We start from the raw sequence: 57,671 nt of genomic DNA on the forward strand, positions 1-57,671 counted from the left end.
TACATCCTGTAATTTTGTGCATTTTACGGGCATATGTGTCGTATTTCGTCCGTATGCTAAAGGATTATGGCTGAAACCCCGTTTCTATTTATGGTCATCACATTCATTGTGCTGGCCGTATTCTTTGTTGTTGACTTGTTTGTGATCGGCAGGCGTCCGCATGTGCCATCGACGGCCGAATGCGTGCGCCACATCCTGTTCTTCGTGGTGGCGGCGCTTATTTTCGGCGGCATCATGTGGTGGATCGCCGGCTCCCAGCCCGCCATGGAGTTCTATTCGGGCTGGCTTACCGAATATTCGCTGAGCATCGACAACCTGTTCGTGTTCGTCATTATTATGGCGAACTTCCAGGTGCCGAAAAAGATTCAGAAATACGTACTGTCGATCGGTATTACGATCGCGTTGATCCTGCGCGGCATTTTCATTCTCATCGGCGCCGCGCTGCTCGAACGCTTCACGTGGATCTTCTTCATTTTCGGCGCGTTCCTGCTGTACACGGCGATCAAAGTGGCACGCGGCGAGGATGACGACGAGGAGTTCCATGAGAGCAAGCTCATCGGCGTGGTGCGCAAGTTCACGAAAATCACGAACGAATACGACGGCGAGAAGATGCGCGTGGTACGCAACGGCGCGAAATATTGGACGCCGCTGCTCATCGTGTTCGTCACGATCGGTACCACCGATTTGATGTTCGCATTCGACTCCATCCCAGCCATCTTCGGATTGACGAAGGATCCGTTCATCGTGTTCACGGCCAACGTGTTCGCGTTGCTGGGCCTGCAGCAGCTCTACTTCCTGCTGGGCACGCTGCTCGACAAGCTCGTGTACCTGCCCGTGGGCCTGTCCATTGTGCTCGCGTTCATCGGCGTCAAGCTCATCATGGAAGCGTTGCACACGAACACGCTGCCGTTCATCAACGGCGGCCACCATATCGCGTGGGTGCCGGAAATCCCGTCATGGCTGTCGCTGGTCATTATCCTTGTGGCCATTGGCGGCGCGGCGCTGGCCAGTGTGCTCAAGATGCGCAGCATGAAGCAGGTGGAACAGTAAGGCGAATGCGCTTGTAGAGGAGGGGAGCGATCCAGGAATTGCTTCCCTCCTTATATTTTCCACCGATTGTTAGCGCTAACAGAAAAACGCTTGCGCTTCGGGCGTGGCGCGGTTTTCGCGACTAAACTAGTAGCCGATCACCGGGAGTTACCACCCGATGTTACCTATGTAGAAAGTGGATAGCATTCATGCGTAAAGCAAAGATTGTGGACACCATTGGTCCAGCTACCGAATCTCTCGAAAACCTCACCAAGCTTGTGGAAGCCGGTATGGACGTTGCCCGCCTGAACCGTTCCCACGGTACGCCGGAAGACCACCTGCGCGTATACAACAACGTGCGTGAGGCCTCGAAGACCACGGGCCGCAACGTGGCAGTTCTCGTGGATCTGCAGGGTCCGAAGATTCGCTGCGGCTGGTTCAAGAAGAACGCTGAAGGTGAAGACAAGGTCCAGCTGACCGAGGGCCAGGAATTCATCATCACCACCGACGACATTGAAGGCGACGAGCACATCACGTCCTGCACCTTCAAGGGTCTGCCGGGTGATTGCCACGCTGGCGATCCGATCCTGATCGACGACGGCAAGGTCCGCCTCGAGGTCACCAAGGTCGAAGGCAACAACGTATACACCAAGGTTATCGTGGCCGGCCCGGTTTCCAGCCACAAGGGCATCAACCTTCCGGGTGTCGCGGTGTCTCTGCCGGCACTGACCGAGAAGGACGAAGAGGATCTGCGTTGGGCCATCCGCACGGGTGCCGACATCATCGCCATGTCCTTCGTGCGTTTCGCTTCCGACATCGATCGCGCCCACGAGATCATGGACGAGGAAGGCCGCCGCATTCCGATCGTCGCCAAGATCGAGAAGCCGCAGGCTGTGGAGAACCTTGAGGACATCGTCAAGGTGTTCGACGGCATCATGGTCGCCCGTGGCGACATGGCCGTGGAAATGCCGTTCGAGGAAGTGCCGCTGGTAACCAAGCGCTGCATCGAACTGTCCCGCCAGTACGCCAAGCCGGTCATCGTGGCCACCGAAGTCCTGGGCTCCATGGTCCACTCTCCGGTCCCGAGCCGTGCAGAGGCTTCCGACTGCGCCAACGCCGTGCTTGACGGCGCCGACGCCACCATGACCTCCAACGAAACCGCCGTTGGCGAGTACCCGACGCAGACCGTGAACACCATGGCCCGCATCTCCGGCTACGCCACCGAGCACGGCTTCGACCGCATCCCGCAGCTCAAGAAGCTCGACATGTCCAGCACGGGCGCCGTCTCTTCCGCTGCCGTGGATCTGGCCGACAAGCTCAACGCCAAGGCCATCGTGGCTTACACGCAGACCGGTTCCACCGTGCACCGCGTGTCCCGCGAGCGTCCGGCAACGCCGATCTACGGCCTGACCAACAACGAGCACACCTACCACTGGCTGGCTCTGAGCTGGGGCACCGAAGGCATCCTGCTCGACGAGGACTACCACGACATGTCCCGCAAGGACCTCATGATCTTCACCGACAAGGTGCTGCGCGAAGCCGGCAAGGCTTCCAACGGCGACAAGATCGTGGTGCTGAGCTCCGCACAGGGCGAGCACAAGCCGGGTCGCACCGACTCCATCTACGTCCACACCGTGGGCGCTTGCGACTGATTTTTCAGCGACGCATACCGCTTGATAGGGCTTGAAAGAGCCTGACACAAGCGGCTGGGCGCATCCGAATTCGTTCGGATGCGCCTTTTGCGTTTTATATGTTGGACTACACGGGCGCGAGTTATGCCGCTAGCGCAAATATGGAGATTTTGGAAGAGACACGCGGGCGGTCATGTTGTGCCCTGTGAACAGCGCGGCACTTGTGTTCCGTATTTCATCAGCGGAATATACGGTGCGCCCGATGCGGAAAGGAATTCATGCGCATGATGATGCACTTACGCCGATGTTGCTGAACGGCACCATTATTCAACTCATATGCACAACACGACATTATTTACGTAAGGACAACATCATGGGCAATGTATATACCGCAGCCGACCAACTGATCGGCAACACCCCGCTGCTGGAAATGACGCATATCGAGCATGACGAACATCTCGACGCGCATATTCTCGCGAAGTTGGAATACCTCAACCCGGCCGGTTCGGTCAAGGACCGTGTAGCCAAGAACATGATCGACATGGCCGAACAGTCGGGCGAACTCCAGCCTGGCGGCACGATTATCGAGGCCACCTCCGGCAACACGGGCATTGGCCTGGCAAGTGTGGGCGCCGCACGCGGCTACCACGTGATCATCGTGATGCCCGACACCATGAGCATGGAACGCCGCCGCCTCATGACGGCCTATGGCGCCCAGCTCGTGCTCACCCCGGGCGCCGACGGCATGACGGGCGCCATGGCTAAGGCCGCAGAGCTGCATGACGCCACGCCGGGCAGCATTGTGGCGGGCCAGTTCGTCAATCCGGCCAACCCGACGATTCACGTGGCGTCCACGGGCCCGGAAATTTGGCGCGACACCGACGGCAAGGTCGACTACTTCGTGGCCGGCGTGGGCACGGGCGGCACGATTACGGGTGTCGGCGAATACCTGAAGCAGCAGAACCCCGATGTGAAGATCGTGGCCGTGGAACCCGAAGACTCCCCGGTGCTGAGCGAAGGCCACGCGGGTCCGCACAAGATCCAGGGCATTGGCGCGGGATTCGTGCCGGACGTGCTCGATACGAAGATTTATGATGAAGTCATCCGCGTCACGAACAGCGACGCGTTTACTACGGGCCGCATGATCGGCCGTAAGGAAGGCGTACTCGTAGGCATTTCTTCCGGCGCGGCGATGTGGGCCGCCATCCAGATCGCGAAGCGACCGGAGGCGCAGGGCAAGAACATCGTGGTGCTGCTGCCCGACAGCGGCGACCGCTACCTGTCCACTCCGTTGTTCGCGTAACCGCTTCGCCTTACCGTTAGGAACCTTCATGCCACGATCCTCTTCGGACCCGCTCTCTAGCGCCCTGTCCGTAATTTGCCACGAGCGCGGCGAGCTGCATGACTTGTTGTGCGCATACCAGCGCAGGGATCCGGCCGCACGCAGCCGGCTGGAAATATTCTTGCTGTATCCGGGTGTGCACGCCGTGCTCATGCATCGGGTGAGCCACTGGTTGTGGAGGCACGGTTTCCGTTTTCTGGCGCGCCTGCATTCCCAGATAGCCCGCCATATGACGGGCATCGAGATCCATCCGGGTGCGCAGATCGGCAAACGCTTCGTGATTGATCACGGCATGGGCATTGTGATCGGGGAGACCGCACAAATCGGCAACGATTGCATGATCTACCATGGCGTGACGCTAGGAGGCACGGGCAAAGGCCACGGCAAGCGCCATCCCACGCTGAAAAACCATGTGATGGTCGGTTGCGGTGCCGCCGTGCTCGGCCCCGTGACCGTCGGCTGCTATTCGCGTGTGGCGGCGCAGGCCGTGGTGCTTCACGACGTGCCCAACTACGCGACCGTGGCGGGGGTTCCGGCCAAAGTCGTGCGTTCGGTCAGGGACAATGACGAGATGGCGCATTCGAGCGCGTCGCTGCGTGACGACTGCGATTGCGGCAAGTAGCCGCACTCTTAACCGTAGAATGCAAAAGCCGCCTGGCGGCATCTTCATTGATGCGCGCCATGGCGGCTTTTGGTATTCAGACGGGATCCTGGACTTTACTCGTGATCCAGTTCCGATTCGATCAGGAAATGCGGCGAGGCGAACAGGCGACCGATCGCGATAATCGACTTCGCGTCGATAATCGTACCGTTGAGCACCATGTCGTGCGCCTCCTGCGGCGTGTAGAACCGCACATGGGAGCGGTCCACATCCACCTGGCCGCCGTCGCCGGCCTTATGCAGGCCCGTGGCGAAGAACAGCGAGGTGCGCTGGTCCGAGAAGCTTGGCGTGTTGACAAAGCGGGCGAACTCGGAGAAATGCTCGGCTTCGTAACCGGCTTCTTCCAGCAGTTTGCGCTGTGCCACCCGCAGCGGCTGCTCGTCCTTTTCCAGGGCGTGTCCGGCCGGGATTTCCAGCGTCCAACGGTGAATGGGCAGGCGGTACTGTTCCACGAGCGGAATGAGCCCCTCCGGGGTCAGTCCGATCACGCCCACGGAATCGCCGTTGTTCTTGTGCAACTGCATGCGTTCGAACGGGCCGCCGTCCATCGAATCGAACTGGACATGGTCCACGTTGAAATGATGGTCCTCAACCACCGTTTCACGCATGGTTTCCTTGATCGAAGTGCTACGCCATGGATCAAAATGGCGATACGTCTTATGATTCATAAATCCTCCCATCGCGTACATTTGGACTTCAATTGTAGGGAGAAAGCCGCTGGAAAGGTAGATGCCACTAGCATTTGGGCTCGAATCTTTCACAATTTGCGACGGCAACACGCTGGCATCGAAAATTTGCGTACATCCGAAAGTGTGGTATATTCTCCTTTGTTGCCTAGGCAACGCCCCTGTATCCCAATTGGTAGAGGAGACAGCCTCAAAATCTGTACAGTGTGGGTTCGAGTCCCACCGGGGGCACTGCAAATGGAAAGTCCAGAATCGTCCGGTTGTTGACGGTTCTGGATTTTTTGTTGGCACCGCTCGTTCCTGTTGCGGCCGTGCGCTAGAATAAACCGTTGGAACTCGGCGCATGACCCACCGACACATGCGTGCGGGAACAACATCAATGATGAGTGTGAAAGTGAATGTGACTATGGCAGACAATGACGCGCAGCAACTGGATGATGTGCTCACCGAAGAAGAGTTGAAGAACGTGAAGAACGAGACTGAACAGACGCAAGAGGCGGAAGAAACGCAGCAGGAAGAACCGCGCAAGCGCACCGTGGTGGTGGCGGAAGACGAATCCGTGAACCGTATGGATCTGGTCGCCATGCTTGAAGACAACGGCTATGAAGTGATCGGCGAGGCCGCCAACGGCGAAGAGGCGGTCGACCTGACGCGCGAAAAGCACCCGGACGTGGTGTGCATGGACGTGAAGATGCCGCGCATGAACGGCATTACCGCCGCAGGCATCATTTGCGACGAGAACTTGGCGCCGGTCGTCATGCTTACGGCCTTCTCCCAGACAGATCTGGTCAAGCAGGCCATTGGCGCGGGCGTTATGGCGTATGTGACCAAGCCGTACGAAGAATCCAAGCTGCTGCCGGCCATCGAGGTGGCCATGGGCCGCTTCGCGGAAATCAACGACCTGCTTGACGGCATCGACCGCGACGAGCAGGAACTCGACGATACGCGCAGGCAGCTCGAAGAAGTCGAGGCCAAGCTCAAGAAGGCCGAGGACACGCTTGAGGAGCGCAAGCTCGTCGACCGCGCCAAGGGCCTGCTTATGGACAAGGCGAACTTCACGGAGCAGGGCGCTTTCCGTTGGATCCAGAAGACTTCGATGGATCAGCGCGTCCCCAAGCGCCGTCTGGCCGAGGCCATTATCGCCAAATATGGCGACGCTAAGCCGGAAGCCAACGAGCACTGATATACGCTAGTTGTATGACGAAACAATCGAATGAACGCGGAACGCTTCTTGTGGTCGACGGCCACTCGATGGCGTTCCGCGCTTTTTATGCGCTTCCGGTAGACAATTTCAGTACGCCCTCGGGTCAGGCGACCAACGCGATCTGGGGCTTTTTCAATATGCTCGGCGAAGTCATTGGAGCCGAACACCCCACGCGGCTCGCCGTGGCGTTCGACGTGAAGGGCGGCACGTTCCGCAACGACATGCTGGAAGGTTACAAGGGTACGAGGCAGGCGGCTCCCGAGGAACTGCTCTCGCAAATTCCGCTGATCCAGCGCATGCTTGCGGCGCTGGGTGTCACCTATATAGAAAAGCCGGGATTCGAGGCCGACGACGTGATCGGCACGCTCGCCACCATGGGGGAGCAGGCGGGACTGAAAACGCTGGTACTTTCGGGCGACAGGGATTCCTTCCAACTTATCGACAACGACATCACGGTGTTGTATCCGGGGTACCATTTCAAGGAACTCAAGCACATGACGCCCGAGGCCGTGGAAGAAAAGTACCATGTGACGCCGGCGCAGTACCCGGATCTGGCCGCGTTGCGCGGCGAACAGTCGGACAATATTCCCGGCGTCCCGGGTGTGGGCGACGGATACGCGGCCAAATGGCTCAACCAGTACGGCAGTCTGGAAGGCATTATTGAGCACGCCGACGAAATCGGCGGCAAAAAGGGCCAGGCGCTGCGTGAGAACATTGAACAGGTGGAACTCAACCGCAAAGTCAACGCGCTCGTACGCGACTTGGACTTGGGAGTGACGATCGCCCAGCTCTCGTTCGGACGCGTGGACATGGCCGCGCTCAACGACCTGTTCGCCGAACTCGATTTCGGCGCGAGCACACGCAAGAAAATCATCGCCAACTTTACCGACGTTCCCGTCGACAGCGTTTCTTTTGCACCACAGGACGGCGACGTGACGGTAAGCGAACCGCAGATCGACGAAGTCTCCACCCCCGAGGAACTGCTGGCATGGGCCGAACTGCATTGCCCGGCCAAGCAGCCCGGTACCACCATTGACAAGCGCATGGAAACCATGGACATCGTGCGCCAACTGCACGAGCAGTCCCAGGAATGCGTTCCCGCGGTGGACGCTTCGTGGACGCTGCTGGCCGAAGGCAGCGCCAAGCCGGGCGCCTCCCGGCTGGACTCTGTGACATTGCTCGCCAACGGCCACGCCGTACATGTTCCCATGCAAGGCGACACGTATGTGGAAGCGCTGCATAGCATTCTCGACGAGCATGCCACCACGCTGGTCGTGCACTCCTACAAGGAACATTTGCATATGCTGGCCGCCGCCGGCATCACGCTGCAAGTGCCGCTGTTCGACACGAAACTTGCGGGCTACCTGGTGGAACCTGATTTCACGGGCGCCACGATCGAGGACTACGCCGAGCATTTCCTGAACGTGTCGGCCTCGGCCGCGCCGCAGGAACCGCAAGGCATGCTCGACCTCGACGGGCTGGACGAGCCCGGTGACGCAAGCGAATCGGTACACAAGGCCGCGCTCGTGGAGGCGCTCGCCAAGCATTTGGCGTACGGTGTGCAGGAAAGTGAGCAATACGCGCTGCTGCGCGTCATTGAAATGCCCACCTCGTACACGCTGTTCTGCATGGAACAGACGGGTGCCGCCGTGGACATGGACCGTTTGCACGCCATGCACGCCGCGTTCGCGGACGAGGCGGACCAGTTGCAGCAGACCGCATGGGATGCGGCCGGCAGCCAATGCAACCTGCAGAGCCCCAAGCAGCTGGGCAAAGTGTTGTTTGAGGACATGGGCCTGACACCCACGAAGAAAACCAAAAAGGGTTCCTATAGCACGAACGCCGCGGCGTTGCAGAAACTGTACGCGGCGGCCGAGGAAGGCACGCAGGCGTTCACGTTCCTGGGCGCGCTGCTGCGCTACCGCGAAATCAACAAGCTCAAGCAGATTGTGCAGACGCTGATCGACGCCGTCAATCCGCGCGACAACCGCATCCATACGACGTTCGAGCAGACCGTCGCGGCGACGGGACGCTTGAGCTCCGTGGACCCGAATCTGCAGAACATTCCGAACCGCAACGCACAGGGCCGCGAAATCCGTTCCGCCTTCGTGCCGTCTGCCGATGATGTCGCGCTGTTGAGCGCCGACTATTCGCAGGTGGAATTGCGCATCATGGCGGACCTGTCCCATGACGAGGCGCTGATCGACGCGTTTAAGTCGGGCATGGACTTCCACAAATATGTGGCGAGCCTCGTGTTCGGCAAGCCGGTAGACGAGATCACGGGCGACGAGCGCAGCCATGTGAAGGCCATGAGCTACGGTTTGGCGTACGGACTGAGCACCTACGGCCTGTCCCAGCAGCTCGGCATTCGCCCGCATGAGGCAGAACAGCTCAAGCAGCAGTACTTCTCGGTGTTTGGCAAAGTGCACGACTATTTGGAGTCGCTGGTCGCCACGGCGCGCAAACGCGGATATACGGAAACGATGTTCGGGCGCCGCCGCTATTTCCCGGCGTTGCGGTCGTCGAACCGTGTGGCGCGTGACGCGGCCGAACGTGCCGCGCTGAACGCCCCGATCCAGGGATCCGCGGCGGACATCATGAAAATGGCCATGATCCGCGCCCAGCACGCGCTGCGCTCGCACGGGCTGAAGAGCCGCATCGTGCTGCAGATCCACGACGAACTTGTGGTGGAACTCGCCGCAGGCGAGCAGGAGGAAGCCGTCTCGCTTGTCAAGGATGCCATGGAACATGCCGTGCATTTGGCCGTTCCGCTGAACGTGTCCACGGGCGTAGGATCGGATTGGCAGCTCGCGGCTCACTGATCGCGAGCGACAGGATCGATATACGGCGATAGGAAAAGGGGAATGTGATGGCGACATTACAACAGGCCGTGCAAGTGCTGGAAACGCTCTACCCGTTGCGGTACGCGGAAAGCTGGGATCATCCGGGCCTTATTGTGGGCGACTTGGAAGACGAGGTGCGTTCCATAGTGTTCGCGGCTGATCCGACCATGACCGTCATCGACGAGGCCATCGCCAGCGGCGCGGACCTGATCGTATGCCACCATCCATTGTTCTTCCGCGCCGTGCACGAAGTGTCCACGCAGGGCTTCCGCGGACAGATTGTCAGCAAGCTCTACCGCAACCATTGCGCGCTGTGGGTGGGCCATACAAACGCCGACGCGTCCTACCGCGGCGTGGCCCAGGCGGCCGCCGACGCGTTCGGGCTGCTCGACCAGCGTCCGCTGATTCCCATTGACGATCCCACGGCCGAACATGCGGTAGGCGAGGGGCGTGTGGGTCACCTGGCCGAACCCATGGCGCTTGAGGATTTCGCGGCCCTGGTGGCGCGCGAACTGCCCGCCACGCGCTATGGCGTGCAGGTGAGCGGCCCGCTGAACATGCCAGTCCAGCGCATTGCCGTGCTGCCAGGCTCGGGAGACTCGATGTTCGGCGACGTAAACGCCTTGGGTGTCGACGTGTATGTGACGAGCGATTTGCGCCATCATCCGGCCACCGACGAAATGCAGCAAGCCCTGTACGAGGCGAAGATGAGGGAACACGGCGTGCCGCTCGGCAACGGAGGAGCGCTTGATTCGCCGGCCGTAAGCCCGTGCCTGATCAACACTCCGCATAGCGCCATCGAATCGATGTGGTTCCGCTACGCGCTTGAGGATGTTCCGGCCGCCATCGAGCAGGCGACGGGGGACAAGGTGGTTGCGCGTTGGAACGACATGCGTACCGACCCGTGGGATCTGGTGATCAACTGATGAGCGAGATCGACCGCCTGCTGGCGCGCACGTCGGACGGCGTGGACATGAACGTGCCGGCCACAATCCTTTCCAGCGACACGCAGTATACGGGCGCCATCTTCTCCGTGGAAGACCGGCGCGTGGCGCTGCATACGCGAAACGGCTCCGACGTGGTGGTGCGCCGCCAAGTGGTGGTGCACGCGCCCGCCGTGGTGATGCTAGTATGGGATGCGCGCACGGACCGCTATCTGGTGGAGCGCGAATACCGAGCTGGATCCAACAAATTCGCGTACGGGCTTCCCGCGGGCCTCATAGACCCGGAAGAGTCGGCGCGAGAGGCGGCCTTGCGCGAACTGCGCGAGGAAACGGGCGTAATGGTGACTGACCCGGCTGAAGACATGACGCTGGAACATGTGGACAGCTGCTACTCTTCGGAAGGCATGTGCGACGAAATCGCCCACATCTATATTCTGCGCTTACGCCACTGGGAACAAGGCGAGACGCGCTTCGACGCCGACGAGCATGTGGAGTCGGCATGGGTGAGCTGGGAAGAACTCCGCAAACTGCCCATCCACGCCTCGAATTCCGTCATCGCCTTCCAGGCCGAGCAGATCCGCCGTCTCCAGGAAAACCGGTAATTGTACGGCAATCGAGTCGCTCCAAGTGGTACGGGCGTCCCAAACGTAAAGGAATCGTAAACGCGTTTCACTCTGTGATACAGGAATGACGCCAAAAATTGTGTGAAAACGTTGTCATTGCACCATATTCGCCATGTCGTGAAACTTATCGGGCAAAAAGCGGTGTGCCATACTAGAGGGTATGCAAACACGTCCTGGATCAATGAACCCGCTCGGGGCAACGTACGACGGCTCCGGAGTGAACTTCGCACTGTACTCGCGCGTCGCACAGAAAGTGGAACTGTGCCTGTTCGACGACGATGATCGTGAAACGCGCATTCCGATTGAAGAACAAAACTCGTATGTGTGGCATATCTATGTTCCCGGCATCCAGCCGGGCCAACGCTACGGGTACCGCGTCTACGGCCCGTACGATCCGGCAAGGGGACTGAGGTGCAACCCGAACAAACTGTTGCTCGACCCCTACGCCAAAGCCATAGACGGCAACATCGACGGCGATGAAAGCCTATACTCCTACTGGTTCAACGATTCGTCGAACCAGTCGAACATGAACACGCTGGACTCGGCCCCCCATACCATGAAGGCCGTGGTCACCAACCCGTACTTCGATTGGGGCAACGACCGCCATCCCGACATTTCCTACCACGACTCCATCATCTATGAAGCGCATGTGCGCGGCATGACCAACCTCAACCCGCTCGTACCTACGGAAATGCGCGGCACCTATGCCGGACTCGCATATCCTTCCGTGATCAGCTACTTGAAGAACCTGGGCATCACGGCCATCGAGCTCATGCCGATCCACCAGTTCATCAACGACTCGTTCCTGCAGGAAAAGGGACTGAGCAACTACTGGGGATACAACACCATCGGCTTCTTCGCCCCGCACAATGCGTATGCGAGCGCCGGGCAACGCGGCCAGCAGGTCAACGAATTCAAGGCCATGGTCAAGGCCTACCACAGTGCCGGCATGGAAGTGATCCTCGACGTGGTGTACAACCACACTGCCGAAGGCAACCATATGGGCCCCACGCTCAGTTTGCGCGGCATCGACAACCAGGCCTACTACCGTCTCGTGGATGGCGACGAAGCCCACTACTTCGACACGACAGGCACGGGCAACTCGCTGCTCATGCGCTCGCCGCACGCGTTGCAGCTCATTACCGACTCGCTGCGCTACTGGGTGTCCGAAATGCATGTGGACGGATTCCGATTCGATCTCGCGGCCACGTTGGCGCGCCAGTTCCAGGAAGTCGACAAGCTGTCCGCATTCTTCGACATTGTGCAGCAGGATCCGGTCATTTCGCGCGTCAAACTTATCGCTGAACCGTGGGATTTGGGAAGCGGCGGATACCAGGTGGGCGGCTTCCCGCCCAGCTGGTCGGAATGGAACGGCCGCTACCGCGATTGCGTGCGCGATTTCTGGCGTTCGCAGCCGTCCACGCTGCCCGAATTCACGAGCCGTTTCATGGGCAGCTCCGACTTGTACCAGGCCAACGGACGCCGTCCTGTCGCGTCGGTCAATTTTGTGACGGCCCACGACGGCTTCACGATGCACGACCTGGTCAGCTACAACAGCAAGCACAACATCGCCAACGGCGAGGACAACCGTGACGGTGAGAACAACAACCGTTCGTGGAATTGCGGTGTGGAAGGCCCCACGCAGGCGCCCGACGTGCTCGCGTTGCGCCAGCGCCAGATGCGCAACATGTTCGCCACGCTATTGTTCAGCCAAGGCGTGCCCATGATTTGCGGCGGCGACGAAGTGTGCCGCACGCAGGAAGGCAACAACAACGCGTACTGCCAGGACAACGCCTTGTCGTGGACGCATTGGGATCTTGACGAGTCGCAGCGCAGCATGTGCGAATTCGTGGCCAAGCTTACGCATTTGCGGTTGAGTCATCCCGTGTTGCACCGGCGCCGCTTCTTCATAGGGCGTGAGGAATGGGACAACCCCGATGAGATTCCGCAGGTGGAATGGTTCGACCCTACGGGCCACATCATGGATCTTGAGGCGTGGCGTGACACGCACGCGTTCTCGATCATGATTTACCTGAACGGTTCCGACATTCCGGAAAAGGATTGGTATGGCAACGGCCAGGTGGACAACGATTTCATCCTGATTTTCAACGCGCACTATGAGCCGATCATGTTCACGCTGCCCGACGAACGGTACGGCAAAAACTGGCGGCTCATTATCGACACGCACAATCCGGATGGCCCGGAACTCAATTACGAGGCGGGCTTCTCCATTACGGCGCAAGCCCGCAGCTTCCTTATGCTCATGAGCTCCGACAAGCCCGAACAGGCGGACCAGCTGCTCAAGCGTCTGTGACGCATGCGATGCCTAGCCGCGCTCGTGCAGCACGTTCGTGGTGCCCGTGCCCATCACGGAGTCGAGCGAGATCTGTTCCACATCCTTCATCGTGATGTCCGGGTCCAGCCCCTGCTGGCGCATCAACAGCAGCTGGCGCTGGACGCGGTCGTCGTCGATGGCGGCGATCTGGCGCGAGAACACGATGAACCATCCGAGGAAGATCATGCCTGCGAGCGCCTCCACGTTCGTCAGCGACGTGTAGCCGAGAATCCACGTGACGCCCGTCGCGCCCGCCACGATTACGGCCAAGTCGGACAACAGGTACAGCGACTTGGACAGCTGCGGGGCGAGCCATGGCAGGCCTACCAGCGTCAGGCACATGATGACGGGCAGTCCGCGCGCGAATATGTTGTGCATGACGGGATGCGGCGTATAGCGGAACGTGCCGATGCCGATGAACGCGATGCCGCTGAGCATGAGCAGAATGGTGAGCAATACGATGCGCACCTTGAATTTGGGCAGGCGGTAAGGCACGTCGACCATGCGGTAGGCGACAGGCTGGCCGGGCCGATAGATGCGGTAGGTCGCCACGAGTTCGGCGATGGCGAAGTACGAGATAATGATCACACATATGCCGCCGAGAATCAGCGTGACATTGAACATGGTGGCCGCGAACGTGGTGCGGTCGCCCAATTGCGAGAAATTGTTGTTGAACCAGTTGGGATCCGTGGACGTGTAGCTGGCGACGCCCACACCGGAAATGATGAAGAACGGCAGCAGCGACGCCAATGTTTTCGCGTCCATCAGCTCCGCCTGCACGAAAGTGATGTAGCCGCTGACACCGGCCAATCCCGCACAAATCGAGGGAATATACGTGACGAAACGCACGGGGCCCATCAGCGAGTTGAACAGGCTGAAAATCATGAACGACGTGAGGAACAGCGTGGCCGCGTACACCACGGACAATGCGAGGATTTCCACGGCGCGGCGCAGGCGCATGGGCCACGTGCCCGTGAGCGCAAGGCTGCGCAAGCGCTGCAAGTATCCGACAAGGAACGACGCCACGCCGCAAACAGCCACGAACGCCGCCGCCATCATGAAGCGCCGCTGGCTCAACTGCCAGAACGCGGACGCGTACTGCAAATACAGCAGCATGCCCACGCCGCCGCATACCGCGCAGCATAAGAATGAAATAAGGCCCGAAGCCTCAGCCTGTTGGTGTCTTCCCATCATGTGTGTCCCTCCGGCTATTCATTGTAAAACGGGGGTGTGTCGAAGCCGTTGGCCCGTGTGGTATAGTTATTTCTTGTGCTTGGAGACGGGCCGAGTGTGGCAAGTCTCGAACAACTCGGGCTGTAGCGCAGTTTGGTAGCGCGCCTGCTTTGGGAGCAGGATGTCGCAGGTTCAAATCCTGTCAGCCCGACCACCATGCAAGGCCATTCCCGTTAACGGGAATGGCCTTTTGCGTATGCGCCCCACATGGGCGCGGTTCGCGTAAAAAATTCGTGGCGATCTGAAACGGTCCGGCGGTCGGCGCACGGCCGTCCCTTACCATAAGAGGCATGACTGAAACCGCACTTTGGCCGGCGCCGCTCGCCCGGCATCCGCTTGACGCTACCGTCGCCGTGCCCGGCAGCAAATCCCTGTCCAACCGCTACCTGCTGCTCGCCGCGCTGGGAACACGGCCCGTACGGTTGGAAGGACTGTTGCGTTCACGTGACACGGCGCTCATGATGGCGGCGTTGCGCGAGCTTGGAGTCTCGATTGACGAGGATCCCGACGATCCTACGATCGTGACGGTAACACCGCCCGCCAACGGCACGTTCCATGGAAACGTCACCATTTATTGCGGCCTGGCCGGAACCGTGATGCGTTTCGTGCCGGCGCTCGTGCTGTTCGCCGACGGTCCCGTCCATATCGACGGCGACGAACAGGCATATGCACGTCCCATGAAACCCGTGTTGGACGGGTTGGAACAGCTGGGGTGCGCTATTGAATACCAAGGACGCCCCGGATTCCTGCCGTGCACGGTCACGCCGCCCCGGACTCTTCCCGCCGGCCATGTGACCGTGAAGATCGACTCGTCCCAATCGTCCCAGTTCATTTCCGGGCTGCTACTCGTCGCCTCGCGCTTGCCCGGCGGCATGACGCTCGTCCATACGGGGGAGAAGTTGCCGAGCATGCCGCATATCCGCATGACCATGGAAGACGTGGCGCTTGCCGGCGGCGAAATCACGATGCCGGGCCACGGCCGCTGGAAGGTGGCGGCACGCCCGCTCAACCTGCCCGGCGAACTCGTGGTGGAACCCGACCTGTCCAATGCAGCCCCGTTCCTGGGCGCCGCGCTGATCGCGGGCGGCAGCGTGCAGGTGCCGCGCTGGCCGGCCACCACCGCGCAACCCGGCGGTCTGCTTCCCGACATGTTGCGCCGCATGGGCGCCACCGTCATCTTTGGCGGCCTTGATTGGGACAAACGGGGCGATTGCCCGGCCGCCAGCGCCATGCTGCGCGTCACGGGCGCGGGGACTATCCGTGCGCTGGGAACGTATGACCTGTCGGCGGCGGGGGAGATCGCGCCGAGCATCGCCGCATTGTGTACGCTGGCCGACGGACCGAGCGAATTGACGGGCATCGCGCATCTGCGCGGCCACGAGACGGACCGCCTGCATGCGCTGGCCACGGAAATCGAACGCGTCGGCGCGCACGCGCACGAATTGCCCGACGGCATTGCGATCGAACCCGTCTCGCGCGACATGTTGCACGGCGCGGTCATGGAAACGTACGCCGACCATCGCATGGCGACATTCGCGGCGATGCTGGGACTCGTGATTCCACATATTGAGATTGTCAATATCGCCACTACATCAAAGACATTGCCCGATTTCGTAGGAATGTGGACCGCAATGTTGCAATAAATGCGGTAATTGTCCATATTGAGAGACGTCTTGCATGGTTGGACCGGAAACCCGCAATATTAGGGAACCAACTATGCAAGCCGGTATGGAACCCGGTGGCCCGAGCGGAAGGACACGTCGTGTATCCCACTGTAGAAGAGTTGCGGCGCATCGGCGCCACCGGGAAGTACCGCTGCGCTCCCGTGAGCATGGAACTGTTGTCCGACATCGCCACGCCCATCGAGGTGCTGCGCAGGCTGCAGCGCGTCTCCGACCATTGCTACATCCTCGAGTCGGTGACCGACAGCGAGCAATGGGGGCGCTACACGTTCCTCGGATACGATCCGAAACTGGAAATCACGTGCACGAACGGCGTGATGAGCGTCAATGGCGAATCGTTCCCCGTTTCCTCGCCGCATGAGCGCATCAAGCGGATTCTGGACGAGTATAAAAGCCCCAAAATCAAAGGCATGCCCACATTCGCGGGCGGCCTCGTGGGCTATTTTTCCTACGATTACCTCAAATACGCGGAACCGTCGCTCCACTTGGACGCGCATGACAGCGAAGGGTTCTGCGATGTGGACCTCATGCTGTTCGACAAAGTCATCGCCTTCGACAATGTGCGCCAGAAGATTGTGCTGATCACCACCATCTCTCTGGACGACGTGGACGCGCAATATGCGCGGGCCGGCGCCGAACTCGAGGCGATGGCGCGACTCGTACGCCACGGCGAGCCGGCCGAAGACGAACCGGGACGACTGACGGGCGAGGTGACGGCGCTGTTCAGCAAAGAGGAATATTGCGCCATGGTCAATCGCGCCAAACACCATATTGTGGAAGGCGACATTTTCCAGATCGTGCTTTCCAACCGCCTGGAGGCGCCGTTCGAGGGGTCGCTGCTCAACACCTACCGCGTGCTGCGCACGATCAACCCCTCGCCCTACATGTTCTATTTCTCAAGCCGCAGCCTCGAAGTGGCGGGCGCATCCCCGGAAACGCTCGTCAAGCTCGAGGACGGCGTCCTGCACACATTCCCGCTGGCGGGAACACGGCCGCGCGGCGCAACACCCGAAGAGGATGCGGCGCTGGAAGACGAACTGCTGCGCGACGAGAAGGAGCTTGCGGAACACAACATGCTCGTGGATCTGGGGCGCAACGACCTGGGCAAAATCAGCGAATTCGGTAGCGTCCAGGTGGAAAAACTGCACAGCATCGAACGCTATTCGCACGTCATGCATATCGGTTCCACCGTACGCGGCGTATTGCGAAGCGACAAAACGGCATTGGACGCCGTGGACGCGATCCTTCCGGCCGGAACGCTTTCGGGAGCCCCCAAAATCAAGGCGTGCCAGCTTATCAACGACATTGAGGACAACAAGCGCGGCATCTACGGGGGCGCCATCGGCTATCTCGACTTTTCGGGCAATCTCGACACGTGCATCGCCATCCGCATCGCCTACAAGAAAAATGGCAAAGTGTTCGTGCGTTCGGGCGCCGGCGTGGTGGCCGACTCCGTTCCTGAGCACGAATACCAGGAATGTCTCAACAAGGCGGCCGCCGTGGTGCGCGCATTGCAACAGGCGCAGGAGGTGCGATAAATGATCCTGCTCATCGACAACTACGACAGCTTCTCCTACAACGTGGTGCAGCTCGTGGGCCAAATCGAGCCCGACATACGCGTGGTGCGCAACGACGCCGTAAGCGTGGAAGATGTCCGACGCATGGATCCCGACGGCATTGTGCTTTCGCCCGGGCCGGGACGCCCCGAAGACGCGGGCATATGCGTGGACGTGGTGCGCGACTTGGGCGCGGATATTCCGATTCTCGGCGTATGCCTCGGCCACCAAGCCATCGGCGTGGCATACGGGGCCAACGTTTCCTACGCCAAGCGGCTCATGCACGGCAAGCAGTCGGAAACGCAAGTCGACACGGCCAGCCCGCTATTCGCCGGGTGCTCGCCTCGCACCGCCGTGGCGCGCTACCATTCCCTCGCCGTACAGGATGAAGGGCTGCCCGGCTCCCTCATCGTCACGGCCCGCGCCGACGACGGAGAAATCATGGCCATGCAGCACAGAGCCAACCCCGTATACGGTGTGCAATTCCATCCCGAATCCATCATGACGCCCGAAGGCATGCGCATGGTGCGCAACTTTATCGATCTGACAAAGGACACCAAAGAATGATCAAAGAAGCCATTATCAAAATCGTGGACAAGCAGGACCTGTCCTACGATGAAGCCTACGCCGTCATCGATGAAATCATGAGCGGCGAAACGACGCCCACGCAGAACGCGGCGTTCCTGGCGGCCCTGTCCACCAAAAGCACGAAGGCGGAAACGATCGGGGAAATCTCCGGCTGCGCAGCCGCCATGCGAGACCACGCCACGCGTGTCACCTACGACCATCCCGTCATGGACATCGTGGGCACGGGCGGAGACGGCTCCAAGAGCTTCAACATTTCCACCACCGCGGCGCTCGTCGCGGCCGCGGGCGGCATCAAGGTGGCCAAGCATGGCAACCGTGCCGCCTCGTCCAAATGCGGTACCGCGGACTGCCTGGAAGCGCTGGGCGTCAACATTGAACAGTCTCCGGAAACCTGCATGCGCCTGCTCGACGAAGTGGGCATGTGCTTCTTCTTCGCGCAGAAATACCACACGTCCATGAAATATGTGGGCCCGATCCGCAAGGAACTCGGCATCCGCACCGTGTTCAACATTCTGGGACCATTGACCAATCCCGCGACGCCCACCATGCAGCTGCTCGGCGTGTACGACGCGTCGCTGGTCGAACCGCTGGCCCATGTGCTCGCCAGCCTCGGCGTGCGCCACGGCATGGTCGTATACGGACAGGACAAGCTCGACGAAATCTCGATGAGCGCACCCACCAGCGTATGCGAATTCCATGGCAGCGCCTTCTCGCGCTACGTGATCATGCCCGAACAATTCGGGTTTACGAGTTGCGCGCGCGAAGAGCTCGAAGGCGGAGCCCCTGAAGAAAACGCCGCGATAGTGCGCTCCATCCTCGCGGGAGAACAAGGTCCGCGCCGCAACGCCGTGCTCATGAACGCGGGCGCCGCATTCTCGCTGGCGGGCAAAAGCGAGAACATCACACAGGGCATCGCGCTCGCCGCGTCCCTGATCGATTCGGGCGCCGCGCAAGAGACGCTGGACCGTTTCATCACACTGTCGCAGGAAAGGTGAGCCATGGAAACCATCTTGACCACGATCGCCCAATATGCCCGTGAACGCGTCCACCGCGCCCAGCGCTTCCATGCCACGTCCGAGCTGCGCGAACAATGCGAATCGTTGGGACCGGCGGACGGCAAACGGTTCGAGGACGCGCTGCGCGTACCCGGATTGCGGTTCATTTGCGAAATCAAACGCGCTTCGCCGTCCAAGGGCATGATCAGTCAAGATTTTCCCTATCTGCAAATCGCGCAAGAATACCAGCAAGGCGGCGCCGACTGCATCTCCTGCCTGACCGAACCGCGCTGGTTCATGGGCTCGGACCATATTTTCCGCCAAATCCGCCAGGAAATCGCCATGCCCATGATCCGCAAAGATTTCGTGGTGGACGCTTACCAGCTGTATGAAGCGCGCCTGATGGGCGCCGACGCCGTACTGCTCATTTGCTCCATCCTCGACCAGCAGGATTTGGAAACCTATATGGGCATCGCGCGTCAGCTTGGCCTTTCGGCGCTCGTGGAAACGCACAACGCCGACGAAGTGCGCCGGGCCGTGGATGCGGGCGCCACGCTTATCGGCGTGAACAACCGCGACCTGCGCGACTTTTCCGTCGATTTTTCCAACGCCCAACGCCTACGCGACCTGGTTCCCTCAAGCGCCGTGTTCGTGGCCGAATCGGGCGTTTCCTCATTACAAGACGTTTCCAATATCGCCGCGATAGGCGCGGACGCCGCGCTCGTGGGCGAAATGCTCATGCGCGCCCCAGACAAGACCGCCATGATTCGCGCCATGCGGGAGGCGTCATGAACACGCCGACCATTCCGCGCATCAAGATTTGCGGACTTTCGCGCGTCGAGGACATTGAAGCCGTCAACACGTTTCGTCCCGACTACTGCGGGTTTGTGGTCAATGTGCCCCGAAGCGCGCGCAACGTGACGGACGAACAATTGGCGGCGTTGACGGGACGGCTGGATCCCGGCATCGTTGCCGTGGGCGTTTTCGTGGACGAGCCGATAACGCACATTGAACGCCTGGTACGCGACTCGCATATCCGCGTGGTACAGCTGCACGGGCACGAAGCCGCGGCCTATGTGAAGCATCTGCGCAACAGGATCCCGGACGTTCCCGTCTGGCAGGCGTTCGTGGTGCACGATCTGGACGATGTGCGCAGGGCGTACGCCAGCGACGCGGACATGGTGCTGCTGGACGCGGGCAGGGGAGTGGGCCAATCGTTCGACTGGCACATGCTTTCCGCATGCGACCGCCCGTTCGCGCTCGCCGGCGGGCTGGATCCCGGCAATGCGCGAGCCGCCGCAGCGACAGGAGCGGTGATGCTCGACGTGTCCAGCGGAGTGGAAACCGCCGGCGTCAAGGATCCGGCAAAAATCAAGGATTTTATTACGCAAGTACGCACAATGGAGGAATAAGCATGGAGCCACCAACATCCACGGGCGAACACTGCACGGGGCGCTTCGGCGTCCACGGCGGCCAGTACGTTCCGGAGACCCTCATGAACGCCGTGATCGAACTCGAGGACGCCTATAACACATTCAAGGACGATCCCGAATTCCGGCGCGAACTTGCGGATCTGCTGAACAATTACGCGGGCAGGCCAAGCCGGCTGTACTACGCCGAAAAAATGACGAAAGACTTGGGCGGCGCGAAAATCTATCTCAAGCGCGAGGACCTCAACCATACGGGTTCCCACAAAATCAACAATGTGCTTGGTCAGGCGCTGCTCGCCAAAAAGATGGGCAAGACGCGCCTGATCGCGGAAACGGGAGCCGGCCAGCATGGCGTGGCCACGGCGACGGCGGCGGCGCTGCTCGGCATGGAATGCGTCGTGTTCATGGGCAAGGAAGACACGGAACGCCAGGCGTTGAACGTCTACCGCATGCGCCTGCTGGGCGCGGACGTGGTACCCGTGACTTCCGGCACCGCCACGCTCAAAGACGCCGTATCCGAAGCCATGCGCGAATGGACCTCGCGTATTGACGACACGCATTATTGCCTGGGCTCGGTAATGGGACCGCATCCGTTCCCGATGATCGTGCGCGACTTCCAGGCCGTGATCTCCCAGGAAATCAAAGAACAGCTCATGGAAGCCGAAGGGCGCCTGCCCGACGTGGTGCTCGCATGCGTGGGAGGCGGCAGCAACGCCATCGGTTCCTTCTACAACTTCATTGACGACCCGTCCGTGCGGTTGATCGGATGCGAAGCCGCGGGCCGAGGCATTGACACGTTCGAAACGGCCGCCACCATCAACACGGGATCCCTCGGCATTTTCCATGGCATGAAATCGTACTTCTGCCAAGACGAATACGGACAGATCGCCCCCGTGTACTCCATTTCCGCGGGCCTCGACTATCCGGGCATCGGTCCCGAACACGCGTGGCTCCATGACGAGGGCCGCGCCGAATACGTGCCCGTCACCGACGACCAGGCTGTCAACGCGTTCGAATACATGAGCAGGACCGAGGGAATTATTCCCGCCATCGAATCGGCCCATGCCGTGGCCTACGCCATGGAACTGGCGCCCACGATGGATCCGGACCAGATCATCGTGATCACGATTTCAGGGCGTGGAGACAAGGATTGCGCCGCCATTGCGCGCTATAGGGGAGAGGACATCCATGAGTAACATTGAGCAGGCCTTCACGCACGGCAAGGCGTTTATTCCCTTCCTTACGGCGGGCGATCCCGATCTGGAAACCACGGCGGAACTGATCCGCGCCATGGCCGAGAACGGGGCCGATCTGATTGAAGTGGGCATACCGTTCTCGGATCCCACCGCGGAAGGCGTCGTGATCCAGGGCGCCGATTTGCGCGCGCTGTCCAGCGGCACTACCACGGACCGCGTCTTCGACATGATCAGTGAAGTGCGCAAGGACGTGACCATTCCGCTCGTGTTCATGACCTATGCGAACGTGGTGTTTTCCTACGGGCTCGAACGTTTCGCGCAGCGTGCGGCCGAGGTGGGGGCGAACGGCGTCATCCTGCCCGATGTGCCGTTTGAGGAAAAAGAGGAGTTCGCTCCCGCATTCCGCGCCCACGGCCTGGACATGATCAGCTTTATCGCGCCCACTTCGCATGACCGTGTCCGCGAAATCGCCAGCCATGCCGAAGGCTTCATCTATTGCATCTCCTCATTGGGCGTGACGGGCGTACGCCAGAAAATCACCACCGATATTGGCGCCATGATGCGTCTGGTACGCGAGGCGAACCCGCAGATCCCCTGCGCAGTGGGCTTCGGCATCGCCACACCGCAGCAGGCCGTGGATATGGCGCGATATTCCGACGGCGCCATCGTGGGGTCCGCCATCGTCAAAATCGTCGCCGAATACGGTACGCAATCGGTGGCGCCAGTATCCGCATATGTGGCCGAGATGAAGGCGGCGCTGAACGCCGCGTACGGGGCATAGCGGGGCCGGAGCGTAGTAGATTCGGCGCGTAGTCAGATTCGGGCGTCCGACGCCATAAGCGTTCGCGCCGCCCGGTCGGCGTCTGCACGGCATACAAAAAGGGCTGGTCCAAGACCAGCCCTTTCCTATTGCGCTATACGCGCCGCTTGCGGATTATCGCCGATTTCAGCGGGCAACCTTGTTGCCGTAGGAATCTTCGCCGGCGGCCGCGATGGCGGCGGACTTGCGGGCGATGGCGAGCTCCTCGTTCGTCGGGACGATGGCCACGATGACGGAGGATTCCGGGGCGGAGATGATGCGCGGTTCCTTGGAACGCGTATCGTTCTTCTCGTCGTCCAGCTTCACGCCGAACGGAGCGAGCTTCTCGCACACCTTGCGGCGCACGATTTCGTCGTTCTCGCCGACACCGGCGGTGAACGTGATGGCGTCCAGGCCGCCGAGCTGTGCGGCGTAGGCGCCGATGTAGCTCACGATGCGGTGGATGTACACGTCGAGGGCGAGCTTGGCGTTCTCGTCGCCTTCGGCGATGAGGCGGTGTACTTCACGCATGTCGCCGAAGCCCGTCATGCCCATCATGCCCGAACGCTTGTTGAACAGGTCGTCCACGTCGTCCACGGTCATGTCGGCGTTGCGCATCAGGTGGAACACCACGGCCGGGTCGATGTCGCCCGTACGGCTGCCCATGACGAGACCCTCGAGCGGGGTCAGGCCCATGGACGTTTCGATCGGCTTGCCGGACAGTTCCGCGGAAGCGGAAGCGCCGTTGCCGATGTGCAGCACGATCTGCTTGAGGCCTTCAGCCGGCTTGCCGATGATCTCCGGAACCACGGAGGAGACGAACTCGTGGGAGGTGCCGTGGGCGCCGTAGCGGCGGATGTGGTACTGGTCGGCAACTTCCTTGTTCAGCGCGTAGGTGCTGGAAGCGTCCGGCAGCTGGAAGAAGAAGGAGGAGTCGAACACGAAGATCTGCGGGACGTCCGGCAGCAGCGCGCGCATGACTTCGGCGCCCTTGGCCTCCGGGCCGTTGTGCAGCGGAGCGAGGACGGCCAGGTCCTTGACTTCCTGGATCGTCTTGTCGGTGACGAGAGCCGGCTCCGGGAAGACGTGTCCGCCCTGCACCACGCGGTGGCCGACGGCCACGATGCCGGCTTCGTCGAGCTTCGGGCCGAATTCGTTGAAGAAGCCCAGCACACGCTTGAGACCCTGCTCGTGGTTCTCGATCTTCTCGGTGAGCTCGTGCTTTTCACCGTTGTATTCGTGCTTGTAGTGACCTTCGATCGGCTCGCCAATCTTTTCCACGAGACCCGAAGCCAGGCCTTCGCCGGTTTCAAGATCTACCAGCTGGTACTTGATCGAGCTGGAGCCGGAGTTGATAACAAGGACGGTTTTCGCCATAAGGGCTTCCTCCATTTGCTAGTATTTTCGCCGCATCCGCGGCTTTTACCATAGTTAAGGGTACTCGGTGAATCATACATTGACGTTCCGGGCACCCATAAAAGGTGTTCAGTCGATTTGCTGGGCTTCGATCGCGGTAAGCGCGATCGTGTTGATGATGTCCTGGACGAGGGCGCCACGGCTCAGATCGTTGACCGGGCGGTTCAGTCCCTGCAGGATCGGGCCGATGGCGATGGCGCCCGAAGTGCGCTGGACGGCCTTGTAGCAGATGTTGCCCGAGGTGAGGTCCGGGAACACGAACACGTTCACGTGTCCCGCCACCTCGTTGCCGGGAGCCTTGATGGCCGCCACGTCCGGGGACCAGGCCGCGTCGAACTGGATCGGTCCCACGCTTGGCAGGTCGGGACGCTTCTCCTGCAGGATCGCCGTCGCTTCCTTGACGAGGTCGACATCCGGTCCCTTGCCCGAATCGATGGTGGAGTAGGAGAGCATGCCGATCTTGGGATCAATGCCGAACGACTTGGCCGTTTCCGCGGACTGGATGGCGATGTTCGCCATCTGGGCCGCGTCGGGGTTCGTGTTGATGGCGCAATCGGCGAATACGGCCACATGGTCGCTGAAGCACATGAGGAACGCGCCGGAAACGCTGGTGGCGTCGGGCTTCGTCTTGATGACCTGCAGGGCCGGGCGCACGGTGTTGGCCGTGGAGTTGATGGCGCCCGAAACCAGACCGTCGGCATATCCCATCACCACCAGCATGGTGCCGAAATAGCTCATGTCGGTCAGCTGCTGGGCCGCCTTGTCCGGAGTCATGCCCTTCTTGGCGCGCAGCTCGCACAGCTTGGCGATCATCGGCTCGAGCACGGCCGCCTCGTGCATGGACTGGAACTTGGCCTTGTCAAGCGAATCGAGTTCCAGGTCCTGCGCGCGCTGCATGATCTCGTCGCGCTCTCCAATAAGGATGATGTTGACGATGTCGCGCTTGAGCAGATAGTCTGCGGAACGCAGGATGCGGTCGTCGCTGCTTTCGGGAAGCACGATGGTCTTCTTGTCGGCGCGGGCGCGCTCGAGCAGGTCGTACTGGAAAGCGAACGGCGTGGTGGGCTTGACGAACGGGGTTTCCAAGGCTTCGAGCAGTTCGTCCGTATTGACGTTTTCGCCGAAGAGCTTGAGTGCCTCGTCATTGGCGCCGTCCTGGTCGAAGTCCACGTACGGCATGAACCATACTGGCAGCGCGTAGTCCGAGAACTGTTCGCGCAGGCCTTCGTATTGCGAGTCGCGGCAACCCGTGACGAACACGCCGATAAGCTTGGTACCCGCGGACTCGATGACGTTCTTGCACGATTCGATGGTTTGCGCCACTTCCTCGGGCGTACGGTGCATGGTGCATACGGCGAGCACCACGCTCGCCTGCAAATCGGCCGAGACGGCCGCATTGAACGCGAAGCGCTGCGGGTCGCCAATATTGGAGCGGTCCGAGCCCACGATGATCATGGCGTCGGGAGCAATGGCAGCTTCGGTTTCCGTGAAACGGGTGACAATGCTGGCACGTGCGTCCGAAGGGTTCAGGCGGGCCATGCGCGGCGTGACGCCGATGGCCTGTTCGAGCGTTTCCGGGGTATTGACCAGATCAAGCAGCGCACCGGTGAGCGCTTCCTGCTCGGAAACCGCCGGACGGAAAATGCCCGTGCGCTTGCACTGCGACAAGGCGTTGACGACGCCCAGGGCCACGGCGTTGCGACCCCATCCGCCTTCTGGACTAATAATACTGACATTGATACGACTCACAGCCGACTCCTTGTGCCAAAATTGCTATACGCGTTCGATTGTTGATGAACACTGGTGACCTCGTTGTTACACCTGCGTCCATCGTAACGCAAGGCGCATGGGGGAAGCACGGGCGACAAGCGGATTTGAATAGGTGAAAAATGTGAGAATGCACACAATTTTGTGCTCACATCGAACGACGGCACGCGCGTACATAGAATCCTCAACCATAGGTGATAGCAAGGGATGGCAAGGAATAGAGCATGGAACGAGGTGCATGGTGAACAAGACAACCGCTCGACCCCCGCAAGGCGGCGCAGCTCCGGAGTCCGATGATCGTGCCGTCTTTTCCGTCGCGTTCTATTTGCGTCAAATCTTGCGCCATGTGCTGTTCGCCGTGACCTGCGGCATCGTGTGCGGACTTGGATCCGTATTGCTGTGTGTATGCGTGGGATTCGCGCGGCACACGTTTCTGGCGCACCATTGGCTGTTGTGGGCCCTCCCGTTGCTGGGCGTGGGACAACTGCTGTTATATAAGGCATGGAAGTTGCCGCAAGATACTACCACCGAATCGGTGGTGCGCAACATTCGCCTCGGCAACCGCACGTCGGGCTTGCTGGCCCCGGGTATCCTCGTGGCCACCTGCATGACGATTCTGGGCGGAGGCGCCGTGGGCAAGGAGGCCGGCGCGCTGCAAATGGGCGCAAGCTTGGGCGCCACCGTCTCCAGGCCGTTCCATTTGCGTGACATCCTCAACCGCAACGGCGATGCCGACGGACGCGGCATCCACAGCTGCGTGGCCGCCACGGGCATGGCCGCCGAATTCGCCGCCCTGTTTTTCAGCCCTTTGGGCTCGGGCATTCTCGTGCTCGAATTGCTGGGATTCAGCCAGCTGCGCTTTTTGGTCGACATGCTTATCGCCTGTTTCACCGCCTATGGTGTGGCGCGCATATTCAACATTGGCGACATCATTATGAAAGTGCCCATTCCGCAAATCGACTGGAAGATCGTGGGCATCTGCATCATCGTGGGCGTGTGTGCCGCGTTTTTCGGCACCGTGTTCGTCTCGCTGGTGCGCTTCATCCAGGACCTTACGCGCCGCGTTTATAAGAATTACATGATGTGGGCCGTAGTTGGCGCCCTCATTTTCGCCGTGGTGGTAGCCACTACGGGCTGGTGGGACTTTACGGGCAGCGGTGGCGCGATGCTCAATACGATCCTCGTCGACGGCAAAAACGTGTCGTGGGCGTTCGCGATCAAAATGCTGCTTGTGGTGTTGTGCTTGGGATTCTGGCTCAAGGGTGGCGAAATCATGCCCTCGCTGTGCATTGGCGGCCTGCTTGGTTCGGCGTGCACGGTGATGACGGGCACCGATCCGCTGTTCGGCGCCGCTTTGGGCGCCATGTGCTTCTTTGCCGCCGTGGAACGCGTACCGGCCGCCGCGTTCTTTATGGGATGCGAGATTTTCGGATGGTCGATGGCGCCCATGCTGGCGATCAGCGTGTTTGTAGCCTTCATGTTCAGCTACCCGGTGGGCATCTACGGGGCCGGTCTCGATCTGGTGGCCCGTTTCCGCTGGCGTCTGCTCAAGCAGCGCGTCCTGCTGCACGATCTGGACGATACGGCCAACACCGACCGCGGTCCGTTCGACAACATCATCCAGGCCAGCCGCGCCATCAAACGCGTGCTTGCCGGACAGCGACCCGATGAAACGGTGGTGGAACCCGATTATGTGCTCCATGCGCTTCCGGATGGTCAAAAACCGCAGAATAAAGCCGATTCTACGCCCCCTGACACTACTCGAAAAGCTTCAAAACCACCACGTTCCTAAAACCACACTGAGTCTTTCTTGGGAACTTCCTGTGAATGCCTACGCTCAGAAATGAAATTCATCCGCGTCCCAAAAATGTGAATTTATGGTGAAGCTATAAGTTCGTCGATTGGAGGATAAAATGACGGATGAAGTTACTTCGACCACTGAGAATCTGACCGATTCCCCGCACTACCTCGCCGAGGCGCTGATCAAGAACGGTGTCAAGCACATGTATGGTGTGGTTGGCATTCCGGTTACCGATTTCGCGCGTATCGCCCAGGGCATGGGCATCCGTTTCATCGCTATGCGCCACGAAGAGGACGCCGTGAACGCGGCCGCCGCTGAAGGTTTCCTGACGGGTCGTCCGGGCGTCGCCCTGACGGTGTCCGCACCGGGCTTCCTCAATGGTTTGGCTCCGCTGAAGGAAGCCACTGAAAACGGCTTCCCGGTCATCATGATCGGTGGCTCTTCCACGCGCAACGTGGTGGATCTGCAAGAAGGCGAGTACGAGGGCCTCGACCAGCGCGCTTACGCCGAGCCGTTCACGAAGGCCGCCTACCGTCTCGACAAGATCGAAGACGTCCCGCTGGCTGTGGCACGTGCCATGCATGTGGCCAGCTCGGGCCGTCCGGGCGCCGTTTACCTGGACTTCCCGGATGACGCCGTCGCCCAGACGATGACCAAGGCAGACGCCGACGCCACGCTGTGGACCGCCACGGATCCGAACCCATCCGTCCAGCCGACCCAGGCCTCCATCGACGAAGCGCTGCAGCTGCTCGCCGGCGCCAAGAACCCGCTCGTCGTGATCGGCAAGGGCGCCGCAATCGCCCAGGCCGAGGACGAGGTGCAGGAATTCATCCAGAAGACCGACCTGCCGTTCCAGCCCATGAGCATGGCCAAGGGCCTGATCCCGGACACCGACAGCCACAGCACTTCTTCCTGCCGCGGCCTGGCGCTGCGCACGGCCGATGTGGTGCTGCTGATCGGCGCACGCCTCAACTGGATGCTGAACTTCGGCGAGAAGGGCTGGAACCCGAACGTCAAGTTCATCCAGATCGACATCAACCCGGAAGAGTTCGAGAACTCCCGCAAGATCGATGTGCCGGTCTTCGGCGACATCAAGTCCGCGATGACGATGCTCAACGAGGGCTTGGCCAAGACTCCGGTCAAGGCTTCCGAAGAATGGCTGAACCTGCTGCAGGCCGACAAGGACAAGAACAACACCAAGTTCGCCGCCCGCGTCAACTCCGGCAAGGTGCCGATGGGCCACTTTGATGCGCTGGGCGCGATCAAGAAGGTGTATGACAAGCACCAGGACCTCTACCTGGTCAACGAAGGCGCCAACACGCTCGACATCTGCCGTGACGTCATTGACGTGTACCAGCCGCGCCACCGCCTTGATTGCGGTACGTGGGGCGTTATGGGCTGCGGCACGGGCTACGCCATCGGTGCTGCCGTGACCACGGGCAAGAACGTGCTGTACATCGGCGGCGACTCCGCATTCGGCTTCGACGGCATGGAAGTGGAAACCGCTTGCCGTTTCAACCTGCCGATTACTTTCGTGGTGCTCAACAACGGCGGCATCTACCGTGGCGACTTCGAGAACCTCGGCAATGATGGCGATCCGTCCCCGCTGACGCTGATGTACGACGCCCACTATGAGAAGATGATCGAAGCCTTCGGCGGCAAGAGCTACTACGCCACGACGCCTGAGGAAGTCGAGCAGATGGTCGAGGAAGCCGTCGCTTCCGGCAAGCCGAGCTTCGTGCAGGTGCAGCTGGCCATTTACGCGGGCGGCGAGTCGGGCCACATCGGCGATCTCAACCCGAAGCCGGTCGTCGGTCCGCTGGCGACCTCGGAAGTCACCGCGAACGATTACCTCACCGGCGCTCGCATGTGACCTTATGCGGACGGTGCGTTAGCGCCGGACGCCCTTTGCCGGCGACCGGGTTTCCTTATCGGGGGATAGGGAATCCGGCTGCCGGCATTCAAATGATTCGTATATTGAAGAAATCTGATAATCATGGAAAAAATTATTGTTGTGGACATCGTCCCGATCATCGTGATCATGGCGTTGGGCTATGTCTGTGGAAAATTCCGATACTTCGACGACGACCAGCGCCAGGGCCTGAACAAGGTCGTGCTGGACATCGCACTGCCTGCCGCGTTGTTCATCTCCATCGTGAAGGCGACGCGCTCCATGCTGGCCCAGGACGCCGTCCTGACCATCCTTGGCTTCGTGGGCATCATCGTGATGTTCATGCTCAGCTACTTCCTCTGCCGCCTGATGTTCAAGCACAACATCCAGGAAGCAGCCGTGTGCGCATTGATCGCCGGCTCCCCGACGATCGGCTTCCTCGGCTTCGCAGTGCTTGATCCTATCTACGGCAACACCGTGAGCACCAACCTCGTCATCGCCATCATCTCTATCGTGGTCAACGCAGTAACGATCCCGATTGGCATGTACCTGATCAACCTCGGCCAGTCCAAGGACAACCGTGAGGCCGCCCTCGCCGCCGCGAACAACGCCCGCACCAACACCGCGCAGAAGCACGCCGACGTCGCGGTGGATCCGAGCAAGGATCCGAGCAAGGACAAGAACGCCGAAATCATGGTCGGCACTTCCTCCAACAAGGGCAAGGCTTCCCACCACAAGATCAAGAACCCGAACATCGCTGCACTGGTCAACGCGCTTGAACAGCCTGTGTGCTGGGCTCCGTTGCTCGCCATCGTCCTCGTGCTTATCGGCATCCGTATTCCGGACCAGGTCGCTCCTACCTTCGACCTGATCGCCAAGGCGAACTCCGGCGTGGCCGTGCTGGCCGCAGGTCTGGCACTGTCCACCGTGAAGTTCTCGCTCGGCTGGGAAACCATCTGGAACACCATCTACCGTTTGCTCATCACCCCTGCGGCCTTCCTCGGCGTCGGCCTGCTGTGCGGCATGGGCCACGACATCACCAAGCTGAGCATGCTCGTGCTCTCCGTGGCACTGCCTCCGGCATTCTCCGGCATCATCATCTCGAGCCGTTACAACATCTACGTCAAGGAAGGCGCCTCGACCACGGCCGTTTCGACCGTCGCGTTCGCCGTCACCTGCCTGCTGTGGATCTGGCTCGTGCCGAAGTTCTAAAGTTTCTTCAATATAAGAATCTGCAAGGCGTTTTGTCCGGCTTCGCCGGGCGAAACGCCTTTTTTGTTTGCCGACAATAATATTGCGCGGAACGCTGTATAGGCGATATGGCATACTAGCTAAGGCTATTTTCAGCTTGTTAAACGTCGAATGAATAGGTGAGGCAATTGGCACAGACTACTAACGACATCAAGAACGGTTCCATTCTTAACCTCGACGGCCAGCTGTGGCAGGTCATCAAGTTCCAGCACGTCAAGCCGGGCAAGGGCCCCGCTTTCGTGCGCACGACCATCAAGAACGTGCTGTCCGGCAAGATCGTGGACAAGACCTTCAACGCCGGCATGAAGATGGAATTCGAGACGGTGGACAACCGTACGCTGCAGTACTCCTACGATGATGGCGACAACTACGTGTTCATGGACATGACCACGTACGACCAGATCATGATCCCGAAGACGCTGCTGGGCGACAAGTCCAAGTACCTGCTTGAGGGCACCGACTGCATCATTTCCTTCCACGACGGCACGCCGCTGTCCGTGGAACTGCCGGCATCCGTGATCCTGACCGTGACGCACACGGAACCGGGTCTGCAGGGCAACCGTTCCAACGCCGGCACGAAGCCGGCCACCGTGGAAACCGGCGCCGAGATCCAGGTCCCGCTGTTCATCGGCGAAGGCGAAAAGGTGAAGATCAGCACGGAAGACGGCTCCTACCTGGGCCGCGAGAACTGATATAGTTCTTCACAACGTTATTGGTATTGCAGATAAGGACACATCAAGTTCTATGTCACGTTCCACCGCACGCAAAAGGGCTTTGAACACGCTGTATGAAGCGGACGAGAAGGGCCAGGATTTCATTAGCCTGCTCGAAGAGCGCATCAAGGAGCCGGGAGCGCAAACCCCGTTGCCCGAATATGCCATTGAAATCGTCCGTGGCGTAGCCGAACACCAGCCGAACATTGATGCTATGCTCAATGAACATTCCACAGGTTGGAAACTTAAGCGCATGCATGTGCTCGATCGTAATATTCTGCGAATCGCAGCATGGGAAATCATGTACAACGATGAGATCCCGAACAAAGTCGCCATCGATGAGGCGTTGAACCTGTCGAAGACCTTGTGTGACGACGATTCGCCGGCGTTTATTCACGGCTTGTTGAGCGCGGTTTGCACCGCTATCGACGCGCAGCCAGCCGCTGAACCGGACGGTGAAACCAAGTCTGAGTAACCAGACGTAATAGTTGGTATCGGTCGCCGGGTCGCGCAGTATTGGTTCCTCTTCGTTGGACTAGTTCAATGATGAAGGAGGCAGTACGTGGGTGATCCGGCGACCGTTTCATATTCCGCGAACAATGCAGTACTGGGTGCTCGAAGACGGGCGCGTTTTTGTAGGAGACCCGTTTGGCGCCACTGGCCAGACCACTGCGGAAATCGTGTTCGCCACCGCGATGACGGGATATCAGGAAACACTGACCGACCCAAGTTACGACCGTCAGATCGTGGTACAGACGTTCCCCCATGTCGGCAACACGGGCATGAACGGCCAGGATCCGGAATCCTCGCGTATTTGGGTGGCCGGCTATGTGGTGCGCGATCCCAGTCCCATGGTCAGCAATTGGCGCGCCACCTCCAGTCTCGACGCCGAGCTGGAACATGACCATATAGTAGGCATCTGTCGAATTGATACGCGCGCCCTCGTACGCCACTTGCGTTCGTGCGGCGTGATGCGAGCCGGCATTTTCTCGGGCCCCGCCCTCCTTGATGAGGACGGCCGCGTACGCAATATCGATTCGCTGCTCGCCGACGTGCGCGCCACACCTCCGATGGAAGGCTCGAGCCTGTATGAGGAAGTAAGTACGCGCGAACCGTACATTATCGAACCCGTATTGGAAGACGGAGCCGACCCCGTCGCCGTGGTCGCAGCCATCGATCTGGGCATCAAATCCATGACACCGGCGCGACTGGCGCAACGCGGCTGCCGCGTGCACGTATTGCCGGCGTCCGCGACCATCGATGACATCCGCGCGCTCCAACCGGACGGCGTCTTCTTCTCCAACGGCCCGGGCGATCCGCAGGAAGCCGACGAAATGGTGGCGCTGGTACGCGCCGTTCTCGACGAAGGCTATCCCGTATTCGGCATCTGTTTCGGCAACCAGCTGCTGGGCCGCGCGCTCGGATTCGGCACCTACAAACTCAAGTTCGGACACCGAGGCGTCAACCAGCCCGTCCAGGACCTGACCACAGGCAAAGTGGAAGTCACCGCGCACAACCATGGTTTCGCCGTGGACGCGCCCATCGGCGCGCCGACGGTGGCCCCGTTCGCGGACGGCAAGTACGGCCGCGTCATGGTCAGCCACGTGGACCTGAACGACCGTGTGGTCGAAGGCCTGCAGTGTCTCGACATTCCGGCGTTCTCCGTGCAATACCATCCGGAAGCCGCGGCAGGTCCGCATGACGCTTCTTACCTGTTCGACCGTTTCGTAACCCTTATGTCGCGCGCCCAGGAGGACCGCTAATGCCAAAACGCACAGATATTTCCTCGGTCATGGTCATCGGTTCCGGCCCGATTGTGATCGGCCAAGCCGCCGAATTCGACTACTCGGGAACCCAGGCGTGCCGCGTGCTGCGCGAAGAAGGCATCCGCGTCATCCTCGTCAACTCCAATCCGGCCACGATCATGACCGACCCGCAGGTCGCCGACGCCACGTATATCGAACCGATCGATACGCACATTCTTGAACAGATCATCGCCAAGGAGCGCCCCGACGCGCTGCTGCCCACACTGGGCGGCCAGACGGCGCTCAACGCGGCCGTGGCGCTCGGCAAAGCCGGGGTTCTTAGCAAATACCACGTGGAACTTATCGGCGCCGACCTCGAGGCGATCGACCGCGGCGAAGACCGCGAATCCTTCAAGAAGGTCGTGGAGGAAGCGGGAGCCGAATCGGCCCGCTCCGATATCGCCCATTCGCTCGAACAGGCCGACGAGATCGCGGCGCGTTTCGGATTCCCCGTAGTCGTGCGTCCGAGCTTCACGATGGGCGGCCTCGGATCCGGCATCGCCCACAACACCGAAGAGCTGCACCGTATCGCCGGCCAAGGCCTGCACGATTCTCCGACCGAGGAAGTGCTGATTGAAGAAGGCATCGAAGGCTGGAAGGAATACGAGCTCGAACTCATGCGCGACCGCAACGACAACGTCGTGGTCGTCTGCCCGATCGAAAACGTCGATCCCGTGGGCGTGCATACGGGCGACTCCATCACCGTGGCCCCGGCGTTCACGCTGACCGACCGCGAATACCAGAAGCTGCGCGACATCGGCATCGCCATTATCCGCGGCGTGGGCGTGGACACGGGCGGATGCAACATCCAGTTCGCCGTGCACCCGCAAACGGGCCGCATCATCGTGATCGAAATGAACCCGCGCGTATCGCGTTCCTCGGCGCTCGCGTCCAAAGCCACGGGATACCCGATCGCCAAAATCGCCACCAAACTCGCGCTGGGCTACACGCTTGACGAAATCCGCAACGACATTACGCGTTCCACGCCGGCCTGCTTCGAACCGACCATCGACTACGTGGTCACCAAAGTCCCGCGTTTCGCGTTCGAAAAGTTCCCGGGCGCCGATCCGCGTCTGACCACCTCCATGAAGTCGGTGGGCGAAGCCATGGCGCTCGCCGGAAACTTCACCGAATCCCTCGGCAAGGCCATGCGTTCGATCGACAAGCGCGACATGATGTTCAGCTGGGACCGCGACGCGCCTGACGCCGAAGAGGTACGCGAACTCCTGGAAGCGATCGCCGTGCCCACCGAATACCGCTACGTGCAGATCATGCGCGCGCTATGGGGCGGGGCCACGCCCGAACAAATTGTGGACATTACAAAAATCGATCCATGGTTCGTGGCGCAATTCGCCGCCATCAACGCCATGGCGCTCGCCGTCAAGGAGGCTCCGCGCCTGAGCGAAGACCTGTTGCTGCGCGCCAAGCTCACGGGCCTGTCCGATTTGCAGATTGCGCATTTGCGCAATATGGGCGACGCCGGCGAAAACACGATTCGTGAACTGCGCTGGACCTACAACATGCATCCCGTGTTCAAGACCGTGGATACCTGCGCCGCGGAATTCGACGCGCTCACGCCCTACTATTACTCCACCTACGCCGAGGAAAGCGAAGTGCGACCGCGCGAACGCGAGGCCGTGATCATCCTGGGCTCGGGCCCCAACCGCATCGGCCAAGGCATCGAATTCGACTACACCTGCGTGCACGCGGTACAGGAACTGGGCGCCGACTATGACACGATCATGGTCAACTGCAATCCCGAAACCGTCTCCACCGACTATGACATGTCCGACCGACTGTACTTCGAGCCGCTCACGTTCGAGGACGTCATGGAAATCTATGAGGCGGAACGCCAAATGGGGCCTGTCAAGGGCGTGATCGTGCAGCTTGGCGGCCAGACGCCGCTGTCCTTGGCGGCGCGCCTGAAGGCGGCCGGAGTCCCGATTCTCGGCACGACGCCCGAATCCATCGACTTGGCGGAAAACCGCGAGCTGTTCGGCGAAGTGTTGCGCGAGGAACACCTGAACGCGCCGCGCTTCGGCACCGCGCTGTCCCTGCAGGAGGCGCAGGAGGCCGCGCACTCGATCGGATATCCCGTGCTCGTGCGCCCAAGCTACGTATTGGGCGGTCGCGGCATGGAAATCGTGTACACGGACGACCAGCTGGCCACCTATGTCAACCGTGCGCTCGAGCAGGCGCAAGCCGACACGGTCGTGTCGGGACGCCTTCCCTCGCCGCTGTTGATCGACAAGTTCCTGCAGGACGCCGTGGAAATCGACGTGGACGCGCTGTTTGACGGCGAGGAACTCTACATCGGCGGCATCATGGAACACATTGAGGAAGCGGGCGTCCACTCGGGCGACGCCGCATGCTCGCTGCCGCCGTCCACGTTAAGCGACAGCCAGATCAGCCGGTTGCGCAGCGCGACGCTCGCCATCGCCCGCGGTTGCGGCGTGCGCGGCCTGCTCAATGTGCAGTATGCGTTCATGGCCAATACGCTGTATGTAATCGAGGCCAACCCGCGCGCCTCGCGCACCGTGCCGTTCGCCTCGAAGGCGACGGGCGTGGCGCTCGCCAAGGCCGCCGCGCGCATCATGGTGGGGGAGAGCGTCGCCCAGCAACGTGAACGCGGGCTGCTTCTGCCGCATGGTGACGGCGGATCCATCCGCCGCGACCAGCATGTGGCGATCAAGGAATCCGTGTTGCCGTTCCGCCGCTTCCGCACTCCTGTAGGCCGTACGGTCGATATTCTGCTGGGCCCCGAAATGCGCTCGACGGGCGAAGTCATGGGATTCGACCGCGACTTCCCTCACGCGTTCGCCAAGAGCCAGCTGGCCGCCTACGAGGGAGGCTTGCGCTCCAGCGGCAACGTGTTCCTGTCTGTCAACGACACCGACAAGCGGCAGCTGCCGTTGTTCGCCGTCCGTCTGGTGGAGCTGGGCTTCACGTTGTGGGCCACCGAAGGCACGGCGTCCGTGTTGCGCCATTACGGCATCGACTCGCGTGTGGTGGATAAAATCACGACGCGCATCGATTCCGAGCAGCAGCCCCACGAACTGGTACAGTCCGCGGACGGCTCCGTGGGCAAGAACGTGGTGCAGCTGATCGAAGAAGGCACGATCGACATGATCCTGAACACGCCCAATTCGCACGGTTCGCGCGCTGACGGATACTCGATCCGCGCGGCCGCCATCGCCGCCGATTTGCCGCACTTCACTACCATGACGGAATTCTCGGCGGTGTTGCTTGCAATCGAAGCCGTGAAGAAGCATGATTATCAAATCATGAGTATTCAGGAACATGCGCGCCGCATGTTCCATGAATAAATCCGACGGAAAGAAGACGACAATGACTGGAACTGGCCTGAATCACGGTCGCAAATCCGGTATGGATTTCGGCTCGCGCTTGAGCAAATCGATGCATGAATACGGGCCGTTGTGCGTGGGCATTGATCCGCACCGCCAACTGTTGCAAGAGTGGGGATACAATGTCGACGCCCAGGGCGCGGAGCTGTTCGCCATGCGCATGCTCCAGGCGGCCTATGGACGCGCCGCGGCCGTCAAGTTCCAGCTGTCCATGTTCGAGCGCTACGGGTCGCAAGGATTCGCGGCGCTCGAACGCGTGCTGTATGCGGCACGGCAAATGCACATCATCACCATTGTCGACTGCCTGCACGGAGGCCTGCCCACCACCATTTCGGCGTTCTCCGACGCGTATTTCCACCCCGATTCGCCGCTGCACGCCGACGCGATCACGATGCTGCCGTATTACGGGGCCCGTTCGCTGATGGGCGTGATCGGCGACGCGCTCGAAGAGCAATGCGGCGTGTTTGTGGCGTCGCTCACTTCCAACGAGGAAGGCGCCAGCCTGCAGACGGCCGTGCGCCAGTCGGGCGAATACAAAGGCAAAACCGTCGCGTACGGCATTGCGCACATGGCTCAGAAATTCAATGAATCGGCCAATGGCATGGGATCGGTGGGGCTCATTATCGGCGCCACGATCAGCCAGTGGTTGCAGGATTCCGAGGTCGCTCCCGCCAGCTTTACAGGCCCTATTCTCTCCCCGGGGTATGGTTGGCAAGGTGCTGAAGCGGACGATTTGCGGCAAGTATTTCGGGGGACCAATGGTAATGTACTCGTTACCGTTTCCCGCGGTATTGCCAAAAAGGGCCCCGATATCTCGTCATTGGCGCAAGCCACGGAATCGACGGCGCTGGATATTCGACAGGCATTGATGGACGTCTCGTTAGAAGGAGAGAGGTAGTGGAGGACGCACGCGTCAAGCAGGGTGGACGACTTATTGTGCTTACAGGTCCTACGGCGGTAGGAAAAGGAACCGTGGAGGCCGCGCTGCGCGCCAAGCACCCCGATGTCTGGGTGTCGGTTTCGGCGACCACCCGCGCACCGCGTCCGGGCGAGCAGAACGGCATTACCTACTGGTTCATGAGCGAAGACGAATTTGCCCGCGAAGAGGCCGCCGGCGACTTCCTCGAGACGGCGCTCGTCCACGGCATGGCCCATTACGGCACGCCGTTGGCTCCCGTGCTGGAACATTTGGCCTCCAACACGCCCACCATTTTGGAAATCGACTTGCAGGGCGCGCGCCGTGTCAAGGAACGCGCCGCCGAACTGGGCCTTGATGTGGAATACGTGTTCTTGGCGCCGCCAAGCTTTGAGGAGCTGGTTCACCGCCTCGTCGGCCGCGGCACGGAAAACGAGGAGCAGCGCAAGCGCCGCCTGGAAACCGCGAAGGTGGAGCTCGCCAGCGAATCGGAGTTCGACGTGACGATCGTGAACAACACGGTGGACGAGTCCGCCGAGGAACTGTGGAACATCATCGCCGAGGAATACGGATTGGCGTAAGCCGCGGGGGTCATGCGCCCATACGCAATACGCAATACGACGAAAAGGGGCTGTAGCGCATTTTGCGTCGCAGCCCCTTCTTTGCTCTTGTTGCCCCGTCAGTCGAGTCCGGAAAGCCGGTCAATGAGCTCAGGATCACGCGTGGCGCCCTTGTCTGCGGAACGCGCGAACGCGGCGTAGGCCTTGAGCGCCTGCGACACCTTGCGGTCGCGGTGCGCCTTGTAGCCGTCGCCGGCTTCGAGCTCCTTGCGGCGCGTCTCGAGCTCCTCGTCGCTTACCAGCATGTCGATGGTGCGGTTGGGAATGTCGATACGGATGATGTCCCCGTTGCGCACCAGCGCGATGGGACCCTTGCTTGCCGCTTCCGGAGCCACATGGCCTATGGACAGGCCCGAAGATCCTCCCGAGTACCGTCCATCCGTGATCAGAGCCACGTCCTTGCCGATGCCCTTGCCTTTGACGAACGAAGTGGGGTAGAGCATTTCCTGCATACCGGGGCCGCCCTTGGGTCCTTCGTAGCGGATGATCAGCGCTTGGCCGGGCTGAAGCGTGTCGTTGAGAATGACCTCGATGGCTTGCTCCTGGGATTCGACCACGAGTGCGGGCCCTTCGAAATTCCAGATTTCTTTGGGCACGCCGGCCGTTTTCACCACGCATCCGTCGGGTGCGAGATTGCCGCGCAGCACCGCGAGTCCGCCTTCCGTCACGGCCGGATGGTCAATGTCGTGGATGGCGCCCTCGACGCGGTCGGTGTCCAGCTGCTCGAACAGCGTGGTATGCGTCCAGGGTTGCGGCGAAGTGATGCCGCCCGGCGCCGCCATGTACAGGCGTCGCGCCTCTTCGGTACAGGTGGGGCGCATGATGTCCCAATCGGCAAGCTTGGCTTCCAAGGACGGGTAGTCCACCGAATGCGTGTCGCGGTGCAGTTTGCCGGCCCGGTCCAACTCGCCGAGAATGCCCGTAATACCGCCTGCGCGGTGCACGTCGGAAATCTCCCACGGGCCGGAAGGCGAGGCCTTGCAGATGCACGGCACCGTATGGCTGATGCGTTCGATGTCGTCAAGCGTGAAGTCCACGTCCGCGCTTTGTGCCATCGCAAGAATGTGGAGCACGGTGTTTGTAGAGCCTCCCATGGCCACGTCCATCGTCATGGCGTTTTCAAACGCGTGCTTCGTGGCGATTGAGCGCGGCAGCACGCTTTCGTCGTCCTCGTGATAGTAGCGGTTCGCCAGCTTCACTATGGCTTCGCCCGCTTTGGAGAACAGGTCCTTGCGGTAGGTGTGCGAGGCGAGAATCGTGCCGTTGCCCGGAAGCGCCAAGCCGATGGCCTCGGTCAGGCAGTTCATGGAATTGGCCGTGAACATGCCCGCGCACGAGCCGCAGGTGGGGCAGACGGACTGCTCGTAGGCGAGCACATCCTCGTCGCTCATCGTGTCGTCAGCCGACGCGTACATCACGTCGATGAGATCCGTATGCTCGCGCACGCGCCCGTCGGGCAAGACGGTGGTGCCCGCCTCCATGGGGCCGCCCGACACGAAAATCGTGGGAATGTTCAGGCGCAACGCCGCCATAAGCATGCCCGGCGTGATCTTGTCGCAATTGGAAATGCAAATAAGCGCGTCGGCGCAATGCGCATTCACCTGGTATTCCACGGTGTCCGCGATAATGTCGCGGCTGGGCAGCGAATAGAGCATGCCCGTATGCCCCATGGCGATGCCGTCGTCCACGGCCATCGTGTTGAATTCGCGCGGAATGCCGCCCGCACGTTTGACGGCCTCGCTGACAAGGCGTCCCACTTTGTTTAGGTGCACATGTCCCGGTACGAATTCGTCGAACGAATTGGCCACGGCGACAATGGGCTTGCCGAAATCCTTGCCGTCCACGCCGGCCGCGCGGTATAGGGCGCGCGCGCCCGCGAAAATACGGTCGTTCATAATGGTCGCTGATCTCATCTTCATACCGTCTCATATACCTGAAGAAAGGGGCTTCGTGTAGGATGCTCCCATCATGTGGGCGCCTATATGAGACAGCGGTATTCGCGGCTCTTGGCAATGTCCCGTTAACGCGGTAATCTTGCTTGCTTGGAAGAGCATATTTAGTGTCTACGATTGGGAGATTCAACTATGGCATTCGGCACCGAGCCTACTCCAACTGGTCTTGCAGATCCGCCTATCGACGATCTGATGGAGCACGCGGATTCGAAGTATGCATTGGCCATTTTCGCCGCCAAGCGTGCGCGCCAGATCAACTCCTACTTCACCCAGCTCAACGAAGGTCTGCTGCAGAACGTCGGCCCGCTGGTCGAGTACCAGAACAACGAGAAGCCGCTGTCCATCGCATTCCGTGAGATTAACGAGGGCCTGCTCGAAGAGACGCTCGGTGAAGACGATCTGAGCGAAGGCAACTGATAGTCGTTCCATCCTGCCGCGAGCGCTCGCGAGACAGGTGACCATAACACCCCGGATTACGCAATGTTGTTCGGGGCTATTTTTTTGAATGTCCGTTTTATATTGAGGAGTTAAGTTGGCTGAACGGAAGTTGATTTCCGCCGAATCGGTGACCGAAGGACATCCGGACAAAATTTGCGACCAGATTTCGGACGCGATTCTCGACGACATGTTGCGTCAGGATCCGCATTCGCATGTTGCGGTGGAAACCTGCGCCACGAAGGGCCAATTCTTCGTGTTCGGCGAGGTGACGAGCGAGGGATACAGCGACATCCAGACCATCGTGCGTTCCGTGGTACGCGATATCGGTTATACGAGTTCCCAGATCGGCCTAGACGCCGATTCGTGCGGCGTGGTCGTCTCGATCAGCGACCAGAGCGCGGAAATCAACCAGGGCGTCGCCCGCTTGTCGCGCGACGAGGAAAGTGTCGCGAGCCGCGAGCGCCGTTACGAATCGCAGGGCGCCGGCGACCAAGGCGTCATGTTCGGCTACGCCAGCGACGAGACCGACACGCTGATGCCGTTGCCGATCTATTTGGCCCACCGTTTGGCCAAGCGTCTGACCGATGTGCGCAAGAGCGGCGAGGTGCCGTTCCTGCGTCCGGACGGCAAGACGCAGGTCACCATTGAGTATGGCGACCACGACGAGCCTGTGCGTCTCGACACGGTGCTTATTTCCACCCAGCATGATCCGACCGTGGACCAAAAGTGGCTTAAGGACCAGCTCAAGGCCCGCGTGATCGATCCTGTGCTGGCCGAGGTGCTCGATCCTTCCATCGACGTTTCGGGCTACCGCGTGCTGGTCAACCCGACCGGTTCGTTCATCATGGGCGGTCCGGCGGCGGACGCAGGCCTTACGGGCCGCAAGATCATTGTGGACACATATGGCGGTGCCGCGCACCATGGCGGTGGCGCGTTCTCCGGCAAGGATCCGAGCAAGGTGGACCGTTCCGCGGCATATGCGGCGCGTTGGGTGGCCAAGAACATTGTGGCCGCGGGCCTTGCGCACAAGGCCGAGGTGCAGGTCGCGTACGCTATTGGCGTGGCCGATCCCGTATCGGTGAATGTGGAAACTTTCGGCACGGAGCAGGGCGTGACACGCGATCAGATCCAGCAGGCCGTGCGCGAGGTGTTCGATTTGCGTCCGGCCGCCATTATCGACGAGCTTGACCTGATGCGTCCGATTTACGCGAAGACCGCCGCGTACGGCCATTTCGGCAGGCAGGATCCCGATTTCACTTGGGAGCATACGAATAAGGTCGAGCAGCTGCGCGACGCCATCGCGGCGCTAGACTGAGCAATTATGAGTGAATCCTTGCAACAGCCCACCTTCGACGGCCTGTCCGCGCGCAAACGTCGCACTTCACGGACGCAACCGAAGGCGCGGGCTGTTGCCAAGCGCAATCCGATCGCCCATGTGGCGCTGAACGTGCAGGCGCCCCATTTGGGGCGCCTGTTTGATTATCAGGTGTTGGAGGACCAGGACGAGCTGGCTGTGCCCGGTGCGCTGGTCAGCGTGCGCTTCGGCCAGCGCGCCCGCGTGCATGGCGTGATCTGGAGCAGGGACGACACCACGTCGGTTCCCGCGAACGCCTTGAAACCGTTGACGCAGGTGATGTCGGCCCAGCCGCTCGTACCTGAATCGTTGCGCGAGGACATTGTGGCCGTTGCCCGAGCCTATGGCGGCACTCCCGCCAACGTGCTGCGCAACGCCGTGCCCACCTATGTGAAAAAAGTCGACAAGGAATACACTGTCACAGTTCAAAAGCTCGATCTTGGCGTTCCCGTGTTGCCTGAGGACGTGCGTGCACGCGTGGAAGCGCAGTATGGGGTGTTGCTGGAGCGCTACGAGCGAGCCGAAACATTGAGGCGCGCCCAGGAGGATCATGCATTCGCGTCGTTCATCTGGGACTGCATGCCCGGCACCGACGTGTGGGCGCGCGACCTTGCCACGCTTGCCGCGCACCATGTGGCACGCGGCGAGCAGGCCGTGCTGGTCATGCCCACGCAGCGCCATGTGCAACGCATGGTCAAGGCGCTGCAACGGCTGGGACTGGAACGGTATTCGCTTCCCGAAGACTTGGACCATTACGACGCGCGCGCCGTGGTGGGCGTGCTCGACGCGTCGCTGACGCCTCCCGAGCGGTGTGCGTCGTATTTGGCGGTGCGCGACGGCCTCATTCGCTGTGTGGTGGGCGTGCGCTCGGCCATGTATGCGCCTGTCGAGGACCATGCGTTGTGGGTGATGTTCGACGATTGCGCCTACCAGAACGCCGACGGCAACATGCCCCACGCCAATGCGCGTGGCGTGCTGCGTTTGCGCGCACAGGCACATGGCGGCATTTTCCTCGCCGCGGGCAACGCGCGCAGCGCGACCAGCGAATGGGAAACGGGCGACCAGGTGGTGGCCACTTCCGTGGGAGGCCCCAGCACGGGGCTGCACCCCATGTCCGACGCGTTACGTCCTGTCATGCCGCAAGTAAGATGGCTCAACCGCGACGAACTGGCGCGCATGGCGGACCCCACCATGGGCGCGCGCATTCCGCATACCGCTGTGCGCGCCATACGCCAGGCGTTGCGCTACGGACCCGTGTTGTTGTCCATTCCCCACGACGGCATCAGCGAATCGCTCAGCTGCGCACACTGCTTGCGCCAGGCGCGGTGCATGCGCTGTTCGGGACCCCTGGTGCGCACGGCGCAACAGTCGGTACGCTGCCAATGGTGCGCGGCCGCGGCCGGCGACTGGACGTGTCCGCATTGCCATCACGACAAGCTGCGCGTCATCCGCGTGGGTGCGGCCGGCACCATACAGGAATTGCGCGGCCTATTCCGCGACGTGCCGCTGGTAGTATCAAGCGCCGCAGCGCCGCAGGGAATCCTCGAATCCGTGGACAGCGCGCCGAAAATCGTGGTGGCGCCCGTGGGCGATGAGCCGCGCGTCACGGCGGGGGAGGGCACGACGGCCGCCTATCAGGCCGTCGCGATTCTGGACGCGTGGACGAGCCTGTATGAACGGGGACTCGACGCATATACGGAAACGTTGAACCGTTGGATGCATGTGGTGTCGTTGTGCGCGCCGCGCACGCATGGCGGTGTGGCGCTGGTGCTGGGCGAAACGGACGCCGTGCTCGTCAACGCCCTGTCCACGTGGAACAGCGCCGTGCTTGCCCGCCAGGAATGCGAGGAGCGCCAGGAAGCCGTGCTGCCGCCCGCCATCAGCGCGGCCACCATATGGGGGGATCGCGAAACGGTGATGGATATGCTGGACGCCATTGGCGTACGCGGCGCGGGAGAGTGGGCCACGCTTCCCGCATCGCAAGGCGGGATGCCGGCCGTGCTGGGTCCCGTTCCCATCGCCCCTCCGCGTACGCTCGCACACCGCGACCGCATGATGGAAGGCATGAACGACCGCGTCAAAGCCGTGGTGCGCGTGCCGACCGCGTCGCGCGACGCTTTGGCGCGACGCCTGGCCGCGGCGTCGGCGCGTTTCGGCGCCCAAGGCGCGCAGAAGGAACTCAAATACCACATGGATCCCAAAGACCTCATGTAAGCTAGGCGTCGGCCGTTACCAGAAAGGGACGTGATGAACACGAACAACAATATTGCCGCGGCATGGCCGGGAGACCCGCACCTGCCCCATGACGAGGTGGTGGCGCGCGGCAACGCCGCGTACGCGCAAGGCATGCCGCTTACCGATGTGATCTTTGATTTCGGCAACGTATTGATCCAATGGGACGCCGAGTCGGTGATGCTGCCGCGCTACAGCGAGGAATTGACGCGCCGGTTCTTCACCAACGAGTATTCGGGATTTTTCGACGCGTGCAACATGCTGGACAAGGGCGAGCCCACCGAACTCGCCTATGCGTATGTGCGCGAACATTACGGCGACCAGTGGGCGGACATGCTGCGCTACTACCACGAGAATTTCGTGGATTCGTTGCACGGCACCGTGCCCGGAGCCCGCATGCTCGTACAGGATTTGAAACGCGCGGGCATTGGCGTATGGGGATTGAGCAACTGGGACAAGGAGACGTTCCCGATCGCCAAGCGCCAGGTGGACGTGTTCGACGAGCTTGACGGCATGGTGGTCTCCGGCTATGTGGGCCGCATCAAACCGCACGCCGACATTTTCGAGTTCGCGCTCGAACAATTCGGCATCGACCGCGCCACCAGCGTGTTCGTCGACGACCGTTCCGGCAACGTGATGGGCGCGAACGCCGTGGGCATGCGCGCCATCCAGTTCCAGGATCCGCGCAAACTGCGTACTATGCTTATTGCGATGGGAGCCGACATTCCGCAAGTCGCGGAAGCGTAAGGGCGCACAGGCGCCGTTGACCGCGCCGCGCGGCGCGGAACATGATGTTTGGCCAGTTGGCAAGGAGGAGTAGCGATGTTGCGAGTATTGTTTGTGGGCACGCCGGAAGTGGCCGTGCCGTCCCTGCACATGTTGGCGGCGGACAAGGACCATTTTGAAGTGGTGGCGGCCCTGACACGCCCCGACGCGCCCACGGGACGCGGCCGCAAGCTGCAGCCCAGCCCCGTCAAGCAGGCCGCGCTCGAATTGGGCATTCCCGTCATCGAATCGGACCCCAAGGAAGAGTGCTTCATCTCCGAGCTCAAGGCGACCGGCGCCCAGGCCGCGGCGATCGTCGCCTACGGCAAGATCCTCAAGCAGCCCGTGCTCGACGCGCTGCCGATGGGCTGGTACAACCTGCACTTCTCGCTGTTGCCGCAGTGGCGTGGCGCCGCCCCCGTGCAGCGCGCCATCTGGGCGGGCGACACGCTTACGGGCGCGACCGTGTTCCGTTTGACCGCGGGCATGGATTGCGGTCCGATTCTGGCACAGTCGACCGTGCAAATCGGTGCGCATGAGACCTCGGGCGAGCTGTTGACGCGTCTGGCCGACGATGGCGCGCACCTGCTCGCCGCCTCGCTGGAAGCCATGGCCAGCGGCCAGATCATCCCGCAGGAGCAGCCGCAAGGCGCTTACGAAGTGGCCCAGAAAATCACGGTGGAAGACGCCCGCATGCGTTTTGACGTGCCTGCGTTCGCACTCGACCGCCAGATCCGCGCCTGCACGCCGCATCCCGGCGCATGGTGCATGCTGCATACGGCGGCCGGCGACGAAGGCGAGACGCTCAAGCTCCATGTACTTGAAGAGACGCCCGTCTCCGTGGACGAATTGGACGCGGCCGGACGCCAGGTGGTGGAAGAGGGACTTGCCCCGGGCCAGCTGCGTGCCACGAAGCACCACGTGTTCGTGGGCACGGCCACGCAGCCCTTGGAACTGCTTACGGTTAAGGCGCAGGGACGCAAGCAGATGCGCGCGGCCGACTGGGCTCGCGGCGCACGCCTCGAATCCGGAGCCTACTGCGACTGACGAAAACGGGCATTCCGGAGCGGCCGCCCTCGGCTAGTCTTGGCGCACGAAATCCAGTACGCGCATCAGGTCGCGCTCGTCAACCGTATATGGCGCCTGGGCGCGTACCGCGGGTTTCGCGCAAAACGCCACGCCCAGGCCCGCGTGCGTAATCATCGGCAAATCGTTGGCGCCGTCGCCCACGGCGATTGTCTGTTCCAGCGGTATGCCGGCCTCATGCGCCCAGGCGTGCAGGGATCGCAGTTTCACGTCCTTGGTAATGATAGGGCCGTCCAGCGTTCCCGTAAGCGTACCGTCCGCGACACCCAGACGGTTCGCGATCCAATGGTCGAGCCCCGCACGCTCGGCAAGACGGTCGACAATACTGTGGAAACCGCCCGATACGACGCCCACATGCCAGCCGTGGCCGTGCAACACGTCGATAAGCTCCAATGCGCCGCGCGTGAAATGCAGCCGCTCGTACACGTCGTCGAACACGGATACGGGCAGCCCCTCCAGCAGGGCGACGCGCTCGCGCAGCGCCTGCTCAAAATCGAGTTCGCCATTCATGGCGCGCGCCGTGATCGCACTGATACGGGCGCCCAAACCCGCGGCTTCCCCCAGTTCGTCAATGACTTCCTCGTCGATCAGCGTGGCGTCCACATCCATGACCAGAAGCCCGGGCCGGCCGAACGTGACAGTGGCCGGCGTGTCAAGGCTTTGCAAAAATTCACTGTTCATGTTTCGATTTTCCGAACGGATTGGGACAATAACGATATGCATATTTCATTGATTCTCGCCCAAGCGCAAACGGGCGCGCCATTGCAGTGCGCCACCGGAAACGACGGGCTTATCGGTCTGATGACCCAATGGCTTATCACGCTTATGGAAACCGTGGGCGGTGTGGGCGTGGCGCTCGCCATTGCATTGGAATCAATTTTCCCTCCCATTCCCAGCGAAATCATTTTGCCGTTGGCCGGTTTTACCGCCGCGCATGGCAACATGAGCCTTGTGGCCGCGATTTTCTGGGCCTCCATGGGTTCCATGCTGGGCGCATGGGCGTTGTACGGCATCGCGCGCTGGTTCGGTTTGCACCGCATCCATAGCGCCGTGGACAAGATCCCCGGTGTCGCCCGCAAAGACGTGGACAAGGCCAACGCCTGGTTCAGCAAATACGGCCGCTGGTCCGTGCTGATCGGCCGCATCATTCCCGTGGTGCGTTCCCTCATTTCCATTCCCGCAGGCTTTAATCGCATGAATTTCGCGGAGTTCTCGCTGTTCACGTTCCTCGGGTCCGCCGTGTGGAATTCCGTTCTGGTAAGCGCCGGATACATGCTGGGCGACCAATGGTGCTCCATTCTCGGCGTGCTGAACGTGTTTGAAGACGTGATTATTGTAGTCTTTGCAGTAATACTCGTTGTGGTGGCGGTACGTTGGATCATGCGCCTCGTACGCGCCCACAAGATCAAGCAGCAGGACGAAGCCGCCTAAGCTTCCGCCCTGTTCGGGAAGCGGGACGCCATGGGGCAACAGCCGGAAGTCGACATTACGGATCTGCAACGGCGCAACGACCAGTTGGCGCGTTCCAATACGGCGTTGACGGCCGCGCTGGAACGCGCGACCACGGCGTTGGAAAAAGCCAAATCGCAACTCAACGCGTCCAACGACGCGCCCCGCACGCTCGCCACGATGGTGCGCGTGGTGACGAACGTGTCCGACCGTTTCGGCGTACAGCACGCCACCGCGCAAGTGATGGTGGGGCAGCGTGCCATGGTGGTGCCCGTGTCCGCGTCCATGCAGGCCTCGCGCCTGCAACCCGGAGCCACGGTGGCGCTTGACGAATCCATGGTGGTTGTGGACCAGTACGCCACGAGTGCGACAGGCCTGGTGCGAAGCGTCAGCGAAGTGCTTCCCGACGGCCGCCTGCTCGTGTCCGACACGTCGGGAGCGACGAACGTGGTCCAGCCTTCGCACCAGTTGCGTTCCTGCCATGTGGAACCGTCCGACCGCGTGAGTGTGGACCCGTCGTTCCGTTTCGCGCTTGAACTGTTGCCCGCTCCCGATACGCGCGAGCTGATCCTCGAGCAGGTCCCCAACGTTTCGTTTGCGGATATCGGCGGTCAGAAGCGCGCCATCGAGCGCATTCAGGACGCCATCGAACTGCCGTATCTGCACCGCGACCTGTATGAACGTTTCCATTTGTCCGCGCCCAAGGGCGTGCTGTTGTACGGACCTCCCGGAAACGGCAAGACGATGATCGCCAAAGCCGTGGCCCACTCGCTGTCCCAAGGCGCGTCGGGCGGCGTTTTCCTGTCCGTCAAGGGTCCCGAGTTGTTAAATAAATATGTGGGCGAGTCGGAACGATGTATTCGTCTCATATTTTCCAGGGCACGCGAGCGGGCGCAAGACGGCACTCCCGTGGTCGTGTTCATCGACGAAATGGATTCGCTGTTGCGTACGCGCGGATCCGGCGTCTCCTCCGACATGGAAACGACCATCGTACCGCAGTTCCTGGCGGAACTGGACGGCATAGAATCGCTCAACAATGTGCTCGTGATCGGCGCGTCGAACAGGATCGACATGATTGATCCTGCCGTATTGCGCCCCGGCCGGCTCGATGTGAAAATCTATATCGACCGTCCCGACGAGGCCGCCGCCGCGGAAATCATGGCGCACTACATTACCGATGCGCTGCCGCTGGAAGGTGACGCGCAAACCATGGCCCAGGCCGCCGTACGCGACATGTATGCGCGCGTGACGGACCGCCAGCTGGCGCTCGTGTGCGATGAACGGGGCGACTGGTCGCCGCTGTATCTGGCGGATCTTATGTCGGGAGCCATGATCAAAAACATCGCGGACGTGGCGAAAACATACGCCGTCAAGGCCTCGCTGACCCACGGCGATGTGGTGCGGCTGACCGGACGCATGCTGGGCGAGGCCGTTGAACAACAGTTCCTGGAAACGCGCGAGGCGCTCGGCGACGTCAACCCCGAGCAATGGTCCAAGGTCAACGGCATCGATTCGGGCGCGATCACGCGCATCCGAGCCACGCGGGATGATCGGTGAATCCGACTACAATAAGCGCGCGGACGCAATCGAAAAGGAGACAGCTTGAGCGTACGAAGGATCATGGGAACGGAAACGGAATATGCCGTCACCGCGGCGAGTACGCCGTACAATCCCATCCGGCTTTCCTACGACGTGGTCAATGCGGCCGACGGATATGCGGGTATCCGCTGGGACTACCGTCCCGAACATCCTGTACAGGACATGCGCGGATTCGCCATGCAGCGCGCCGCAGCGCCGCACGACATGCTCACCGATGAAGCGGGCGACCATGTGACGAACAAGGTGGCGGCCAATGGCGGACGCGTCTATGTGGACCATGCCCACCCCGAATACTCCTCACCCGAAACGCTCGACCCGTTCGCCGCCACCGTCTACAACGTGGCCGGCGACCGCATCATGCGCCAAGCCGTCGAACAGGCCAACACGCGGCGCGACGCAGCCGACGCCATCCGCCTGTACAAGAACAACGTGGACGGCAAAGGCGCCACATGGGGCGCCCACGAAAACTATTGCATGAGCCGGTCGATCCCGTTCGAACTCGTCGTGGACCTCATGACCGCGCATCTCGTGAGCCGGCAACTGTATACGGGCGCCGGACGCGTGGGACTGGGGGATCACGGCGAAACCGCGGGCTACCAGCTCAGCCAGCGCGCCGACTACTTCCTGACACACGTCGGCCTGCAAACCACGCTGCAGCGCCCCATCATCAACACGCGCGACGAATCCCACGCCACGGACGCGTTGCGCCGCCTCCATGTGATCGCGGGAGACGCAAACCGCATGGACGTGCCGCAGGTACTGAAACTCGGCACCACAAGCATGCTGCTGTGGCTGCTGGAGCACGCGGACGAAACGGCGTACGATCTTGACGCGCTGCTCGCCTGTGTACGTCTCGCCGATCCCGTAGACGCCATGCACCGCATATCGCACGATCTGACACTTGGCGAGGAGCTGGAACTCGAATCGGGCGCGGCCACCACGGCGTGGACCATGCAAATCCATCTGCTCACCGCCGTATACGAGGCGTGCGCCGCATATTACGGTACCGATACGAAGGGCGAGCCCGTATGGCCCGACCGCGACACCAAATCCGTAATGGCCATGTGGAAGCAGGCGTTGCTCGATGTGGCGCAGATCCGCCACGCCAACGCCGACGAGCGGCTCGAATTGGACGGACCCGCCACGCGCATCGAATGGTTCTGCAAATGGCGGCTCGTGGAACGCATGAAACGCCGCCTGTACCCGGGTGAAACGGGCGACGAGGCGCTTGCCGACCCGCGCATCGCGGGAATCGACCTGCTATGGGCGTCGCTGGAACCGAACTCGCTGTACGACAAAATGCGCACGCGCGTGGAACACACGTGCAGCGAAGAGGAGATAGAACATGCCATGCATGAAGCGCCTGAAGATACGCGCGCATGGCTGCGCGCCGCCATGGTGCGCCGTTTCCCGGGCGACATAGCCGCGGCAAGCTGGTCCACATTGCGCGTGCGCACGAGGGAGCCCGACAACGCGCTATACGACATTTCGATGGAAGATCCGGCTGATTTTACGAAAGAACGAACACGCGTTATGCTTGCAGACGCACATAATGTCTGTGAAGTTTTGCAGTCGCTGCAACAGTATCGTGACGCATGATAAGCGACCCGACCATACGGAAAGAACAGGTGCATCCATGAGTGTAGAACTGCGTTCCTTGGCGCTTCAAGCGGCCCGCATCGCTCAGGACGCTGGACAGCACGCGTTGAACGACCAGATGTCCCCGAAAGACTTGAGCCCGCTCGACCCGGACCAGCATAACTATATGGAGGGCCTGGAAATCGAGAAACGGCTGATCCGTTTCGTCACCAACCGGTTGCTGGAAATCGCGCCGTTTGACGGTTGCTGGGAAGACCGGCCCGAACATTGCCAGCCCGGCCAGCGTTTCTGGTGCGTGGGCGGCATTGACGGCATCATCAACTATTCGCGCAGCATGGCGGAATGGTCCGTAACCATTTCGCTGTTCGAATTCAATGAAGAGGGATCGGCACAGCCCATTTTGGGCGTGGTACACGCCCCGGCCCTGAACGTCACCTATCTGGCCGTACGCCAGGGTGGCGCCATCCGCATGCGCAAAACCCAGTTCGGCGAAAAACGAGAAAAAGTCATCCCGTCCACCCAACGGCACCTGAACGGTTCCGTCGTCAGCTTCGGCATGTCCCACAAGCCCGTGGAATCGATTCGCGCGCTCAACGTGGTAGCCGCCATCGCGGGGCGCCCCGCCGACATCAAGCGTATCGGACCGGCCTCGCTGGACTTGTGCAAAGTGGCGGACGGCACCTATGACGCGTATTTCGAACCGCATTTGCACAGTTGGGACGTGCCGGCCGTGTCCGCGGGAGCCATTGTCATTTGGGAAGCACAGGGCAGGCTGCGCCAATGGGACGGCGGCATGGTGCACTGGCGCAGCGAGAACGACGTAGTGGCGTCCAATGGGCTGATCTACAACGAGCTGCGTCCCATCCTGCTCAGCCAGGCGCGCGCCGCCAATGAGGAATAACAAGGAATAGGGCAACACACAACGAAGGAGCGCACATGCCACAGGAACAGGTAACCGGACACGAGTCCTCCCAGCAGCAGGCCAAGGACGACGAGACGGTACTCGCCGCCCCGGTCATGCAGGCGCAAGAGGATATCGACGAGCTCGACGCCGTATTGCAGGACATTGAAGCCGTGCTCGAAACAAACGCACAAACCTATATCGACAGTTTCGTGCAAAAAGGCGGCCAGTGATGCCCCAACTGCACAGCAGCGCGAACCACGCCCGACCCGCCACCGTGCGGGAAAGCGCCGAATACGCTTCATTCGACCGCATTTTCGGCATTGAGACGGAATACGGTGTCAGTGTCACGGGCGCGGATGCGCCGCTGGAGGGGGCGAATGTCGCCATGGCAATGTTCGAACCCGTAATGCGCCGGTACCGTTCCACCAACACGTTTGTGGACAACGGCTCGCGCTTGTATGTGGATGTGGGCGCCCATCCCGAATACGCCACCGCCGAAGCGCGCTCATCATATGACGCGCTGTGCAGCGACTTGGCCGGCGAGCGCATCATGCGCGGCCTGGCGCTGGACGCACAGGAACGGTTGCGCGCCGAACACGGGGAAGCCTTACGCGTACACGTATTCAAAAACAATGTCGATTCGGCCGGCCACTCGTTCGGATGCCACGAGAACTATCTGGTACGCAGGTTCGTGCCATTGGACACAATCCGTGCCGTATTATTGCCGTTCCTGATCTCCCGACAGCTGTTTACGGGTGCCGGACGCTACGCGGACGGCCGCATGTATTACACGCAGCGCGCCTCTTTCGTCAACGAAACGATTTCTTCAGCCACAACGCGCGCCCGGCCGATGGTCAACACGCGTGACGAGCCGCACGCCAATCCCGACGAGTACCGGCGCCTGCATGTGATTATCGGCGATTCCAACCGCAGCCAATGGGCCACCTACATGAAACTCGCCACCACGCATGTGGTGCTCAGCATGATGGAAGAAGCCCAGCGCGGTTCCCTCGACATGGAAGAACTTTCGCACATGGCCTTGGCGGACGCCGTGGCCTCGAACATGCGCGTGAACGAGGACGGTGCGGCGGCCGTCATGGAGTTGGCCTGCGGCGGCTCGATCAGCGCACTCGACATGCAACGGCGGTATTACGCGTACGCGCGTGAATTTGTGAGGGGTCATGAGCGGGCGCTTGCCTCCTCTTGGCCCGACGCGCTGCATCCGCTGTCCTGGGTGATGGGCCAGTGGGGGCGTGTCTTGGATCTGTTGGGCGAAAACGATGTGGACGCGCTCGCCCCATATGTGGATTGGGCCGCCAAAACCGTGTGGTTGCGGCGTTTGCAGCGGCGCCATCCGCTGAACGAAGCGCGGCTCGTGCAACTCGACATGGACTACCACGATGTGGCCAACGGTTCCCTCTATCCCTCGCTCGAACGGCACGGCGCCATGGCGCGGTTGGCGCGCCCCGAAGACGTGGACCGCGCCGAGCATGTGCCGCCCGCTGACACGCGCGCCGCATTGCGCGGCGCATTTGTCAATGCCACCACTCAGGCCGGGCTACGCCACGACTGCGACTGGACGCGGTTGACGCTGATGGAACCCGTGCGCATGGGCTGCGAGTTGCTGGACCCGTTTTCCGCTACTCCCACGAGCGCGTATGAGGAGCTCATGGCGCGTATCGCCTCGGCGTCGCGGGACTGATCGGAGCTTGAGACGGAAGCATAGGCGGTAGATGGGTGCGGGCATCCAGGCAGCCGCGATACGCGGATATAACAATGCGGGTTTGTCCCACCTGGGACAAACCCGCATGCATATTGTCGGCCCGCAAGGGCCGTTACGATCCGTGGATCACAAGATCACTCGGTGACAGCCTTCTTCAGAAGGGAGCCGGCGGAGATACGGACACCGTAGGTGGCCGGAATCTGGATGGTCTCGCCCGTGCGCGGGTTGCGTCCCGTGCGGGCAGCGCGGCGTACGCGCTCTGCGGAGAACAGGCCGGTCAGCTTCAGGCCTTCGCCCGACTTCATAGCCTCAACAAACACATCCTGGAATGCGTTGACGGCTGCCTCAGCCTGGGACTTGGTCAGGTGGGACTTCTGAGCGATCTTCGTGACGAGATCAGACTTGTTGTATGCCATGTGCATCCTTCTGTTAGGGGTTATTGCTTGGAACGCATAACCACTGTTCACTAGGCATCTTAGCGCATTTATGCGCCAAATACCGCATTTTTCAAGGGTTTTTGAGGATTTTTTGTGTATAAATCGGGCGAATTCACGATTTTAAAGCAATTTTCGCCCCAAGTGCCCCTTATATGCTGCAATTTCAACGGTTCTTAGCAAATTTTCCTGTTCGCTGCCAACATGAACGGCACGGCTCACATGAGGTCGTGCTTGTCCAGCCACTTCATGGCGACGGCGCCCATCGGAATACGCAGCCAGTAGAACGCGATACGGTAGACGAGCGTCGCGGACACGGCGATGGTGGATGGGACGCCGATGGCCGTGAATGCCACCGACAGGGCCGCTTCTACGGCGCCCATGCCGCCCGGAGTGGGGACGGCCGAGCCCAAAGTGTTGGCGAGCAGGAACACAAAAGTGGTTTCGATCGGGTTCATATGGTAGCCGAAAGCGAGCAGCGCGGCCCAGAAGCCCAGACCCGTGGCCAGGTTCAGCACCAACGCGCCCACAATGCCGGCGGTCAGTTCGCGCGGCTGCGTAAGCGTTTCCGCGAGCGAACGGGCATAGGACTTGACGATCGGCATCAGCTTGGCGACCACAAGCTTGCGTACGGGAGGGATCATCATGGCCACGGAAATGACAATGGCCAAAATGGCGATCACCAGAATCAGCGTGTTGGTCGGGATCATGCCCGAAAGCGTGTTGCGTCCCGTGAAAATGCCGATAAACAGCAGCAACACCACGGTGACGGCGGCCTGCACCACCCACACGGCGCTCATGATGGCCGTGCTGCGGTAGCCGCTATGGCGCAGGAACTGCAAATTCACAAAAGCCGGGCCAATACCCGCGGGCATTGATACGGCGGCGAAGCCTTGGGCGACCTGGGACATGAACAGACCCGGAATGGAACGCTTGTCTCGGTCCATGAATCCGCCCAGCGTGATCGCCGAACCGACCCATGCCAGCAGCGAGAAGACCAGGCAGGTGAGTGCGAGCCAGATGTTCGCGTCCTTGATGGCGGTGATCATTTCCTCGGGCTTGAGCTGCGTGAACACGACCACCACGGCCACGACCAGCAGGCCGAGGGCCACGAACGAACGCACACTGAAACGCGTGATCGTGACCTGTTCCACGGATTCGGCCACATCTTCGGGAAGCGTTTTGCTGATTTCCTCACGCAAATGTTCCAACAGATGCTTGTCCCAACCGGGCAACGCGCGCGTGGACGCGGGGACGGCGGCCTTCTGGATAAAAGGAATGAGGTTGACGAGCGTGGTGTTGTTCCACACGCGTCGGGCGATGTCCACGGTGCGGCGCGTGCCGTATAGCGTGGCCAGCAATGCGAGCAGTTCCACCTTGTCCAACGCGATATTGGCCGGTGCGCTCGCGAAGTCGCCGTTCTGCCAGCCCGCGACAAACAGGTCTCCGTTTTCCAAACGGGCCAGCGTGTCGATCGAAATCTGACGGTGCGTATATCCGCGGTCGTGGGCCGTCTGGATGTAGCGCATGACCGACACGAGGTCGTCGTCGGTAAGCGCCGTAGGATCGCATGCCGTGGCGCGCGGATGGTTGTAGAACACCATGATCGACGATTCGCCGATATCGGTGACGCCATACGGCTTGATGGTTTCCAGATCCAGCGAATGCAGTCCCATGAGCATGGCCATATGGTGGTGCGTGGCGTCGCGTGCGGACCGGTCGTGGCGCACGGCCACGCCGCTGAGTTTGATCCACTGCCAGATCTGGCCCAGGTAACCCGTCATCTGCACCTGGTTGTCAAGTACCGACACCACATAGGTGTGTCCGTTGGCTTCCAGATCATACAGGCGCGAATGCTCGGTCAGGTCGTCCTCAAGCGACAGCGGCAATAGCGCGGGCTTGGTCTCATCCATATTGCGCCGCGTCAATTTGGTGGCGTCCAGTCCGATCGTTTCCAACGCGGACACGATTTGCGATCCCCATGCGCCCGTGTTCTGCGTGCCGATGATGAAACGCATGACGAGGCCGACAATACGGCCCACGAGCAGCGCGAGGATCACGCCGACCACGGAACTCCACGAAGTGATGATCAGAACGATGGCGGCGCCGACAAGAATGTTCCATCCCCATTTGACGGCCGTACGCGTCCTGCGCGGGCCGGCCACGGTAAGGAACGCGCCCAAGGCGGCGCAAAAATCGGGCAGCAGCCCGTTGCCGACACTTGTTCCCGCGGCGAGAATCTGGTCGATAAGCACGGTGTTGTTCACTGTGGAAATGAGCCACGACACGGCCCAAGCCCCGGCGAATCCGAGTAGCAGCGCCGCTCCCGACATGGCGGACTGGAACCATTCGCGGTTGACAAGCAGCTGAATGAGGACGCTTAAGACCACCACGACAATGACGAGCTGTTGCAGCATGGATGCCGGCAAGTCCAACAGCCAGTTGAACGTGTTGCCCGCATTGCGCGCGTCGTTCTCCACGCCGCTGGTCACGCCGCGCATGTACAGGGCGAGAATAATGACAATGGCGATGCCCAGCAGCGAAGCCCCGGCGGCGAGCAAGTCGCCATACACGTGCGTGCGCCGCGGTTCCACATCCTCGATAACCGCCTTGCGCTCGGGGGCGGGCTCCAGCATGGCGTTGTCGGCGGCTACCGGAAGGTTGTCGCCCAATTGCTCCATATCACTGTGTTCGCTCATTCACACCCCTGCACTCTGGTCATGCCATGCCGGCCGCAACCCGTATTGAAACCCGCTGCCAAACGGCCTGTTAGCAATAGCATTGTACGCGCTCCACCACGGCCCGCGTCAATGGTTTTCTGACGAAGTAAACCATCGACGCGCGGTGGAGGAGCGCGAATTGTTTAGACCTGAGTACGTTATCGGGCGTAGGAGACGAGACGCGAGGCGATGCCCACGTAGGTGCTGGGCGTAAGCGACTTCAACAGCGTCGCGGTCTGCTCGTCAAACGGCAGGGAATCGATAAAGGCCGTCACATCCTCTTGCGTGATGGTATTGCCGCGCATCAGGCGCTTGACCTGCTCGTAAGGATGCTCCATGCCCGGCACTCCGCGCAGCTCGGCGGCGCGCATGGCCGTCTGGATGGGCTCTCCAAGCACCTCCCAATTGTCTTCCAACTCTTGGAGCATCACCGTTTCGTTGGGATGCACCGATTGCAGGCCTCCCAACAGATTGTGCAACGCGAGCAGCGAGTAGCCTAGCGCCGTGCCCACATTGCGCTGCGTGGTCGAATCGGTAAGGTCGCGCTGCCAGCGCGATTCCACAAGCGTGGCGCCCAAGCTGTCGAGCAGCGCGCACGACATTTCAAAATTCGCTTCCGCGTTTTCAAAACGGATCGGATTGACCTTGTGGGGCATGGTGGAAGAGCCCGTGGCGCCCTTGACGGGAACCTGCGCGAACACGCCGCGCGAAATGTACATCCACACGTCCACGCACAAATTGTGCAAAATGCGGTTCACATGGCTGATCGTGCCGTACAGTTCCGCCTGCCAGTCATGCGATTCGATTTGCGTGGTCAACGGGTTGAATGTCAGTCCCATGCGTTCTTCAACAAACACGCGCGACACTTCGAACCAGTCCGTGTCCGGAGCGGCGACCGTATGCGCGCCGAACGTGCCCGTGGCGCCGTTGATCTTGCCCAGATACTCCTGTTCGACCACATGCGTCAGCTGACGGTGGATACGGTATACGAACACGGCGAGCTCCTTGCCCAAGGTGGTAGGCGTGGCGGGCTGTCCGTGCGTCAACGCCAGCAGCGGCATCTCGGCGTATTGGCGCGCCTGGGCGTCAAGATG

Annotated in this window: 45 protein-coding genes, 2 tRNA genes and 1 pseudogene (1 of these 48 running past the window's edge); 39 read left to right on the top strand and 9 right to left on the bottom strand. The window is 61.0% G+C overall.

Translation table 11 applies throughout. The features are described 5' to 3' along the window. The first annotated feature begins 66 nt into the window (after positions 1 to 66). The 4 genes from BMAGN_RS02950 (at position 67) to epsC (ending at position 4,624) form a co-directional block, all read left to right on the top strand. The gene (locus BMAGN_RS02950) at positions 67 to 1,050 is read left to right on the top strand and encodes a TerC family protein (protein ID WP_022859222.1); all 984 of its coding nucleotides are present in this window, start codon (positions 67 to 69) and stop codon (positions 1,048 to 1,050) included. A gap of 188 nt (positions 1,051 to 1,238) precedes the next feature. After that, a complete protein-coding gene (gene pyk, locus BMAGN_RS02955) occupies positions 1,239 to 2,681 on the top strand; it encodes a pyruvate kinase (RefSeq protein ID WP_022859223.1) in 1,443 nt (480 codons plus the stop codon). A 352-nt stretch (positions 2,682 to 3,033) separates the two neighbouring features. Further along, a complete protein-coding gene (gene cysK / locus BMAGN_RS02960; protein ID WP_026501875.1) occupies positions 3,034 to 3,963 on the top strand; it encodes a cysteine synthase A in 930 nt (309 codons plus the stop codon). A gap of 28 nt (positions 3,964 to 3,991) precedes the next feature. Then, complete coding sequence (gene epsC / locus BMAGN_RS02965; RefSeq protein ID WP_022859225.1) at positions 3,992 to 4,624, top strand: serine O-acetyltransferase EpsC; 633 nt, start codon at positions 3,992 to 3,994, stop codon at positions 4,622 to 4,624. 95 nt (positions 4,625 to 4,719) lie between these two features. Here epsC and BMAGN_RS02970 read toward each other — a convergent pair whose 3' ends face one another. After that, entirely contained in the window at positions 4,720 to 5,331 is a 612-nt protein-coding gene (locus BMAGN_RS02970) for an NUDIX domain-containing protein (protein WP_026501876.1), read from the bottom strand. Positions 5,332 to 5,506: 175 nt separating this feature from the next. Here BMAGN_RS02970 and BMAGN_RS02975 point away from each other — a divergent pair. From BMAGN_RS02975 to glgX, 6 genes are all read left to right on the top strand, one after another. Further along, positions 5,507 to 5,580, top strand: a tRNA-Leu gene (locus BMAGN_RS02975). Between the two features lie 175 nt (positions 5,581 to 5,755). Beyond that, positions 5,756 to 6,532 (top strand): ANTAR domain-containing response regulator, encoded by a 777-nt coding sequence (locus BMAGN_RS02980; protein ID WP_022859227.1) that lies wholly within the window; start codon positions 5,756 to 5,758, stop codon positions 6,530 to 6,532. Between the two features lie 14 nt (positions 6,533 to 6,546). Next, the gene (gene polA, locus BMAGN_RS02985) at positions 6,547 to 9,375 is read left to right on the top strand and encodes a DNA polymerase I (protein WP_022859228.1); all 2,829 of its coding nucleotides are present in this window, start codon (positions 6,547 to 6,549) and stop codon (positions 9,373 to 9,375) included. Positions 9,376 to 9,422: 47 nt separating this feature from the next. After that, the gene (locus tag BMAGN_RS02990; RefSeq protein ID WP_022859229.1) at positions 9,423 to 10,322 is read left to right on the top strand and encodes a Nif3-like dinuclear metal center hexameric protein; all 900 of its coding nucleotides are present in this window, start codon (positions 9,423 to 9,425) and stop codon (positions 10,320 to 10,322) included. Then, a complete protein-coding gene (locus BMAGN_RS02995; RefSeq protein WP_034250298.1) occupies positions 10,322 to 10,942 on the top strand; it encodes an NUDIX hydrolase in 621 nt (206 codons plus the stop codon). Before BMAGN_RS02990 ends, BMAGN_RS02995 begins: the two co-directional genes overlap by 1 nt. 181 nt (positions 10,943 to 11,123) lie before the next feature. After that, positions 11,124 to 13,277 (top strand): glycogen debranching protein GlgX, encoded by a 2,154-nt coding sequence (gene glgX, locus BMAGN_RS03000; protein WP_022859231.1) that lies wholly within the window; start codon positions 11,124 to 11,126, stop codon positions 13,275 to 13,277. A gap of 12 nt (positions 13,278 to 13,289) precedes the next feature. Here glgX and BMAGN_RS03005 read toward each other — a convergent pair whose 3' ends face one another. Next, positions 13,290 to 14,489 (bottom strand): hypothetical protein, encoded by a 1,200-nt coding sequence (locus tag BMAGN_RS03005; RefSeq protein ID WP_026501879.1) that lies wholly within the window; start codon positions 14,487 to 14,489, stop codon positions 13,290 to 13,292. Between the two features lie 119 nt (positions 14,490 to 14,608). Between BMAGN_RS03005 and BMAGN_RS03010 the strand changes: the two genes are divergently transcribed. The 9 genes from BMAGN_RS03010 to trpA all read left to right on the top strand — a co-directional run bounded on the left by BMAGN_RS03010 (position 14,609) and on the right by trpA (position 22,759). Continuing rightward, positions 14,609 to 14,685: transfer RNA gene (locus tag BMAGN_RS03010), tRNA-Pro, on the top strand. Positions 14,686 to 14,821: 136 nt separating this feature from the next. After that, positions 14,822 to 16,174, top strand: a complete 1,353-nt coding sequence (gene aroA / locus BMAGN_RS03015) for a 3-phosphoshikimate 1-carboxyvinyltransferase (protein WP_022859233.1) — start codon at positions 14,822 to 14,824, stop codon at positions 16,172 to 16,174. A gap of 119 nt (positions 16,175 to 16,293) precedes the next feature. Then, the gene (trpE, locus tag BMAGN_RS03020; protein ID WP_026501880.1) at positions 16,294 to 17,751 is read left to right on the top strand and encodes an anthranilate synthase component I; all 1,458 of its coding nucleotides are present in this window, start codon (positions 16,294 to 16,296) and stop codon (positions 17,749 to 17,751) included. Continuing rightward, positions 17,752 to 18,336 (top strand): anthranilate synthase component II, encoded by a 585-nt coding sequence (locus BMAGN_RS03025; protein ID WP_022859235.1) that lies wholly within the window; start codon positions 17,752 to 17,754, stop codon positions 18,334 to 18,336. It abuts the gene before it with no gap. Next, complete coding sequence (gene trpD, locus BMAGN_RS03030; protein ID WP_022859236.1) at positions 18,333 to 19,352, top strand: anthranilate phosphoribosyltransferase; 1,020 nt, start codon at positions 18,333 to 18,335, stop codon at positions 19,350 to 19,352. The genes BMAGN_RS03025 and trpD overlap by 4 nt, the downstream gene beginning before the upstream one ends. Positions 19,353 to 19,355: 3 nt before the next feature. Next, positions 19,356 to 20,144 carry an indole-3-glycerol phosphate synthase TrpC gene (gene trpC / locus BMAGN_RS03035; RefSeq protein WP_022859237.1) on the top strand — a complete coding sequence of 263 codons (789 nt, stop codon included), beginning with the start codon at positions 19,356 to 19,358 and terminating at the stop codon, positions 20,142 to 20,144. Further along, positions 20,141 to 20,764, top strand: coding sequence for a phosphoribosylanthranilate isomerase (locus tag BMAGN_RS03040; RefSeq protein ID WP_202961075.1), 624 nt, complete (start codon positions 20,141 to 20,143; stop codon positions 20,762 to 20,764). The genes trpC and BMAGN_RS03040 overlap by 4 nt, the downstream gene beginning before the upstream one ends. Positions 20,765 to 20,766: 2 nt before the next feature. Continuing rightward, positions 20,767 to 21,978, top strand: coding sequence for a tryptophan synthase subunit beta (gene trpB / locus BMAGN_RS03045; RefSeq protein WP_051126586.1), 1,212 nt, complete (start codon positions 20,767 to 20,769; stop codon positions 21,976 to 21,978). Further along, on the top strand, positions 21,971 to 22,759 hold the full coding sequence (gene trpA / locus BMAGN_RS03050) for a tryptophan synthase subunit alpha (protein WP_022859238.1): 789 nt from the start codon (positions 21,971 to 21,973) through the stop codon (positions 22,757 to 22,759). Before trpB ends, trpA begins: the two co-directional genes overlap by 8 nt. A gap of 165 nt (positions 22,760 to 22,924) precedes the next feature. Here trpA and BMAGN_RS03055 read toward each other — a convergent pair whose 3' ends face one another. Then, positions 22,925 to 24,154 carry an acetate/propionate family kinase gene (locus tag BMAGN_RS03055; protein ID WP_022859239.1) on the bottom strand — a complete coding sequence of 410 codons (1,230 nt, stop codon included), beginning with the start codon at positions 24,152 to 24,154 and terminating at the stop codon, positions 22,925 to 22,927. Positions 24,155 to 24,262: 108 nt separating this feature from the next. Further along, positions 24,263 to 25,942, bottom strand: coding sequence for a phosphate acetyltransferase (gene pta / locus BMAGN_RS03060; RefSeq protein ID WP_022859240.1), 1,680 nt, complete (start codon positions 25,940 to 25,942; stop codon positions 24,263 to 24,265). Between the two features lie 256 nt (positions 25,943 to 26,198). Here pta and BMAGN_RS03065 point away from each other — a divergent pair, with 256 nt between their 5' ends. The 9 genes and pseudogenes from BMAGN_RS03065 to gmk all read left to right on the top strand — a co-directional run bounded on the left by BMAGN_RS03065 (position 26,199) and on the right by gmk (position 38,283). After that, positions 26,199 to 27,752, top strand: a complete 1,554-nt coding sequence (locus BMAGN_RS03065) for a chloride channel protein (protein ID WP_022859241.1) — start codon at positions 26,199 to 26,201, stop codon at positions 27,750 to 27,752. 121 nt (positions 27,753 to 27,873) lie between these two features. Next, positions 27,874 to 29,634, top strand: a complete 1,761-nt coding sequence (gene oxc / locus BMAGN_RS03070; RefSeq protein ID WP_022859242.1) for an oxalyl-CoA decarboxylase — start codon at positions 27,874 to 27,876, stop codon at positions 29,632 to 29,634. 123 nt (positions 29,635 to 29,757) lie between these two features. Next, on the top strand, positions 29,758 to 30,864 hold the full coding sequence (locus BMAGN_RS03075; protein WP_022859243.1) for an AEC family transporter: 1,107 nt from the start codon (positions 29,758 to 29,760) through the stop codon (positions 30,862 to 30,864). Positions 30,865 to 31,031: 167 nt separating this feature from the next. After that, positions 31,032 to 31,595, top strand: a complete 564-nt coding sequence (gene efp, locus BMAGN_RS03080; RefSeq protein WP_022859244.1) for an elongation factor P — start codon at positions 31,032 to 31,034, stop codon at positions 31,593 to 31,595. Between the two features lie 52 nt (positions 31,596 to 31,647). Beyond that, on the top strand, positions 31,648 to 32,091 hold the full coding sequence (nusB, locus tag BMAGN_RS03085) for a transcription antitermination factor NusB (protein ID WP_022859245.1): 444 nt from the start codon (positions 31,648 to 31,650) through the stop codon (positions 32,089 to 32,091). 87 nt (positions 32,092 to 32,178) lie between these two features. Beyond that, positions 32,179 to 33,379, top strand: a pseudogene (carA, locus tag BMAGN_RS03090) (glutamine-hydrolyzing carbamoyl-phosphate synthase small subunit). Continuing rightward, complete coding sequence (gene carB / locus BMAGN_RS03095) at positions 33,379 to 36,747, top strand: carbamoyl-phosphate synthase large subunit (RefSeq protein ID WP_026501883.1); 3,369 nt, start codon at positions 33,379 to 33,381, stop codon at positions 36,745 to 36,747. The pseudogene carA and the gene carB overlap by 1 nt, the downstream one beginning before the upstream one ends. Before the next feature lie 22 nt (positions 36,748 to 36,769). Beyond that, the gene (gene pyrF, locus BMAGN_RS03100) at positions 36,770 to 37,684 is read left to right on the top strand and encodes an orotidine-5'-phosphate decarboxylase (protein ID WP_033510484.1); all 915 of its coding nucleotides are present in this window, start codon (positions 36,770 to 36,772) and stop codon (positions 37,682 to 37,684) included. Next, positions 37,684 to 38,283, top strand: a complete 600-nt coding sequence (gene gmk / locus BMAGN_RS03105) for a guanylate kinase (protein WP_026501885.1) — start codon at positions 37,684 to 37,686, stop codon at positions 38,281 to 38,283. Before pyrF ends, gmk begins: the two co-directional genes overlap by 1 nt. A gap of 98 nt (positions 38,284 to 38,381) precedes the next feature. On the opposite strand, the gene ilvD is transcribed toward gmk, so the two are convergent. Continuing rightward, positions 38,382 to 40,241 carry a dihydroxy-acid dehydratase gene (gene ilvD, locus BMAGN_RS03110; protein ID WP_026501886.1) on the bottom strand — a complete coding sequence of 620 codons (1,860 nt, stop codon included), beginning with the start codon at positions 40,239 to 40,241 and terminating at the stop codon, positions 38,382 to 38,384. 165 nt (positions 40,242 to 40,406) lie between these two features. Here ilvD and rpoZ point away from each other — a divergent pair, with 165 nt between their 5' ends. From rpoZ to fmt, 5 genes are all read left to right on the top strand, one after another. Then, positions 40,407 to 40,691, top strand: a complete 285-nt coding sequence (rpoZ, locus tag BMAGN_RS03115) for a DNA-directed RNA polymerase subunit omega (RefSeq protein WP_022859248.1) — start codon at positions 40,407 to 40,409, stop codon at positions 40,689 to 40,691. A gap of 115 nt (positions 40,692 to 40,806) precedes the next feature. Continuing rightward, positions 40,807 to 42,027, top strand: coding sequence for a methionine adenosyltransferase (metK, locus tag BMAGN_RS03120; RefSeq protein ID WP_022859249.1), 1,221 nt, complete (start codon positions 40,807 to 40,809; stop codon positions 42,025 to 42,027). A 6-nt stretch (positions 42,028 to 42,033) separates the two neighbouring features. Beyond that, complete coding sequence (locus BMAGN_RS03125) at positions 42,034 to 44,280, top strand: primosomal protein N' family DNA-binding protein (RefSeq protein ID WP_022859250.1); 2,247 nt, start codon at positions 42,034 to 42,036, stop codon at positions 44,278 to 44,280. Between the two features lie 33 nt (positions 44,281 to 44,313). Then, entirely contained in the window at positions 44,314 to 45,045 is a 732-nt protein-coding gene (locus tag BMAGN_RS03130) for an HAD family hydrolase (RefSeq protein ID WP_022859251.1), read from the top strand. Positions 45,046 to 45,120: 75 nt separating this feature from the next. Next, a complete protein-coding gene (fmt, locus tag BMAGN_RS03135) occupies positions 45,121 to 46,110 on the top strand; it encodes a methionyl-tRNA formyltransferase (RefSeq protein WP_022859252.1) in 990 nt (329 codons plus the stop codon). A 33-nt stretch (positions 46,111 to 46,143) separates the two neighbouring features. On the opposite strand, the gene serB is transcribed toward fmt, so the two are convergent. Next, positions 46,144 to 46,830 (bottom strand): phosphoserine phosphatase SerB, encoded by a 687-nt coding sequence (gene serB / locus BMAGN_RS03140; RefSeq protein WP_026501889.1) that lies wholly within the window; start codon positions 46,828 to 46,830, stop codon positions 46,144 to 46,146. Positions 46,831 to 46,950: 120 nt separating this feature from the next. Between serB and BMAGN_RS03145 the strand changes: the two genes are divergently transcribed. From BMAGN_RS03145 to BMAGN_RS03170, 6 genes are read left to right on the top strand one after another with little or no spacing between them, the layout of a single operon-like run. After that, positions 46,951 to 47,580 carry a DedA family protein gene (locus tag BMAGN_RS03145; protein WP_152593226.1) on the top strand — a complete coding sequence of 210 codons (630 nt, stop codon included), beginning with the start codon at positions 46,951 to 46,953 and terminating at the stop codon, positions 47,578 to 47,580. 30 nt (positions 47,581 to 47,610) lie between these two features. After that, complete coding sequence (gene arc, locus BMAGN_RS03150) at positions 47,611 to 49,155, top strand: proteasome ATPase (RefSeq protein ID WP_022859254.1); 1,545 nt, start codon at positions 47,611 to 47,613, stop codon at positions 49,153 to 49,155. 45 nt (positions 49,156 to 49,200) lie between these two features. Further along, positions 49,201 to 50,796 (top strand): depupylase/deamidase Dop, encoded by a 1,596-nt coding sequence (gene dop, locus BMAGN_RS03155; RefSeq protein ID WP_238548748.1) that lies wholly within the window; start codon positions 49,201 to 49,203, stop codon positions 50,794 to 50,796. A 37-nt stretch (positions 50,797 to 50,833) separates the two neighbouring features. Then, positions 50,834 to 51,697, top strand: coding sequence for an inositol monophosphatase family protein (locus tag BMAGN_RS03160; RefSeq protein ID WP_022859256.1), 864 nt, complete (start codon positions 50,834 to 50,836; stop codon positions 51,695 to 51,697). Between the two features lie 35 nt (positions 51,698 to 51,732). Then, on the top strand, positions 51,733 to 51,930 hold the full coding sequence (locus BMAGN_RS03165; protein WP_022859257.1) for a ubiquitin-like protein Pup: 198 nt from the start codon (positions 51,733 to 51,735) through the stop codon (positions 51,928 to 51,930). Next, positions 51,930 to 53,402 carry a proteasome accessory factor PafA2 family protein gene (locus BMAGN_RS03170; RefSeq protein ID WP_022859258.1) on the top strand — a complete coding sequence of 491 codons (1,473 nt, stop codon included), beginning with the start codon at positions 51,930 to 51,932 and terminating at the stop codon, positions 53,400 to 53,402. Before BMAGN_RS03165 ends, BMAGN_RS03170 begins: the two co-directional genes overlap by 1 nt. Positions 53,403 to 53,557: 155 nt before the next feature. Here BMAGN_RS03170 and BMAGN_RS03175 read toward each other — a convergent pair whose 3' ends face one another. The 3 genes from BMAGN_RS03175 to purB form a co-directional block, all read right to left on the bottom strand. Continuing rightward, a complete protein-coding gene (locus BMAGN_RS03175; RefSeq protein WP_022859259.1) occupies positions 53,558 to 53,839 on the bottom strand; it encodes an HU family DNA-binding protein in 282 nt (93 codons plus the stop codon). A gap of 236 nt (positions 53,840 to 54,075) precedes the next feature. After that, positions 54,076 to 56,493, bottom strand: a complete 2,418-nt coding sequence (locus BMAGN_RS03180) for a lysylphosphatidylglycerol synthase transmembrane domain-containing protein (protein WP_026501892.1) — start codon at positions 56,491 to 56,493, stop codon at positions 54,076 to 54,078. A gap of 242 nt (positions 56,494 to 56,735) precedes the next feature. Further along, on the bottom strand, positions 56,736 to 57,671 hold the 3' portion of the coding sequence (gene purB / locus BMAGN_RS03185) for an adenylosuccinate lyase (protein ID WP_022859261.1). Its footprint extends 507 nt past the window's final position; 936 of the gene's 1,443 nt are visible here — the last part of the coding sequence; its start codon lies off the right edge, out of view — the gene reads right to left on this strand; the stop codon is at positions 56,736 to 56,738.

The organism is Bifidobacterium magnum, assembly GCF_000741255.1.
GTDB lineage: Bacteria > Actinomycetota > Actinomycetes > Actinomycetales > Bifidobacteriaceae > Bifidobacterium > Bifidobacterium magnum.

Excerpts from the sequence above, each read along its gene's own strand:
- BMAGN_RS02950 (WP_022859222.1), top strand. The coding sequence starts at position 67 with ATGGCTGAAACCCCGTTTCTATTTATGGTCATCACATTCATTGTGCTG.
- pyk (WP_022859223.1), top strand. The coding sequence starts at position 1,239 with ATGCGTAAAGCAAAGATTGTGGACACCATTGGTCCAGCTACCGAATCT.
- cysK (WP_026501875.1), top strand. The coding sequence starts at position 3,034 with ATGGGCAATGTATATACCGCAGCCGACCAACTGATCGGCAACACCCCG.
- epsC (WP_022859225.1), top strand. The coding sequence starts at position 3,992 with ATGCCACGATCCTCTTCGGACCCGCTCTCTAGCGCCCTGTCCGTAATT.
- BMAGN_RS02970 (WP_026501876.1), bottom strand. The coding sequence starts at position 5,331 with ATGAATCATAAGACGTATCGCCATTTTGATCCATGGCGTAGCACTTCG.
- BMAGN_RS02980 (WP_022859227.1), top strand. The coding sequence starts at position 5,756 with ATGGCAGACAATGACGCGCAGCAACTGGATGATGTGCTCACCGAAGAA.
- polA (WP_022859228.1), top strand. The coding sequence starts at position 6,547 with ATGACGAAACAATCGAATGAACGCGGAACGCTTCTTGTGGTCGACGGC.
- BMAGN_RS02990 (WP_022859229.1), top strand. The coding sequence starts at position 9,423 with ATGGCGACATTACAACAGGCCGTGCAAGTGCTGGAAACGCTCTACCCG.
- BMAGN_RS02995 (WP_034250298.1), top strand. The coding sequence starts at position 10,322 with ATGAGCGAGATCGACCGCCTGCTGGCGCGCACGTCGGACGGCGTGGAC.
- glgX (WP_022859231.1), top strand. The coding sequence starts at position 11,124 with ATGCAAACACGTCCTGGATCAATGAACCCGCTCGGGGCAACGTACGAC.
- BMAGN_RS03005 (WP_026501879.1), bottom strand. The coding sequence starts at position 14,489 with ATGGGAAGACACCAACAGGCTGAGGCTTCGGGCCTTATTTCATTCTTA.
- aroA (WP_022859233.1), top strand. The coding sequence starts at position 14,822 with ATGACTGAAACCGCACTTTGGCCGGCGCCGCTCGCCCGGCATCCGCTT.
- BMAGN_RS03025 (WP_022859235.1), top strand. The coding sequence starts at position 17,752 with ATGATCCTGCTCATCGACAACTACGACAGCTTCTCCTACAACGTGGTG.
- trpD (WP_022859236.1), top strand. The coding sequence starts at position 18,333 with ATGATCAAAGAAGCCATTATCAAAATCGTGGACAAGCAGGACCTGTCC.
- trpC (WP_022859237.1), top strand. The coding sequence starts at position 19,356 with ATGGAAACCATCTTGACCACGATCGCCCAATATGCCCGTGAACGCGTC.
- BMAGN_RS03040 (WP_202961075.1), top strand. The coding sequence starts at position 20,141 with ATGAACACGCCGACCATTCCGCGCATCAAGATTTGCGGACTTTCGCGC.
- trpB (WP_051126586.1), top strand. The coding sequence starts at position 20,767 with ATGGAGCCACCAACATCCACGGGCGAACACTGCACGGGGCGCTTCGGC.
- trpA (WP_022859238.1), top strand. The coding sequence starts at position 21,971 with ATGAGTAACATTGAGCAGGCCTTCACGCACGGCAAGGCGTTTATTCCC.
- BMAGN_RS03055 (WP_022859239.1), bottom strand. The coding sequence starts at position 24,154 with ATGGCGAAAACCGTCCTTGTTATCAACTCCGGCTCCAGCTCGATCAAG.
- BMAGN_RS03065 (WP_022859241.1), top strand. The coding sequence starts at position 26,199 with ATGGTGAACAAGACAACCGCTCGACCCCCGCAAGGCGGCGCAGCTCCG.
- oxc (WP_022859242.1), top strand. The coding sequence starts at position 27,874 with ATGACGGATGAAGTTACTTCGACCACTGAGAATCTGACCGATTCCCCG.
- BMAGN_RS03075 (WP_022859243.1), top strand. The coding sequence starts at position 29,758 with ATGGAAAAAATTATTGTTGTGGACATCGTCCCGATCATCGTGATCATG.
- nusB (WP_022859245.1), top strand. The coding sequence starts at position 31,648 with ATGTCACGTTCCACCGCACGCAAAAGGGCTTTGAACACGCTGTATGAA.
- carB (WP_026501883.1), top strand. The coding sequence starts at position 33,379 with ATGCCAAAACGCACAGATATTTCCTCGGTCATGGTCATCGGTTCCGGC.
- pyrF (WP_033510484.1), top strand. The coding sequence starts at position 36,770 with ATGACTGGAACTGGCCTGAATCACGGTCGCAAATCCGGTATGGATTTC.
- ilvD (WP_026501886.1), bottom strand. The coding sequence starts at position 40,241 with ATGAAGATGAGATCAGCGACCATTATGAACGACCGTATTTTCGCGGGC.
- rpoZ (WP_022859248.1), top strand. The coding sequence starts at position 40,407 with ATGGCATTCGGCACCGAGCCTACTCCAACTGGTCTTGCAGATCCGCCT.
- BMAGN_RS03125 (WP_022859250.1), top strand. The coding sequence starts at position 42,034 with ATGAGTGAATCCTTGCAACAGCCCACCTTCGACGGCCTGTCCGCGCGC.
- BMAGN_RS03130 (WP_022859251.1), top strand. The coding sequence starts at position 44,314 with ATGAACACGAACAACAATATTGCCGCGGCATGGCCGGGAGACCCGCAC.
- fmt (WP_022859252.1), top strand. The coding sequence starts at position 45,121 with ATGTTGCGAGTATTGTTTGTGGGCACGCCGGAAGTGGCCGTGCCGTCC.
- serB (WP_026501889.1), bottom strand. The coding sequence starts at position 46,830 with ATGAACAGTGAATTTTTGCAAAGCCTTGACACGCCGGCCACTGTCACG.
- BMAGN_RS03145 (WP_152593226.1), top strand. The coding sequence starts at position 46,951 with ATGACCCAATGGCTTATCACGCTTATGGAAACCGTGGGCGGTGTGGGC.
- arc (WP_022859254.1), top strand. The coding sequence starts at position 47,611 with ATGGGGCAACAGCCGGAAGTCGACATTACGGATCTGCAACGGCGCAAC.
- BMAGN_RS03160 (WP_022859256.1), top strand. The coding sequence starts at position 50,834 with ATGAGTGTAGAACTGCGTTCCTTGGCGCTTCAAGCGGCCCGCATCGCT.
- BMAGN_RS03165 (WP_022859257.1), top strand. The coding sequence starts at position 51,733 with ATGCCACAGGAACAGGTAACCGGACACGAGTCCTCCCAGCAGCAGGCC.
- BMAGN_RS03170 (WP_022859258.1), top strand. The coding sequence starts at position 51,930 with ATGCCCCAACTGCACAGCAGCGCGAACCACGCCCGACCCGCCACCGTG.
- BMAGN_RS03175 (WP_022859259.1), bottom strand. The coding sequence starts at position 53,839 with ATGGCATACAACAAGTCTGATCTCGTCACGAAGATCGCTCAGAAGTCC.
- BMAGN_RS03180 (WP_026501892.1), bottom strand. The coding sequence starts at position 56,493 with ATGCTGGAGCCCGCCCCCGAGCGCAAGGCGGTTATCGAGGATGTGGAA.